The organism is Neolewinella aquimaris, from assembly GCF_014197245.1.
Taxonomy (GTDB): domain Bacteria; phylum Bacteroidota; class Bacteroidia; order Chitinophagales; family Saprospiraceae; genus Neolewinella; species Neolewinella aquimaris.
Genome location: NZ_JACIFF010000002.1, coordinates 200,106 through 257,134 on the forward strand (window position 1 = coordinate 200,106; position 57,029 = coordinate 257,134).

A 57,029-nucleotide genomic window follows, 5' to 3' on the forward strand; every position below is an offset into this window, starting at 1 on the left:
GGGCGACCCTGAAACGCGGGCAACACAGGGTCGGCTTGGAAAGCCTCAGCCTTAGTGCGCACTAACTCGAAGGAGAACCTCCAAGGTTGAGCCCTTTTAGGGCGACCCTGAAACGCGGGCAACACAGGGTCGGCTTGGAAAGCCTCAGCCTTAGTGCGCACTAACTCGAAGGAGAACCTCCAAGGTTGAGCCCTTCCAGGGCGACCCTGGAACACAGGCAGCACGGGGTCGGCTTGGAAAGCCTCAACCTTGGTGCGTACTAACTCGTAGGACAACCTCCAAGGTCGAGCCCTCTCAGGGCGACCCTGAAACACGGGCATCACACGGTCGGCTTGGAAAGCCTCAACCTTGGTGCGTACTAACTCGAAGGAGAACCTCCAAGGTCGAGCCCTTGTAGGGCGACCCTGAAACACGGGCAACACAGGGTCGGCTTGGAAAGCCTCATCCTTAGTGTGTACTAACTCGTAGGAGAACCTCCAAGGTCAAGCCCTTTCAGGGCGACCCTGGAACACGGGCAACAAAGAGTCGGCTTAAAGAGCCTTAACCTTCCAGGTTACCATCAGTCAATCCGCGAAAATCCGTGCCCAAGCGCAGCGAATCCGCGTCCCGACGAAGTCGATCCGTGGTAAAACTACCACCATTCACCTTCCAACCACCCACTACATCCGCGGAAATCCGTGCCCAAGCGCAGCGAATCCGTGTCCCGACGAAGTCGATCCGTGGTAAAAACTACCACCAATCCCCCTTCAGCTACCCATAAGATCCGCGAAAATCCGTGCTCAAGCGCAGCGAATCCGTGTCCCGACGAAGTCGATCCGTGTTGAAGAAACCCCACTGCCGCACCCTTCTAATCTAACACACACGCCTCCCCCAGTGCTATTCCCCACCCCACTCCCCACCTAAAGCTGAAGACCCACCAAACACCCCCTCCTCTAGCGAAAATTCGCAGAATTTACTTTTTCCTTCCTACCTTGTAGCCTTCGTAAATTCTATTGCGGTTGAACTCTGCAACTAGTTATTTTGACCTTTACACTTTCTCAACTCAATCTCTGTGAAACTATCCCAACTACTTTCCGTAGCTCTCCTGCTCGGATCGCTCGGCGTTGCTGCTCAAACCGTAAGCGGTACGGTGACCGATGCCGGTGAACCCATCATCGGCGCAACGATCTCCGCAGGGGCTACGGGCACGGTGACGGACATCGACGGTACCTACTCACTGGACCTGCGCGCCGCCGGCACCTACACCCTAACGGCAAGCTACATCGGCTACACGTCCCAAACCCGGGAGTTTACCTTGACCACCGGACAAACCGTTACCTGGAACGTAGTCCTGGAAGGCGGAGCCACTAACCTGGAGGAACTCGTAGTAGTGGGATCCCGCACCGCCCCCCGCTCCTCCACCACCTCTCCCCTGCCGGTAGACGTGTTTAAATCGGAAGACCTCACCAGCACCGGCCAGGCAACCTTCGACAAGGCCCTGCAGTACCGGGTCCCCTCATTCAATACCGTGCAGACCCCGGTCAACGACGCAACTTCCCTGCTCGATCCCTACGAGATCCGCAATATGGGACCCAGCCGCACGCTGATCCTGATCAACGGCAAGCGCAAGAACATGAGCTCCCTGCTCTACACCCAAACCTCACCGGGACGCGGTGAAACGGGCTCCGACATTTCGGCCATCCCCACCGATGCGATCAAGCGGGTGGAGATCCTGCGCGACGGCGCCTCGGCCCAGTACGGCTCCGATGCAATTGCGGGTGTAATGAACATCGTACTGAAGGATAATGCCGAGGACGGTACCGTTACCCTCCGCACCGGCATCACCACCGAAGGCGACGGCGAGCAACTAGGCATCGCCCTCAACAACGGCACCGCAATCGGCGAAAGCGGATTCATCAACTATACCATCGACCTATCCAAAATCAGCCAGGCCAACCGCCCCGGAACCGTAGACGCGGCGGGAGAAGCGGGTGACTTTGGCGCCAGCATCGAAGACGTACAGTCGTTCCTCAACCGCTACCCGGACGCAGGCAACATCAACGGCTCCCCGGAAACGACGGCCTCGAAATTCGTGGTCAACTTCGGCAGCGACGTCTCCGATAACACGAAATTCTACGGCAATGCCGCCTACGTTTACAAGAAGGTCAACAGCTTCGCCAACTACCGGACCCCCTACTGGCGCACGCTGGCCGACTTCCCCTACCTGGCGGATTTTTTCCCCAACGGCCCCAACGGGGAATACATCGGCTACGTACCCACCTTCGAGGGCAACCTCAACGACTACAACGGCACGATCGGCTTCCTCACCGAAAAGGACGGCTGGATCGCCGACGTAAGTTTCACCACAGGCGGCAACGAGCAAACTTACACCGTCTCCAACTCCCACAACCGCAACATGACGCTGAACCCCGACAGCACCTTCAAGTACCGGGAGAACAGCCCCATTACCTTCGACCCGGGTGGAACGCGCTTCACCCATAACGTGGGAAACATCGACGTCACCCGCCGGCTTTCCGATAAGGTCGGTATCGCCTTCGGTTCCGAATTCCGCAACGAAAACTTCACGGTAATCGAGGGTGAACTGGCTTCCTACGAAGACGGCGGCGCCGACTCCTTCGCCGGCAACGACCCCCGCAACTCGGGCAACTTCAACCGCTTCAATTTCGGTGGCTACGCCGATGCGGCCTTCGACTTTACCGACGACTTCCTGGTCAACGCCACGGTTCGTCTGGAAAACTACAGCGACTTCGGTAATGCCTTCGTCTACAAAGTGAGCTCGCGCTACAAGTTCGCCGAGGACAAGGTGACCCTCCGCGGATCCTTCTCTACCGGCTTCAAGGCCCCTACCCTGCACCAGATCTACACTCAGAAGGCACAGTACAGTTTCGTACCCGGACAGGGCATCCAGGTCGGTGGTCTGGTCAGTAACGTGAGCCGCGAGGCGCGCCTGCTCGGACTTCCCGCACTGGAGCCGGAAAAATCGACCAACTTCACCGTCGGCGTAGGGTTGCGCCCCAATTCTGACCTGAGTATCACCCTTGACTACTACAACATCAAGGTGGAGGATCGGATCATCCTCTCCACGGAGATCGGATCGACCGAGGCCGGCAATACCCAGCTCGACGAGCTGCTGGCCGACAACAACCTCTCCGACCTGAGCTTTTTTGTGAACGGACTGGATACCCGCACCTCCGGCATCGACTTCGTCGCCAACTACCGCGGACTCCGCTTCAACGACCGCAGCCTGGTGGTCAACCTGTCGGGCAACTACACCCTCCAGAACGAGCGCATCGGCGCGGTCAAGAACCCCGAGATCGTAGCCGGAGCCGGACAGTCGGTCGCTAACCCCACCCAGGAAGCCCTCTTCTTTACCTCGCGCCCGAAGTACAAGGCCATCCTCGGTCTCGATTACGACTGGGAGAAGTTCGGCGTAAGCGTCAACAACACCCTCTTCGGTCCGACCGAGTTCCGCCAGCAGGGACTGGCGACCGGCCTCTATACCGAGTTCGAAACCAAGGTGGTGACCGACCTGAGCCTGTTCTACCGGGCTACCGAGAAGTTTACCCTCCAGTTCAATGCCAACAACATCTTCAACGTACTGCCCGAGTGGAACTTCAAATCGGAGAGCGCCGCCGGAGATGCCCTGCTGAACGATGCTGCCGCCCTGCGAAATCAGTCCAACCTGATCACCTTCAACCAGCGCTACTCCCAAATGACCTACGACGGTTACCACTTCAGCCAGCTGGGTACCATCCTCACGGCCTCGGCGAGCCTGCGCTTCTGATAATCTGGGCGACCCGTTCCGCACTCCGGACAGCGCCCTCCATATATCCCGCGAATTCAGCGGCCGTCTCCGTCCCCGCCATAAGCAGCCGCCCGTTCCAGTACGGAAGTCGGTAGGCCGGATGCCCCTGATTTTGGTGGGGAACCAAGCGATCCGCGAGGGGGGAAGAAGTATTCTTCTCCCCTCGCCACGTTCGGTCCACGTAGGAGGCAAAATTCCTCACGGAAGCGCCATAGGCTTTTTCCAACTGCGTCAACACGGCTTCCTGACGCGCGGGCCCGGACAGCGCATGCAATTCCGGATCCACGAACCCCTTAAGGGCATAGTAAGCATCCGCCGCGTCACCGTGGTCGTACATCTCTACTACCGGCCCCATGTTGCTGAAAAACGTGCCACTGGTCCCCTCCTCGCGCCAGAACGGCCGTGCGTAGGTTAAGGCAAACTTAATCGACTGCCCCATCCAGGTATCGGTACGCACCGTAAGCCGGCAAACATCTTCCGGCAGGGGCGGGTCGAATTCCAGGGTGCGCACCAGCAGTTCCGGCGGCAGGGTCAGGACGACCGTTCCGGCTAGGTAACTTTGGGTATCGGTCGCTATCACTACCCCATCCGGCGTATTCGTTAGTTTACGTACGGGTTGATTTAATCTTATTCGATCGGGACCGACTGCTTCCGCGAGCGCCTCGATCAGCGCACCGCTTCCACCGCGGATCCGGAAGCTCGGCTCCGGATTTGGCGGCAGGCGAACCAACTGGGCCGGCCGTCGATGGTCCGCCTCGTAAACCGCATACTCCCCCTGCCGCTGGGGGAAAACCTCCAGGCCAATTTCTTTAAGCAAGTCCCAAAGCGCCGTGTGCTTTCGACCCAGCCAGGTGGCACCCATTTCGAGCGGGGCGGTGCCGGGTCCGTACAGTGTCTCTATCCTTCCGCCGATTCGATCCCTTGCTTCGAGTACCAGCACGGACTGTCCGCTGTTCCTAAGGCGGTAAGCCAGCGTCAGACCGGACAGGCCGGCACCAATAATGGCAACATCAATTCGGGAAGGGGGCATCGTGAGGGGTTGGGCGGCGGGGCGCGGGAGCGAAGGTAACCTACCACGGCGCGGGCGCACCCACGAACGGCAACTCCACCCACGGCCGGGGATGCCGCAGCATATAGTTCCACAGCTGCTCCGTTTCGCAGACGGTCAGGTGTAGCTGGCTACCGTAGCCCATCATCAGGTCCCGGCCGGAGCCGCCGTAGCAATTGGTGCCCGCGGCGCTGCCGTTGTTGTTGGTGGTGCACGCTCCGAAACATTCGTCTTCGGGTTCAAGGTCGATGCCGGCGCAGGGATTGTTGCAATTGAAGGTGTGGTCCAGGCCCTGGGTGTGTCCGAGTTCGTGGTTGATGATGCGGGCGATGGTCCAGGTGTCGTGGCTCCCCTTCAGAAAACCCGGCAGCCGGTTGTACACGTGTATGCGATTGCTGCCGACCCCCGGCACGGAAGCGTCGGGAGCCTTCCCCGGCCCGGGATAACGGGTGAAGATGATGTTCATGGCGTCGTCGAGCGTTCGCACCCGCTCACCGTGACGGTAAAAAAAGGCGCTACGCAGGGGTTCTTCCGCCCCGTTTACCAGGGCAAAGCGAATGCGGGCATCCCGCGAGGGAGCAAAGTCGAGCAGGGCCGTGCGGAAGCGAAAGTTCATCTCATTAAGCAGGTAGCGCATCAGCACATCGGCCCGCAATTTCTCATTATTGCCGTGGGCGGCCAGGACCGGATCATCGGGATCACCGGTAAAGTTGCGGCCATCCTCCAGTCCGACGAAGTGAAAAGCAAGCCGGAAGGTGGCGGGCGACAGTGCCTGCAACTCGTGAATATCGTACGTCCGCTGCCCGGCCACCGGCCACAACCAAAACATCAGCAAACCGATTATAAGAGCCTTCATACTTCCCAAAGCTACGGCCGACGGACCAACCCCCCTTCTACCATGCCGCCAGGAAAAGATCTCGCCTCGGCCATCCTCTTCATCGTTCCGGTCGTCACCTTCCTGGCGCTGTGCTATTTTCTGTTTCGCTTTCTCGTGAAGCAGGGCCGGAAGTAAGCATCAATTCCTGAAACAGGTCGACAAACTGCCCGACCTCCCGGCCGTCCATTAGCCCGTGGTGGCCGTGAATGGACACCGGCATCCTCAGCCGACCGTCGCGCTCGGTCATCTTACCCACGCTGATCTTCGGACAACTGTCGGGCCTACCGTGGTGACGGGCGTGACTCAGTCCCGTGAAGTCCAGCCAGGGAACTGCGCTAAAGTGAATTACGTCTGCACCCGCGACCCCGACATCCAATCCACGCGTCTCCCGTACGCGGCCGATTTCGGCCCGGGCTCCCGTAACGAACTGCTGCACATCGGGGTGAAAAAGGATGTAGGAGAACCCGAAGCTCCCGTCTTCCCGACCGATGGTCGCTGAAGCATGGATCACGTCGTGCACGACCACCTGATCGCCCTCCACCCGGTACCGGAAGGCCTCTACTCCGTTCACCGCGGCCAGGCACTTATGCAGGTAGTGCAGGAAGAAGGATTCCCCGCTACGCTCGCAGTACCGGTAGGCTTCGGTGCAGTCGATCCGCACCGTCACTCCGAAGAAGGGCTCGGAAAATTGGCGGAAAAAGTGGAAGTGTTCCCGCCGCGGCCAGTGGTCCAGATCGAGTCGTTTCATGACAAATGATTCAGCAGTTCGGTAAGTTTTTCGGCACGCAGGAACTTCGGATTAGCGAGCTCGTAAGTAGCTTCCTCGTGGATCCAGGTCGTGTGGAAGGGCACGTGCACGGCGTAGCCACCCAGCTCCAGTACGGGAATTACGTCCGATTTGACGGAGTTGCCAACCATCATAAATTGCTCGGGGGAGCAGTCGAGGTGGGCAATGAGCTTCCGGTAGTTGACCTCCCGCTTGTCGCTCATCACCTCGATGTGGTGGAAGTAGCGGGCCAGGCCCGACTTCTCCAGCTTCCGCTCCTGGTCCAGCAGGTCGCCCTTTGTGGCCAGCACGAGGCGGTGGCTCCGGGCCAGTTGCCGCAGCGTATCTTCCACGCCGTCGAGTACTTCCACGGGCTTTTCAAGCATGTCGCGTCCGATGGCCAGGGTGCGTTCCACCAGTTTGAAGTGGGCCCTGCCGTCCGTCACCCGTCCTAGCGTTTCGATCATGCTCAGCGTAAAGGCCTTGATGCCGTAGCCGTACAGGGGGAGGTTGCGCATTTCCACGGCAAAGAGTTCCCGGGTGGTGCTGTGTACCGGCAGGTATTCCTCGAGCAGTCCGCAGAACGCGTCCTCCGCTTCCCGAAAGAAAGGTTCGTTCACCCAGAGGGTATCGTCGGCGTCGAAAGCAATGACCTTGATTGAATCCATGGCCGCCAAAGTAAGCATACGGGCGGGGTCGCAGGTGCAGTGAGGTACCAGGATCGGTGCCGATAAATTCGTCGTGATGACGCCCCGGTTACCGGAGGGGGTTAGGGGAATCAGTGTACTAGCCGTAGCTGAGTACCTTGGCGTTCTTTTACTTACCCGCATGCGCAAACTGGCCCTTTCCCTCATTTTTCTTGCCGGAGCGCTACTGCTGCTACGCTGCGGCGCGGAACCCACTCCCCGGGCGCTCTTGGCCGAGCACTGCAGCTCTTGCCATTTAGCGCCTGCTCCCGCATCCCTGCCCAAAGAAGTTTGGGAGCACAACATTCTTCCGGAAATGGGCGCGCGGATGGGGATCAAGTCCATGACCTACGACCCGGCCACCAAGTTGGGGGAAACGGAGTATCAACTGGCCAGAGACCACGGGATTTATCCGGAGACGCCTACCATCAGCCAGGCAGACTGGGAACGTCTTAGTGCCTACATCCTCGATCAGGCACCGGATAGCCTCCGCGCACCGTCGCTTCCGGACCTGGACGATCTACCCGGCTTTACCCCACATTCCATTTCTGCGGAAGGTAAATTGGGTTCCCTGGTGACCTACCTCGGGCGGGAAGAAAACGGTCTGGTGATCGGCGACGGCTACGGGAACTCCAGCGCGTGGATGCACGATGAAATTTCCATCATTTCCACTTCCCGGGCGCCGGTTGTTCACCGACAACCAACTGCGGCGGGGACGATGCTGCTGACCATCGGCAACATTTACCCCACCGAGGCAAGCAACGGCAAGCTATCCTTATTACATGCCGATGGTCAAACAGTGATCGCCGATAGCCTGCACCGGCCGGTCTACTTTCTGGCCGTTGACCTGGACGATGATGGGGACGAAGAAATCATCGTGTGCGAGTACGGTAATTTCACCGGGGCCCTTACGCTGCTGGAGCGGATGCCCTCCGGTGCCTACCGACGCAGCCGCCTGTCCGGTGTAGCGGGAAGCACCAGAGTGGTAGCGGAAGACCTGAATGCCGACGGGCGCCGGGACCTGGTCTTCCTCCACGCCCAGGGCGACGAGGGCATCGACGTCCTGTACCAGCAGGAGAACGGGCAATTCGAGCGGGAGTCGCTGCTGCGCTTTTCCCCGGTGTGGGGAACGAGCTGGTTCGAACTGCTTGATTTCGACGGCGACGGTGACCTCGACATCCTGACTGCCCACGGCGACAATGCGGACTACAGCAACATCCTGAAGCCCTACCACGGCTTGCGGATTTACACCAACGACGGACGCAATCGGTTCAGCGAAGCTTACTTTCTCCCCCTGCCCGGTGCGACCCGACTGGTAGCGCGCGATTTCGACCACGACGGCGATACCGACGTGGCCGTAGCCAGCAACTTCGCCGACTTCCGCGGGCACCCCGGAGCATCTTTTGTGTACCTCGAAAATGAGGGTAACCCTGACTCCCCTACGTTTACCCACCGTACGACCCCGTTGGCGCTGAACGGAAGATGGCTTATCCTGGAAGCGAATGACTACGACCGGGATGGCGACGATGACATCGTTCTGGGGTCCTTTACCCTCAATCCGTCGTCGGTGCCCGATACGGTGGAGCGTCGTTGGCGGGACAGCGATACGGATGTGCTCCTGCTTGAGAACCGGCTGCAGTAGGGGTATTTCGGGCAGCGAAGGAAGTTTAGGGTCGGATCCGATAGCAAGCTATCTTTCCCTAAATTACGTTCGATGGCCCGCTACCTTATTCTCCTGCTCTTTCTATCGTCCTGTGCCGCTACCGAGCCGCCCGGAACCAATGCGCCGGCAGCAACCGGTGGCCCGAAATATTCGCTCGGACAGTGGTCCTTCCACGCGGCACTCTTCGCCGGCGAGATGGACAACTACGACTTCGTCCGGACGGCCGGGGAAATGGGGTTCGCGGGTGTTGAACTGGTCAATCAGTTCTTTCTCGACCAGTCCGGCAACACGGCCTTTCTCGACAGCCTCGCCGCCACCGCGGATGCTGCGGGGGTAGAGCTTACGATGCTGCTGGTCGATCGTGCCGGTAACCTCGGTGCTTCCGATCCGGCGGAACGCGACTCGGCCATCGCGCAGCACCTCGCCTGGGTGAGGGCCGCCGACCACCTCGATATTCCCGCAGTCCGGGTCAACGCCCACGGCGACGGAACTCCGGATGCCATCATGGAAGCTAGTGTGGACGGCATCGGACGACTGGCCGAAGCAGCCGGTGCTTACGGCATTCGCATCCTCGTCGAAAATCACGGGGGCATCAGCAACGATGGCGAATGGCTCGCCGCACTGCTGGGTCGCCTTGGGGAGTACACCGTCGGTGCCGTGGCCGACTTCGACAACTGGTGCATCGAGCGGGACAACGGGCAACTATGGGGCGGGACCTGCACGCGGCGTTACGACCGGTACCAGGGCCTGCTCGAGCTCATGCCGTACGCCGGTGGCGTCAGCGTCAAGGCCTTTAACTTCGACGAGCGCGGCCGGGAAACGAGCATGGACTACGATGTGCTCTTCGACATCATTCGTGGCGCAGGTTACGAGGGCTTCCTGGGAATTGAATACGAGGGGGAAAGTCTTCCGCCGCGGCTGGGAATCGAACGGACGCTGGCCCTCGCGGAAAATTCCTGGCCCCGGCAACCGGTCGTCGACCAGAACGTCGTAAGCCGTATCGACACCACCCTCCGCGGCTTCGTGAATCGGGGGGACGTAGCGGGCATTTCCGCGCTAGTCTACGAAAAGGGGGAGGAGGTGTACTTCGGCGCGTTCGGCGATGCCGACCGGGAAGCGGGGACCTCCATGCAGCGAAACACCATCGTGCAGATCTACTCCATGACCAAGCCCATCACCGGCGTCGCGCTTATGCAACTGTACGAACGGGGCAAATTCAAACTCGACGACCCGTTAGGCGATCACCTACCCGAGTTTGCCGGCGCGGTCGTCTACCGCGGCACCAACAACGGGTCGATGCAGACAGTAAAACCGCACCGCCCGGTCACCATCCGCGACATCACCCGCCATACCGCCGGCTTCTACAACGGTGGAGATACGCCCGGGCTTCAGCAGGCGTATGAGTCGGCCAACGTGCGCGACTACGAGAATACCCTGACCGAAATGGGAGAAAAGCTCGGCAGCCTGCCCCTGTTGTTCCAGCCCGGTACCCGGTGGCACTACGGCCTCTCGGTCGACGTACAGGCCCTGCTGGTGGAGCGGCTTTCCGGCCAGCCGTTCGATGAGTATGTCCGCGAGCACGTCCTCGATCCCCTCGGCATGGACGACACCCGCTACTTCGTCCCCATTGGCGACCGCAGTAGGATGTCGGCGGCCTACAACCGCTCGGACGAGGGCGTCCTGACCCAGCGGCCCAACGACGACGCACACGAATTCAACGTCAACCGGTGGCCCCTGACGCCGGGCGGTTTCGGACTTACGTCTACCCTGGACGATTACATGACCTTCGCCCGGATGCTGGTCAGCGATGGGAGCCTGAACGGGGCGACCATCCTACAGCCGCGCACCGTCGACCTGATGCGCACCAACCACCTGAGCAACGAGATCACGGAGCGCCTCTGGCTTCCCAGCAAGGGGCAGGTCGGTTTCGGAATCGACTTCGCGGTTCGGTTGCGGCCGGCTGAAACACCGGAAGAAAACCCGGGTACCGTGGGTGAATTTTTCTGGGACGGCGCGGCCAGCACCCTCTTCTGGGTCGATCCGGCCAATGAACTGACGGCGGTGCTCTTCGTGCAGCTGTTCCCCTACGACCAGATCGGGCTCCACCACGATTTTCGGCGGGCGGTGTACGGTCCTTTCGGGAAATGATCCAGGGCTTCGTCACGGTAGTTTCCCGGTAAATCAGTAAGTTTCTGTTACGAAATTCACCTGCTGCCCCCGATCATGCACTAACGCCTCACCAGTCTGCGCACCGCTATGAGAACCGCTAAACAGACCCTCACCGAACTACTCGAACCGTTTGACATTTCCATCAACGGCAGCAAACCCTACGATCCCCAGGTGCACCGCGACCGTTTTTACGACCGGGTAATGGCCGAGGGTGTTCTCGGGGTCGGGGAAAGTTACATGGATGGAGACTGGGACTGTGAGGCGCTCGACGAGCTGATCACGCGCCTGCTGCGGGTGGATTTTGGCAAACAATTGCGTCCCGTGAAAATGATCATTCCCGTACTACGGGCCAAACTCGTCAATCAACAGCGTAGGGCAAAATCACTCCGGGTAGGCAAGCAGCACTACGACATCGGCAACGACCTATACAGTCGGATGCTCGACCGCCGGATGACCTACACCTGCGCCTACTGGAAAGACGCCCGGACACTGGACGAAGCCCAGGAGGCCAAACTGGACCTCATCTGTCGCAAGATCGGACTGAAAGCAGGCATGCGCGTTCTCGACATCGGATGCGGCTGGGGCAGTTTCGCGGGGTACGCCGCGGAAAAATACGGGGCCTCCGTGGTCGGAATCACCATTTCCCGCGAACAGCTCGACTTCGCCCGCCAGCGCTACGGCCACCTCGACACGGAATTCAGGTTCCAGGATTACCGGGATGTGGACGAATCCTTCGATCGGATTGTTTCCGTAGGGATGTTCGAGCACGTCGGTCCCAAGAATTACCGCACCTACATGCGGGTGGCTGAGCGTTGTTTGCGCAACGAGGGGCTCTTTCTCCTGCACACGATTGGAAGCAACGTCAGTCGTGCTACCACCGATCCCTGGACGGAGAAATACATCTTCCCGGGGGGCGTACTGCCGAGCGCCGTCCAAATTGCGCAGGCGGCGGAGGGGATATTAACCATTAAGGATTGGCACAATTTCGGGCACTACTACGATCGGACCCTGATGGCCTGGTACGAGAACTTCCACCGGCGCAGGCACGAGCTTGCGGCCTACGACGAGCGGTTTTACCGAATGTGGCGGTACTGGCTCCTTACCGCCGCGGCCGGTTTCCGCAGCCACCGCAATCACCTGTGGCAGATCGTATTTGCAAAACTATCCGGTCCGGTGGAGTACGATTCTGTCCGGTGATTGCCCTCTTACTTGGCGTAGGAAACTTCCTTTACCGCACGGACGATCTTTTCGGCGTTGGGTAGGAACTCCTCCACGAAGCTGGCGGCGTAGCCGAGGTTCACGTCGGCCGAGTTTACCCGGATCACGGGGGCGTCGAGGTAGTCGAAGGCCGATTTCTGAATTTCGTAGGCGATCTCCGCGGAGACCCCGGCGAAGGGCCAGCTCTCGTCGATCACGACGCAGCGGTTGGTCTTCTTTACCGATTCGATGATGGTCTTGCGGTCGAGCGGACGGATGGTGCGCAGGTCGATGACCTCGGCGGAAATTCCTTCCTTTTCCAGCAACTCGGCGGCTTCCATGGTGGGGAGCATCATTTTGTTGTAGCTCACCAGGGTGACGTCCGTTCCCTCACGGCGTACGGCAGCCTTACCGATCTCCACGAGGTACTCGCCTTCCGGCACTTCACCTTCGTAGCCGTAGAGGAGTTCCGATTCCATGAAGCAGACGGGGTCCGGATCGCGGATGGCGCTCTTAAGCAGTCCCTTGGCGTCGGCGGGGTCGGTGCAGGAGATGACCTTGAGTCCGGGCGTATTGGCCATCCAGCTTTCGAAGCTCTGGCTGTGCTGTTGGGCCAGCTGACCGGCCGATCCGGAGGGCCCGCGGAACACGATGGGGCAGCTGTACTGTCCGGCCGACTGGCTCAGGGTCTTGGCGGCGTTGTTGATGATCTGGTCGAAGGCCAGGACGGCGAAGTTCCAGGTCATGAATTCTACGATGGGCTTGAGGCCGTTCATGGCGGCCCCTACCCCGATTCCGGCAAATCCCAATTCCGCGATGGGGGTGTCGACCACGCGCATAGGTCCGAATTCATCCAACATGCCCTTGCTCACCTTATAGGCACCATTGTACTGGGCGACTTCCTCTCCCAATAGGAAAACGGTGTCGTCGCGCCGCATTTCTTCGATCATCGCTTCGCGAAGGGCGTCACGTAGGGCAATTTTTCTGGGCATCTCGGGTTTATATTTGACCGGCAAAAGTACAAGCCGTTCCTCTCAGTTGCAAACTATGAAAGTTATTAAGCGCAGTATTCCGGTTCTCGCCACTGCAATCCTCCTTTTCCTGAGCTCCTGCAACCGCGGCTTCGGTTGTCCCACCAACCTTTCGCTCGGGGAGCTTGTTTCTCCGCTACTGTCTCTGCTGCCGTAGCGATCCGACCGATTTATGGGTAGGTTTGTACCGGTTATTGCCGGGACCCTGAAATAGCCCCACCATGAATTGGATTACTATAGAGAGCCTGCACGATATTGAGGCCATTATCGAACGCAGCCGTCAATTGCCCTGCCTCATCTTTAAACACAGCACCTCCTGCCCCATCAGTAGCCTGGCCAAGAACCGCCTGGAGAAACAGTGGGATATGGACCACGGAACGCTGGACGCCTACTACCTCGACCTACTGCGGCACCGCAACGTGAGCAACTACGTTGCAGCTGAATTCGGTATCGACCACGAGTCTCCCCAAATCCTGCTGATCAAAGACGGTAAGTGCATCCACCACGCCAGTCACCTGGATATACGGGTCGACGAGTTGCGGCAAACAGCCTGACGTGGACGGGGCCTCTCCGTTTGTGACCGACGATGGCAGCCACAGCCTACGCTGTTCCCGCTTCGGCGTAAGTTACCACAGCACCCACGGAGCCATTCAGGAAAGCCGACACATCTTTATCGAGGCCGGTCTCCTTCCCCTGTTGGAAGAAGATTTACCCCCCACGCTCCGTATCATTGAGATGGGCTTCGGTAGTGGCCTCAACGCGCTGCTCGTCCGGCAAATCGCGCAGGAGTTCCCGTCTACGTGCTTCCACTACGCGACCTTCGAGCTGTATCCGATTGAGGTGAAGCAGGCGGTTGCCCTCAATTACCCCGATCTGCTCCGGTTGCCACCAGCCTTGTTTCAACAACTTCACCGTACGCCGTGGGATTCGCCGCGACGGCTCGACCCGAATTTCGACCTGTGGAAGCGCCGACAGGATTTTTTGGCCCTTTCCAAGCAAGACCCGCTGTACGCTGAGCCTGCGGACCTTATTTTCTATGATGCCTTCGCCCCCGAGAATCAGCCGGAGCTCTGGACCGTGGCGGCCATGCGGCAGTGTCACGCACTGCTGCGGCCGGGCGGCAGGCTGCTTACCTACTGCGCCAAGGGACAGTTCAAACGAAACCTGCGGAAGGCGGGGTTTGCGGTGGAAGCACTACCTGGCCCGATCGGCAAACGGGAGATCACGCGTGCCATCGCTTGAATTGCTCCGGGGAATCACTTTATTGATCTTTCCCAGACGGCCGTATAGTTCCAACGACTTCTGGTTGTAGGCCAGGGCGGCTTCCTCCGCCGTCGGGAACATACCTATGTGCACACTGCGCCGATTTACGGAGATGACGGCCCGGTAGCGGTTGTTTTCCTTGTACACGCCGGTGTATCCAACCTTGCTGGAAGAACGGCGCTTCCGGCTGGCGACGGAGCGACTGCGGTATTCGAGGTTCTCCAACCGGCAGTCGAGCTTGTTGCCGTTGATGCAGCCTACCAGTTTACGTTCTCCCATTCTGGTGTGGGCGAGGTACCGCTCGGCGATCAATTTGTGGAGGTAAATGGTCTCAGTCCGGTAACCTTCCTTATCATCGCACCGGAATGATTTCTGGAAAACGACGCAGCCCGAAGAGTGGAGCCGTAGATTACTGAAAAAGTCGAGGTCGCAAAGGTGCTGGTCCTGGCTTAGGTCCTGGAAGACGTGGGCATCGACGACGGCCTGCTCCTCCGCATTCTTTAGTTTGATGTAGTGGTTCATAGGTTGTAGGTGTTTACTTACCTAAGTCGGGTGACCAGGTAAAAAATAAATGGTGTTCTAATTCCTCACAAGTCAATCCAAATATACACAACTGCCCGCATAATTTGGGGTACTTTCTGTCATTTGAGACATTTTGAATAGTTATTCGCTCGCCCCCCACCGAAAACGATAGAATGTGAAGAATATCGACATGCTCGCCCGAACGGCGCAACTGGCACAACTGGCCGATTCATCGGTCTGCGACAATCCCCGGGTGGGGGCCGTGCTCGTACACCAGGGCAGGATTATCGGGGAGGGGTATCACCACCGGGCCGGGGAGGCCCACGCCGAAGTAAATTGCCTGGCTTCGGTAAGTAAGGAAGACCGGGAACTGATCCCGAAGTCCACCCTCTTCGTAAGCCTGGAACCCTGTTGCATCAAGGGCCGTACGCCGGCCTGTACCGGACTTATCCTAAAGGAACAGATTCGCAAAGTGGTTTTTCCCCAACGGGACACGACCGACGAAGTATCGGGAAGAAGCGCGGCCATCCTGCGGGAGGCCAAGGTGAGGGTAAAGGAATACCCTGACTTTCTGCCCACCGAAGCGACGAACATCAACCGGCTCATCTACACTACGGAGCAACGCCCCTTTGTGTTACTCAAATTTGCCCGCTCGGCGGATGGATACCTCCGCCCCAAGGACCGCAGCCGGAAGTACTGGATCACGAACGACATCAGCCGGCGCCTTGTGCACCGTTGGCGTACCGATACGAATGCCGTGATCGTAGGCGCCCGCACCGTCATCGACGACGACCCCAAACTCAACGCGCGGTTCTTCCCGGGCCCCGACCCCCGGCCCGTCGTAATCGACCTGCACGACCGACTGACCGGCAAGGAAAAAATATTTTCTGCGGGAGGAGAGCGACCGTTGGTGTTTACGGGGCGGAAGGCCGCTAAGTTGCGGGCGGAAACCGTGGAAATGAAAGAAAAGGACCTGAACAAAAAGGCCATCAAAAAAATCCTGCGGAAGCTCCACGATCTCAAGTTCGGACACGTCACCGTAGAGGGGGGTGCTACCACCCTGGCCGCTTTTTTAGAGTACGGTTACTGGGACGAGGCGAGGCGCTTCACCGGTCCGGTCCGTTTCGGAAACGGCCTGCTCGCCCCCGAGTTTCCGGCATCGGCCAGGTTGACGGGGAGCGAACACATCGGCACCGATGTCCTGGAATACTTTAAACGGTAGTCCTTCTCCGACTCAGTTCCAGTACGGACTGACCGATGATGGCGCAGGCCTCGAGCAGCTCGGCTTCGGAAATGACCAGCGGCGGAGCAAAGCGAATGATATTCCCGTGGGTGGGCTTGGCGAGCAGGCCGCGGTCGGCCAGCGACAGACACAGGTTCCAGGCGGTATCCCCCTTTGCGGAATCGTTGATCACCAGGGCATTCAGCAAGCCCTTACCGCGCACGAGCCGCAGGGTTTCCGGGTGCGCATCTACGAGCTCTTGCATCTTTTCCCGGAAGAGTTTTCCGAGCCGACGCGCATTCTGCGTCAGCCGTTCGTCGATCACGACCTCCAGTGCCTCCCGCGCCACCGCACAGGCCACCGGGTTACCGCCAAAGGTGCTGCCGTGCTGACCGGGCTTAATGACGTGCATTACGGCATCATCCGCCAGCACCGCGGACACCGGATAGGTGCCGCCACTCAGTGCTTTTCCCAGAATAAGCACGTCCGGCCGGGTGTAGGTTTCCTGCCGTTCGCAGTGTCCGGAACAGCTGCAGTCGCCGCACACGCGCAGTAGGGCACCGGTGCGTCCGATGCCCGTTTGAATCTCATCCGCAACAAAAAGGACATTGTTCTCCCGGCACGCCCGCGCGACCTCGGGAATGTAGCTGTCTTCCGGAACGAAGACTCCGGCCTCCCCCTGAATCGGCTCAACCAGTACCCCGGCGATGGTAGCGGGATCGTGGGAGAGTGCCTCCCTTAGGGCAGTAATGTCACCGTAGGGTATACTCACAAAACCCGGGGTGTAAGGCCCGAAGTTTCCCTTCGCGTTGGGGTCGGAACTGAAGCTGATGATGGTGGTGGTCCGGCCGTGAAAATTTTGTCCGCACACGATGATGCGGGCCTGATCCGTAGGGATCCCCTTTACCTCGTAGCCCCACTTGCGGCAGAGCTTGATGGCGGTTTCGACCGCTTCGGCACCGGTGTTCATCGGCAGCACCTTATCGAAACTGAAGTATTCGGTGAGGTACTTTTCGTAGGGTCCGAGCTGGTCATTGTGGAAGGCGCGACTGGTCAGGGTGAGGGTGGAAGCCTGGCGGTGCATGGCACCCACGATGCGCGGGTGGCAGTGTCCCTGGTTGACCGCGGAGTAGGCGCTCAGGAAGTCGAAGTACTGCTTCCCGGCCACATCGTAAACGTAGACCCCCCTCCCCTCGCTGAGCACGACGGGCAGCGGGTGGTAGTTGTGGGCTCCGTGGCGGTCTTCGAGGGCGATGTAGTCGGATGGTTTCATGGGCTGACGGTTTGCCCGCAAAGGTAGATCGTTCACACCTCATCCCATTGCTTTAGCCAAATTACCATCCACCCGCGCCCCCGCCGCCCGAACCGCCGCCTACCGAACCGCCGCCGCCACTGGAGGAGGACTGGACGGGAGTGGAGGAACTGCGGACGACGGTGGAGAAGCGACGGCTAAAGTCTCCGGCCACAAATGCCTGATTCCCTACCAGGTACGTCGGCCGGTACTGGCGATCGCTGAGCAGGTCACCGAAGTACTCCGTCCACTTGGTGTGAATGCCGAGGGCAATGGCGTAGGGCAGGAGGTCTTCGTAGTGTTCCGGCGTCATGGTGGGTGCACCGGGCAACCGACGCCGCTTGCTTTCGCTCATGGATAAGTATTCGCGGAAGGCGTCAATTCGCGTACGCAAGGCTACCTGTTCCGGACTTGGCTGCCGAATAAGCACCACGTACGCTACGAATCCAATGAGGCCGGCGATCGCGAACACGACGAGGGCGGGGAGGGCAAAGCCCGTCGCATCGGTACCGAGAAACGGGACGGCGGCAACCAGGCTCAGGGCGAAGATCCCGACAAGCGGGAGGATCCTGGTGGCATTATTTCCCTGCCGGTGATAATCCCGCAACCGCTGCCGCAGCGCTTTATCGTGAGCCGTCAATACCTTCTTGAATTGGCTGTCGTACGACTCCTTCAGGGTCACTTCGTCGGAGCGGGAAAAGAGTCTCTGCAGGAGGGCGGACTGCTCGGCGGGTAAGGGATCGGTTGCCGGTGCGGCGGGATTCGCGCGTAAGCGGTAATAGGTTTCCGTCGTCAGAAAGCCTCGTTCCTCTACCGGCTCGATGAACAGGTGACCCCGCCTGGCCAGGTCCAGCAGTGAGGCGGTAAAGCAGGCCGGACCAATGGTACCGAAAGCAGTGGACAGGTAGCCGATCGCGGCCGGCGAATGCTCTTCCGGCGGGGCATAGACGGCACCCACGCGGGGGGCGGGTGGGTCGACGCCGTGTCGTTTCCAGCTGCTATAGAAATAGTAGCCGTAAGCCAGGGCTCCGAGCAAAAGAAAGAGCACGGACCCCTCCCGTTCGAGCCAGCTGCGCGGGGGTTCGACGACCGACTGGGTGGGAAGCGGTGCGGTAAAGTAGCCCGACTGAAATCCTACCGCGATGCTCATGGACTTACCGTTTCCGTAGCGGCCATCGGCGGTGAAGCGGAGCTGATTGCCGGAGTCGTCGATGCGGCAGTTTCGTTGCGTTGAGCCGGTAGCACCGGTGTAGCAGGCCGACTGAAGCACGGTTGCCGCTGGCGGTATCGTCACCCCGGCGGAAAGTCGTTCGATGGGCAGGGAAACGTCCGGGCCGGTGAGTTCGAAGTCCAGTTCGTCGAGGCTGTCGACGCGGCCAATCGCGTTTTCGATCCGGTAGGTGATGCGGTAGGTATAGGTTCCCGGATCGAGCAGTACCTCCTTACGTCCCGCGTAGATGGTGAGTTCGCGGTTCTTAGACTGGGTGTGGAAGGCTTCCTCTCGGCCGTCGCGTTCGACGGATTGTACGGTCACCGGCTGGTCGTCGCGTTCGGGCAGGCTACGGGTGATGCCCCGCTTTATGACGTCTCCTTCCGCGGCAACCTTGATCGTTTCGACTACTTTGATGGAGCGATCCGGTTGCGGAGTGACGTCGGAATGCCACTCCAGGAAGCGTTCCTGGGCCGGGGCGGAGGCCACAAGCAGGACCCAGAGGGTGAGGAAAAGAAAGACGCGCATAGTCGATATTTGACGGAAAAGAAAGCCCTCCAACCCTAATCGCCAAATGCGTTAGACGAAATTCCCAACGCACCGGACGGACGGGCGGCTTACCCTATCTTGCCGACCATGTACTGGCTCGTCGTGATTATCCCGGTCTTACTTGCAGTCGCCTACCACGGCTGGCTGCCGGAGATGATCGTGCGGCCGCTCCGGAGGTCAGTCAACCTCGATCCCCAGGACCTGGGGTTTGCCTTCGAGTCCGTCGTGCTGACCACCCCGGACCGTCTGGAGCTCGCCGCATACTACGTCCCCGCCACCATCCCCGCCCGGGGCAACCTCGTGATCCTCCACGGCAAGGACAGCGCCAAGGAATTGTACCTGGAGTACCTGCCCCAGTTGGCCCCCTACGGCTACAACCTGCTGCTTTACGATGCCCGGGCCCACGGAAAAAGCCGGGGGGAGTTCACCACCTTCGGGTACCACGAGTGGCGCGACGTGGTGACGGCCGTCGATCACCTTAGGTACCTGGCCGGCGACCTGCCCACGGGGGTGTTCGGGCACAGCATGGGCGGTGCCGTTGCCCTGCAGGCCATGGCCCGGAGTGAGGCGATCGACTTTGGCGTCAGCGAAAGCACCTTCACTCATTTGGGCGACATCATCCACGTATACGCCCGGCGTAAAGCGGGCATTCCGCTGCCCCGGTGGCTGACCGACCGCGTGCTCGACCGGGCCGAAAAAACCGCCATTTTCCGGCACCGGGAGGTGGAACCCGTACGGGCGGCGCGGGACGTTCACCAGCCCGCCCTCATCATCCACGGCGAAATGGACCGACAGATCGACGTGGACAACGGCCGGCAGTTGTACGCCGCCCTGGGCAGTGAACGGAAGGAGCTCTACATCGTACCGGGGGCCGGACACGACAACCTCACCGAAGTGGGAGCCGACGGCTACTGGTGGCGGTTGCGTGCCTTCCTGCAATCCGTTACTTCTTGAAGCGGTCAACGGCCGGCCCCGGCGAGTGGGTGCGCTTTGCGCGGACGTTGCTGCTGGGAGCAGGAGCGGCATTTTTGCTGAGCGGTATCGTTTTTTTCTTTGCCTTTAACTGGGCTTCCTGGCACCGTTTCGTAAAACTGGGAACGGCGGCCGGTCTACTTACCGTCACGGGCCTGTCCGGTCTTTTCTTACCCCTGCGGGGACACCTACGACCGGTGATACTTATCGCGGCGGTGGCCCTCATCGGGGTCTTACTTGCCGTACTCGGGCAAGCGTACCAGACCGGGGCCGACAGCTTCGACCTTTTTTTGACCTGGTCGCTATTCGCCCTACCCTGGGTAGCCCTGGTCCACTTCGCTCCCCTGTGGCTCCTCTACGCCGTTGTTCTTAATCTTACGCTGGTAACCTATACTCGACAGGTGAGCGAGGAACTGGGGTTTGTGGCGATCGGGCTACTTCTTTTCGTGCTCAACACCCTGCTCTGGTTGGTCGTGTGGTTGTGGGGCCGGCGGCGACCGGCCTTCGGTTGGCTACTGAAACTACTGGCCCTCTGGGCGGCTACGAACGTGTCGGTAGCCATCAGTTCCGGCAGCTTCGACGAGGATCCGGTGTGGCTGGGGCTTACCGTGGGGCTGGGACTGACGGTGTATGCCGGCTGGGCAGTGCTGTCCGTGCGGCAGCGCACCGTGTATTACCTGGCCGTAACCGGGGGCAGCGTACTGCTGACCGTCACCTTCTTACTGCTCCGGCTGGCCGACAACTCACTCGCCTACCTGCTGGCCGGTACGCTGGTGCTCACCGGAGTGACCGTCCTGGCCAACCGGCTGAACCGACTTAGCGAGGGATGGAGAACTACCCCGCAGGAAGGGGTGCCGGACTCAGACACAAATAGCGACGACGCCAACACCGGAGTAGCCGTGAAGGTGCTTTCCGGCATCGGGGGCTTCTTTGCGAGCCTGTTGTTCTTACTATTCCTGTGGATCGCCGACCTAATCAACCGGCCGGTGGTCGCTTCCGCGCTGGGGGCCGTACTCGTGGTGGCCACCATCCTGCTCGGCCGCAATCCTCGCCAAGCCTTTCTGGCTACGATCACCGTGTGTGGCTACCTCGTCGGGGTGGGGCTCACCATGGTGGGTTTGCCGCCGGAGGTTACCGATCAGCAGCTGGTGATCCCGGTGGTGGTGATCGCGGTGGCTACCTTAGTTTTTACCCGCAATTATTTTCTGGTATTCCTCGCCGTAGTGTCCCTTCCGGCCTGCCTGCTGTACCTCTACCTGGTCAATCCCACGTTCATCTACGTCGATCTGGCAGTCGTATTCACTGCCCTTGCCTTAGTAAGTTTCAACTTGCTAGAACCGCGGGTGTCCACTCACCCCAGCTTCCCGGCCGTGCGTACCGGGCTTGCCTGCGGACTGCTTATGGTGCTGCTGTTTTACCGCTGGGGGAACTGGATGGCCGATCTCCCGCAGACTTATTACGCTGAGGCGCCGGCGGCGATTAGTCTTTACCTGCTGTCGGTCATCGTGTTGTGGAGGAGCATTCCACGGGCCTGGGCCATCGGTGCCGGTCTGGTGATTTTGCCCCTCACTCTGCTGCCCCTGCTGCTGGGAAGTTTACTGCTGTTGTTGGCAAGCTTTCGGAATCGCCATTTCGTGGGGATCGGACTTGGGGCCTCCGGGCTGCTGTACTTCACGGCGCAGTATTACTACGACCTACGGTGGACTTTGCTGGATAAGTCGTTCGTACTTATGGGTTCCGGCCTTGCGTTACTGGCACTCTACACCCTACTGCAACGTAAATTCACCCGTAGTGAATCGAACTAGGCAACTCGTGCTGCTGGCGTGCCTGCTGGCTACCCTGGCCTTCGTAGCGTACTCCGTGTTGACCAGGGAGCGTACCCTGCGGGACGGCGAGTTGGTGCTGCTGCGGTTGGTGCCGGTGGATCCCAGGTCATTGCTGCAGGGAGACTACATGCGGCTGCGGTATGCCATCGAGCAGGATGCCGACCCCACTCCCCGGAGGGGCTATCTCGTTCTAAGCGTCGACGAAAACAGGGTGGGACATTACGTGCGGCTGCAGGCGGAACGAGATCCGCTGAAATCCGGCGAGCACCTGCTTAGGTTCGGGCGGCGGGGCGCGGGAGCAGGGGAAGTCGGAAGGCTGTCCGTCGGGGCCGAAAGCTACTTTTTCCAGGAAGGAGAAGGCGACAAGTACGCCCGGGCAAAGTACTGTGGACTGCGGCTCGACGGCAAGGGCGGTTCCGTACTGGTAGGCCTGTGGGACGAAGACCTGGAGCGAATCAGGTAACCGTAGCCCGCGCCCGCATGGCGGCGGAAACCTCCGCCCCCAGGTAACGATCGATGATGGCGTGGAGCCAGTAAATGACCGGGGTGAGACCGATCGCCATCGTAAACTTGAAGACATACTGCACGGTCGCAACGGCCAGGATGCGCGACCACGGCCAGGGGGAGGTCACGCCGCCGAACAGTTCGGGTCCCAGCTTAAAGGCGACGTAGAGCACCACGAAACTGTCTACCAGCTGGCTGATCAGGGTGGAGCCGGTCGCCCGCAGCCAGAGCTTGTCCTCCCCCGTGCGCCGCCGAATGCGGTGAAAGACAATAACGTCGGTAAGCTGGGCGATCAAAAAGGCCAGGAGCGAGCCTACGATGATGAACAGGCCCTGCCCGAAGGTTACCCGGAAGGCAGCTTGATTGTCGGGTACCCCCTGCACCTGCGCCCCCGCCACCCACCAGTCGGCCGGACTGAGCTGAATAGCGAAGAAGATCATGAGGAAGGCGTAGCCGATGAGCCCGACCGTGAGGTAACTGAGCAGCTTGACGCCGCGCTGGCCGTAGTATTCGTTCAACAGGTCCGTCATCACGAAGACGACCGGCCAGAGCAGTACCCCGGCACTGAACTGCAGAGCCCCGATCTCCCCGAACAGGTTGAAGTTCCAGGGATCCAGTCCGAGCGTGTCCTCCAGGGCGAAGATCTTCACGCCGATGAGCTCGGCCACCAGGGCATTGGCTACGAAGAAGCCGGCCAGGTACACGAAGAGGCGGCTCGGCCGGTGGCTGATGACTTCGGTAGACGGCGTGGGCGGTGGCGAATCGATCAAGACAAGGGAAAATGAGTGACGAAAGTAGCAAACGCAATATGGGTACTTTACCGTCTGTATTCCTACAGAACCTCCCCAATGCCCTACGCTTTACTCTTTTTTTGCCTGCTCTGCCTCAGTCCCATAAGCGCCCAAACCCCGGAAGATCAACCACCCAGCGTAGCACTAAGTGACCTGACGTACGTACGGACCGCCCTACCCTACCAGGGCAAACAGCGCCTCAAAGCGGTGATGCTGCTGTACAACACCTACGAATGGAACCTTGATCGCCACTTCCAGCTTGGGGTCGGGGTGGGCGGTCCGTTGGGTATACTCCTCAATCAGCGCTTCCGGACATCGTTGAACGATTGGCTGCACATCGGGCTGAGCAACGAGCTTATCCTCGCGCCCCAGTACGGCTCCGAAGGCGACCGCTTCCCCCGGGTCGGCGACGTCACGACCCTGCTTACGGTGGGCAGCGACCAACAATTCTTTAGCCTGGGGGCCGGCCTGTTTTATGCATCGGGGAGCGACAACTCCTCGGTGACCAACTACCGAATCGGTGCCGGCACCCTCGTCGGAGAGCGGACGCACATTTACGGTGAGCTCCTGGCCTACCTCAATCGGTGGGGGGAGCTCGGCGTAGCGCCCTCCCTCAACGTGGCCATTGCCAACCGCCGGCACCGGTGGAGCTGGGGCGTCATGACCGTGGTCATCGACGGAGAATCCTACTTCGGTCGGCCGATCCCGTACATCAGCTACTCCCTTTATTACTGATACTTTTGCGTATGCGCGCAATCATCGGAACGGACCCGGAAGAAGCAGCCCGGCGGTTGGCAATGGGCCAACTCGTAGCCCTGCCCACCGAGACCGTCTACGGTCTGGGAGGAAACGCCCTGAATCCCCGGGCCGTCAGTGGCGTCTTTACGGCCAAGAACCGGCCCAGTTTCGACCCCCTGATCCTGCATCAGTCGTCGTCCGAGCGGATCCTCGCATACGCGCAACAGATTCCGCACGAAGCCCGTCGGTTGGCGGAAGCCCTCTGGCCCGGGCCCCTGACCCTGGTGCTGCCCCGGGTGTCTTCCGTGCCGGACCTCGTTACTGCCGGTCTCGATACCGTCGCCCTACGCGTGCCGTCCCACCCCCTGATCCGGGAGGTACTCGAGCGGGTCGATTTTCCGGTAGCGGCCCCGAGCGCCAATCCCTTTGGCTTCGTCAGTCCGGTCACGGCGGCCCACGTCGCGGACCAGCTCGGAGATCGCATCGATTACATTCTGGACGGTGGCACGTGTCGGGTGGGCCTCGAAAGCACCATCGTCGGATTCGCCGGAGGGGCACCGACCGTACTGCGCAAGGGCGGTACTGCCGTGGAGGACATCGAATCCGTACTCGGCAGATCGGTAGAGGTACGCACCCTCAGCAGCAGCAGGCCTACGGCTCCGGGGATGCTGGTGAGTCATTATTCTCCCGGCATCGCCCTTACCCTAGTGGAGGTCGCGGCGGAAGCGGGGACGGCCGAACGGGCGGTGGTTCGCTTTGGTGATGCCAACGGCGCGGGTGGGCAGCACGAGTATAATTTATCGGTCGCCGGAGACCTGGAGGAGGCGGCCCGCAACCTCTTCACCGTACTGCGGCGGCTGGCGGCCGGCGGGTACCGCTCGGCTACGGTGGAACTGGTACCCGAGCGCGGACTGGGGCGGGCGATCAACGACCGGCTACGGCGCGCGAGCAATTAGGGAGTGGGGTTAACTTTCCCGCATCTGTTGCGTTTCGGGAATTGCAATTAACCCTGTCCATGCGCCTCGTCTCCGTTTTGCTCTTTTCTCTGATCTTGTTCTCCTGTGGCCAGGATGGTACCCCGGCCGTTGCCGAAGGGGCTACGCTCACGGGCCGCTGGGACCTGGTGGAAGCGCGGCGGGACAACGTAAAGACCAATCTGCTGGAGGGGCTGTACTTCGTCTTCGACGCCGACGGCACCTTCGAAACCAACTTGCTTACCAACGAAGCCCAGTCGGGCACTTACGTGCGACAGGACGGTGAGATCACGACGGAAGGCGTAGAAGTGCCGATGACCTACGAGATCGAATCGCTCGAGGAGGGCGAGTTGTACCTGCGCTCGCGGTACGAAGGATTCTTGTTCGACTTCCGGATGCAGCGGGGCGGTACGGAGGCCGGGGAAACTCCGACGGACTAACGCAGAAAAAAGTGTTGCAGGTCGCCGACCGTTTCAATCTGGGCCGCTTCCTCCTCGGTGAGGTAGTACTCCAGTTTGCTCTCCAGTCCGGCGACCAGCAGCTTGATGTCGGTGGTATCGAGGAACAGGTCTTCGCGCAGGCGGGTGAAGCCGTGGAGCCGGTGTCCGGGCAGACGCAGTTCGGAACTGAGGTTGTGCATCAGGGAAGCGCTACGTGCAACGTTGGCCTCGGTAGAAAAGCTTGTCATATTGTTCATTTGGCAGCCAGCCGAACGGCATGGGTTAAAAAGCGAATATTCGCTGGAAAGAACGATGTGGTGGGGATAAGCGTTGCCTCAGTGGTAAAATATATTCCGGATAAAACCATGGAGTGTCTTTCGGCATTCCCTTCCGGCGACACCTTTGGGTGTAGTGTCATCAATTATAATTTTATGAGTGATTTTTCTGGGCTTGAGCGTCAGGCCCCCCGCCGCTGGAACACCGAGCCCTTCGGCGAGAACAGTTGGACCATGTTTAAGGTGATCAGTGAATTTGTCGAAGGCTTCGAGGTGATGAACCGCATCGGACCCTGCGTAAGCATATTCGGTTCGGCCCGCACCAAGCCGGATCACAAGTATTACAAAACGGCTACCGAGATCGGCAGGCTCCTCGTTCGCCAGGGTTATGGCATCATCACCGGTGGCGGTCCCGGCATTATGGAAGCCGGCAACAAGGGCGCCCACGACAGCAAGGGGGCCAGCATCGGGCTCAACATCGACCTGCCCTTCGAGCAGAGCAGCAACGCATACGTTGACCACGATAAGGACATCGACTTCCGGTATTTTTTCGTGCGCAAGGTGATGTTCGTCAAGTACGCCCAGGCCTTCGTGTGCTGTCCGGGGGGCTTCGGCACCATGGATGAGCTCTTCGAGGTGCTCACGCTGATCCAGACCAAAAAGATCACCCCGGTGCCCGTCATTCTGGTGGGCAGGAGTTACTGGGCGGGGCTCCGTGAATGGATCTTCGATACCATGTCTACCCGCGAGAAGACCATCAGCGAAGGAGACATCGACCTGCTTCCCGTAGTCGACACGCCGGAGGAAGTACTCGCTATCATCCAGGAGTTTTACGACGAAAAGGGCGGTCGCCTGGAGCCTAATTATAAGCTCTAGTGTTTCCCGCTATACCGGGCTGGCTACGCCGGGTATCTTCCAGCATCACCAGTTGTCGTGCCGCTCGAAGCCTGCGGCGCTGTCCGAGTAACTCCCGGGCAATCACCCCGCGATCGACGGAATTTCGAATACTGGCCCGGGCGTCTTCCAGCAGCGCGTGGATCTCGACCATGATGATGCGGCGGTAGTAGGTCGATTCACCCGACAGCAACATCAGGTGGAAAAGCATCTGAAACAAGCGGCGCACCACGAGGGGATCCTGCTTGCCGTAACAACGCATTTCCTGCATCAGCGCCGTGAGTACCTCGGCGTAGTCGTGACGGGCGAACCAGACGTCGTGCCCCTGCTTCGCGCGAAAGTAGTTGTGCAGCGGCGCGGCCATCAGCCGGCTGAGGATTTCCGTCTGCCGGTCGATCACCATCAGCGCGGTACCCGGATCGTTGATGCCGGGGGATAGTGCCTTCAGTGCAATTTCCGTAAGCTGCTTCAGGTTGGGCAAATACCAGTCGTCGAACTGATCGTGTATCGGAGCAACGGTTGCCATGACGCGGTCGATCTGCTCTTCGGTGAGCATCCGTTCCGATTGTACCATGGGCAAATCCTTGGGGACGAAATCCCCCTTCCTTACGCCAATGTAAATGCGGGTATCGAACTCTCGCGCAAATTCCGACAGGGACTTATGGTCCACGGTGCCGACGTAACCGCTGATCGGCGAGGGAATGCCGTACCACTGCTTGACTTCCTGGGGTATGCTTCCTTCCGAAAATCCCTCTCCCTCCAGCTCGGATTCTTTCTCGATCCCGCGCAGTGAGTCCCGTGCGGAGGCATCGATGATGCTATCCACCTGAATTTTTTTCGTGATGGCCGTAACGAAATACACGAACAGACACAGGCAAGTGATACCAAGAACCGTACAAACGAGGATGGAAAAATTGGGAATCTTGAAGTCGTCGTTGCTGCGTATTGAAAGCAGTACCGTGATGGTCAGGACGATGGTGGCCAGGTTGAGCCCCATGACGAATTGCAGGGATCGGTCTCCCGTCAGTTTCGGCAGCAAGCGCGGGCTGTAACTTGACGCGACCTGATTCAGCAGGATCATGATCTGGGAAAAGGTAAACACCGTAAGGGTGATCAATCCTCCGATGAACATCCCCAGAATGGTGCGCGCGGTATCCTGACTCGTAATGGCGAGCGCCGGAAATATGTCCGTGGTCGTTTTGCTTATCTCGGTGGAGTTTTCCAGGAAATAAAACAGAAACCCCAGGAGGACCGCCGCCACGATCATCGGTACGGGCAAGAACGCAACGCTTCTGACGGCCTGCTTACTGAAGGTGCGAATGAGTCGCATAATCCTATCCATGTCAATTATTTACGCAGCCTCCGCAAAATACGGGCCACTGCGGGGCATACCAGGGTGTTGCGCAAAGTCAACGGGAGAATCTGCAGCATGTTCTTACGGTCGGTGTGCGGATACTCCCGGCAGGCCCGGGGCCGGGCGGCGTAAACGGAGCAGTAGTTGTCGGGGCCCAGGAACGGGCAGGGGGCCACGTTGAGCACATAATCGCCCTCGTTGTCGAGGTGCAGGTGCCGTTCCACCAATTCGGCGGGTCGGATGCCCAGGTGGCGGGAGAGCCGGTCGATGTCGATGTCGCGAAAGATCGGACTCGTCGTCTTGCAGCAGTTGGCGCAGTCGAGACAGTCGATTTCCGAGAAGACCCGGTCGTGTAGATCGTGTACCTGCCGGTCGAGGTTGGCCGGTGGGCGATTGCGCAGCCTGGATACGAACTTGCGGTTCGACTTATACTCCGCGGCGGCCTGCTCCAGCTCCTCGTTTACGTTCAGCATAGTCAGACGGCTATCGGAGCTTTGATGCTGGGCCAGGGATCGTAATCGAGCAGTTCGATGTCCTCGAAGCGGATGTCAAACAGGGCGGGGGCGCTGGGAGCAATGTGGATCCGGGGCAGCAGGCGGGGGCTGCGACTCAGTTGCTCACGGGCCTGGTCGAGGTGATTGGTGTAGAGGTGGGCGTCCCCGAGGGTATGCACGAAATCCCCCACCTGCAGGCCGCATTCCCGGGCAACCAGGTGGGTGAGCAGGGCGTAGGACGCAATATTGAAGGGTACGCCGAGGAAGACGTCGGCCGAGCGTTGGTACAGCTGGCAACTGAGCCGGCCCTCCGCTACGTAAAACTGAAAGAGCGTATGGCAGGGGGGAAGTCCGGCCTTCACCATTTCCGGGATGTCCGCAGGGTTCCAGGCCGTGACCAGCAGGCGACGGCTATCGGGGCTCGTCTTTATCCCCTCGATCACCTCCGACAATTGATCGATGCCGTTGAAGTCGCGCCACTGTTTGCCGTAGACGGGCCCCAGTTCACCCCACTGGGCGGCGAAATCCTCATCCTCCGCAATCCGCTTCGTAAACTCCCGCATGGCCTCCTTCCAGGCCGGCCCGTGCTTGGGTAGCGCACCGGCCTGCCCCGTCTCTTCCAGGTAGTGCTGGAAGGGCCACTCGTTCCAGATTCGGACCCCATTCTGTACGAGGTACCGGATGTTGGTGTCCCCCCGGATGAACCAGAGCAGTTCGTGCACGACGCTTTTCCAGTGGATCCTTTTCGTGGTCAGCAGCGGAAATCCTTCCCGGAGCGAATACCGCGCCTGGTGCCCGAACACCGAAAGGGTCCCCGTACCCGTGCGGTCGCCTTTGGGGGTACCGGTGGCCAGGATGTGACGGAGAAGGTCGTGGTAGACGAGCATGGGGGCAGATTGTGGCGGGGGCGGACCCTAATTCTGGCGGCAAGGTAAAACTATAATGACGGATCGGCCTTTTACCTCCGGCATCGGCAGCATACGCGCCGCGGCCGCTTCACCACGCAAGTTGCACCCCGCAACCGGGCGGATGACAAACGTAAAATAATGGATGTTAAAGACTTTGCCGGTAAGGCTGCCATTGTAACCGGTGCCGCCAAGGGCATCGGTTACGGTATCGCCAAATACCTGATCGAGCACGGCGCGACGGTCGTGCTGAACGACATCGATGTCACAGCGGTGGAGGAAGCCGTTGCCGAGCTCAATGCACTCGATCGGGGCCGTGCCCTGGCCTACGCCGGGGATGCCGGTTGCGTCGATTTCATTTACCGGATGGTGGACTACGCCGCCGGGCTAGACGGTTGCCGGTTCGAACTGGTCGTAGCCAATGCGGGCCTTACGGAGTTTGGCGACTTCTTCACCTTTACGGAAAAGAGTTTTCAGAAGATTGTAGACCTAAACCTGAGGGGGACGTTCTTTCTCGCCCAGGCGGCGGGCAACAAACTGCGGGAGCAGGAAAGCGGCGGACGGATCATTCTGATCGGCTCCAACGTGGGCAGCCGGGCGTACCACAACCTCGCCGCGTACGGCATGTCGAAGGCCGCCATCGCCATGCTGGCGCAGCAGCTCACCCTTGACCTCGGCCCCCTCGGAATAACGGTGAATTGTGTAGCTCCGGGGGCTACCCTGACGGCCCGTACTTCCGTCGAGGAACCCGATTACGCGGGCATCTGGGCCGAACTCAACCCCAATGGTCGGGTAGGACTTCCGGAGGACGTCGCGGCGGCCGTCGGCTTTCTCCTCAGCCCCGCCGCCAGCCACATTACCGGGCAACAATTGTACGTGGATGGGGGATGGACCGGCTACGCGCCGTCGCCGTTTTCCGCCGAACGCCTACGCAGTCGGGATAAAAAAGCGGTGGGGTAACTCCACATTTTACCCGTTGTGACGTTAAATAGACTGATATAACTACAAACTGAATTCACCAAACCAACCATCTTATGCAACGCATCACCTGCTATTGCCTCGTTTTCTGCGGCCTGTTATTTGCCGCCAGCTGTAACACCCCGCCCACTGGAAACACCGCTGATACCAGCCAAACTCCGGCAGCTGGCGAAACCATGCCCGCCGCGGACCAGTCCGCCGCAACGAACGGTCGCAACTACACTTTGACCACGCTGGACACCACCATCAAAAGCCCACGCAAGGAACTGAAGGGCAAGGTTGACGGGGTAGACGTAACCATCAACTACGGTAGTCCTGCCGTTAACGGCCGTACCATTTATGGCGACCTGGTCCCCTACGGCCAGGTATGGCGTACCGGGGCGAACGAAGCCACCCGCATCACCTTCGCCCAACCGGTCAAAGTAGGTGCCGAAGGCAAGGACCTGGCCGCCGGGACGTATTCCCTATTCACCCTTCCCGCAGATATGCACGACTGGACGATCATCTTCAATAAGACCGCCGATCAGTGGGGCGCGTACGATTACGCCGAAGCCGACGATGTAGTGCGGGTCAAGGGCACCGCCAAGATGAGCAGTACTCAGGCCGAGCGGATGGATTTCGCCCTGGAAGGAAACAACATTCAACTGATGTGGGCGGATATGACGATCAGTTTCCCGATCTCCGCCGCCGCTAAGTAAGTCAGCGCTTTTTACCGGCCGCCGCCCTTACGGCTACGACCAATCAGATCGAGCCCCTCGTCAGGTTTAGCCGCCTCACGGGGGGCTTCTTCGTACTTGTGGTTAAACAGTTGTTCTTCCTCCCGCCAAATTCCCTCCGGGGATACCGTCAAAAGGTGGTAACTGCCGTCCGGCATATTGACCGGTCCCTCGCCGTAGTTGCCGGGAACCATGATGAGGTTTTCGTACACGATGCCCCCCAGTTCTTTATCGTAGCGCAGGGCAACCGTTGCTTCGGCACCGTACTCCAGAATGATCCGGGCCCGGTCGCTGAGGAGCAATTCTGAATCGGTGTAGGTTTCGAAGACCGGAAGTCCGAAAATCGGTTTGCCCGCCTTGTCGAAGCGGAGTACGTCCAGGATTTTGCGCCGGCGGTAAGCCTCGTAGCTGTCGTAGCCGAGAAGAAAATAGTAGGGCCTGCCTTCGTACGTGCCCCCGTCGATGATCCGATATACCGCGTACCCTAACCAATTGTCGGCACCGACAATGGCGTTTTCGGGGTTCTCCAGCCAATCGGCCCCACGATCGAGCAGAGGCACTAGGCTCAGTGATTCGGTATTCATCTGAATGGCCCCGTAGTGTCGATATTCGTCGCGGCTGACGTTGAGTTCCCAGGAAAATATCCGAAACGTACTATCGGCGGGATACTGAACGCTCAACCCCTGGAGGCCCGAAAAATCGTACCGAAAGGAGTTTGGCCGGTCCAGGGCCGTTACGAGTTCCCGAATCAGGTCGCGGCAGGCGGTGAAGCGGGCGACCTCCGAACTGTCGGTGTACACCGTAGTGATTAAGTCGGACATGCGCCCCGCCACCTCACTCATTTCCTCCCGGTCCTTTTCCGACAGCGAAGTTGATTGTGCGGTAAGTCCGGTTGCAATGAACAACGGGAGTAAGAAAAACAATGTACGTGTGTTCATAAGTGGAAGGGCTAACCCACTTAATACGCCACGAGCCCTGCAATAGTATTGGCATGCCTTATACATTTACATTATGATAACAGTCGACTTCAGCGGCCGCACCGCGCTCGTCACGGGCAGCAGCCGCGGCGTGGGAAAGGCCACCGCGCTTTTACTCGCCCGCGCCGGTGCCAGGGTTTGCGTCCACTACCGACAGGGCGCCGAAGACGCTAAGGACGTACTGGCGGCACTACCGGGAGCGGGACACTGCCTGCTACAGGCCGATGTGAGCGACCCCGCAGCCGCCCGCAGACTGGTTGATAGCGCGGTCACGAAACTGGGTCACCTGGATATACTCGTCAACAACGCGGGCATCTTCCGGCCCCACCCGGTAGACGGCACTTTAACCTTCGAGGAGTGGCTGGCTACGTTTCAGGTAACCCTCAACACCAATTTGGTCGGGCCGGCCGCCGCCGCCTACCAGGCCATTCAGCACATGCGCGGGCGGGGCCGCGGGACGATCATCAACATCGGCAGCCGGGGAGCGTACCGGGGTGAGGCGGGCCAGATCGGTTACGGCGCCGCCAAAGCCGGGCTGCACAGCCTGAGCCAGTCCCTGGCCCAGGAAGTGGGCAAAGACAACATAACCGTACACGCCATCGCTCCGGGCTTCATCGAGACGGCCATGGTCCGGCCCCACCTGCAGGGTACCGCCGGAGACGCCGTACGGGCACAGAGTCCCCTAAATCGCGTTGCCACGGTGGAGGAGGTGGCCCGCGCCGTCCTGTATTTGGCCAGCCCGGAGGCAGCTTTCACCACCGGGAGCGTACTCGACCTCAACGGAGCCAGTTACCTGCACTGATGGAAGAGCAATCGATATACGCAGTCACCGAGGGGTACATCTACCACTTTGCGGAGTGGGTCAAGCTCGTGGTGGAACTCTGCGGCGTGCTCGTCATTGCCTGGGGCGTGCTAATTTCGCTCTGGTTGTACGCCGGCCGAATTTTTACCCACCGCGACCAGGATTTTGTCGCCCTCCGCCTGGCCCTGGCCCGCTACCTGATCGTTGCCCTCGAGTTTCAACTGGCCGCCGACATCATCAGTACGGCCATTGCCCCGGGCTGGGACCAGATCGGCAAACTCGCCGCCATCGCTACCATCCGGACCGTCCTGAATTACTTTCTGGAAAAAGAGATCGACAGCGAAGTGGAAACCATCAGGAGTGGAGACCGCGATGCCTTCGAGGACCGAATGGATCAGGCTGCCGGGGATAAAGATTAGGCTACCCTAAACGTATTTTGGAGTTTCAGGTAGCCCGCATCGATGGGCTCCTGAACGGAAACCTGCCACTTGCCCTGCCCTATCCGCCAGGCACGGAAGCGCTCCGAGGAGCGTGAGGTGAAGTAAGTGAACTGCTCGATGTCCGAACCGGATTCCCCTTCCGCAGCCTGTTTGCCCATATGCCGGTCACCGGGATAAAACCGCTGGCCACCGTTGCGTAGGCTACCCGGCCTCACATCATCATCAGTAAATCCGAGGTGGGCGCGTTCTCCCGCGTCAAGCGGGCGCTCCTCGAAGTACGTCCAGTGGTATCCGGCCTGCTCGCAGTAGAAATGCCGCTTCGTCCCCGGTGCACTCGCCACAATCAGTCGGGCGGACGGATGGCGAAGATCGTTCCAGTCAATGGGTACGTTTTCCTCGATGCGGTAGGGAGCACCGTAGATGCAGACCACCTCCCCGGCCCGGACACGGTGAAATTCAAATGCCTTCCTGCGGTCCGTATGCAGCAGCCGTAGTTCGGAAGGTACCCCGGCATTCGCCTGAGAAGGTCGGTGTCGGTCGGGCAGTAGTGCTTCAAGCACCTCCAGGTCGGGCAGCTCTAGCTCCGCCATCCGGCCGTCGTCCGGTAGACGGATAAACTCCTCCAGTTTGTGTTCCAGTTCGGTGAGGGCACCTTTTTCCGCCATAGGATTCAGTAAACCCATCCTCGTACCGTCGTTCAGTTCGACGGTGAGCTGCCAAAATTCTCCCACCCCCGTATCGCCGTTGCTGACGCCGACCGGCCTAACGAAGATCTGGCGAAGGGAAGCCGTCGGTACAGTGACGTTGCGCAACCACGTTGGCAGGGGGCCGTGGGATATGCTGAGCTCGTGCTCCCGAGCCTCGATCACGGTGCGGTTGATAAAGAGCGCGACCACGTAGTAGGTGAGGAAGACCGCAACCAACACGTGAAACACATAAAGCCAGTTGACCCCGAACAGCATAAACATCAGGATCATTGCGTCCCACACGAGAGAAAAGGCGAGCAGGGCGTACGCCGCGGAGGATCGCCATGCACTTGTGATTCGCAGGCAATTGCCGTATCGCTCGGTGTGGAGGGGGCTGTTTTTCATGTCCCGTCGGTAAGGTGTGAATCCGTCCCGACGAACATGGCCGGTCGGAAGATTATTCTATATTAAAATACAGGATTATGGCCGATAAATCACCAGAAGAAATTTACGACGCGTTCCGCGAGGTAGTCAACATGGCCCCCAAGGAATTAACGGAATGGCTCGAGACCGAAGAATCAAAATCCGTAGGTGACGACTCCTCCGGCGAAAGCACCGGTCACAAGAGTGGAAAAAAGATCGTGGAGATCAAGCATAAAAAGAAAGCAGATCTGACGGAGGCGGATTACGCTCACATGAACAAGGTCGTAGGCTACGTGCACCGCCACCTCGCCCAACGTCCGAAGGGAGACGTCACCGAGACCAACTGGACCTACAGCCTGAAGAACTGGGGCCACGACCCCACCAAGTAATTATTCCCCCCCCCCCGAAGACCACCTCCCCGAACCACTAGGCAAGGGTTATCTTGTTGCCCGCCCCCCCAGCCAATGAACCGGTTTTGCCTGCTGTTTATCCTGATTTGCCTTGCTCCTGCGTTGCCCGCCCAAAACCGGTACGACGGGCAGATAACGGCCATCGAGCAAATGATCCGCCAGGGAAAGTACCGACTGGCCCGTGCCCAGAGCGAAGCGCTCACTCAGGAAGGTCGGCAGCAACAGCTCACCAACATCGAAGCCTACGGAAATTACCTGCACGGGCGTGCCCTGCTGGAAGACCCCGCCGCGGAAAGCAAAGATCGGGTAGCCGGCGTGCGCTTTCTACGGTTGGCCTCGACCGGATTTACGGACAGTGGGATGGTAGCGACCGTGGATTCCATCGCCCAGCAACTGAAGGACATTCGCGGCGGCAACGACACCATCACAATTCGGGAATTGCCGGAGGTCAGGGACATCCGGTTGCGCAACCGACTGAGCGAACGGATTACCGAAGCGGAGCTGGACCAGTCCGCCCTCAGCGCCATCGTAGTGCTGCAAAACAAGGAGATCGAAGCGCTCAATGACAGTCAATTGAGGCAGCTGGTGCTGCTGCAGAAGAAGGACATGGAGCTCGACTCCTTCCAGTTTCAAACCCTCAACGACAGCATGCTCCTGATGCGGCAGCAGATGCTGCTCGACGAACAGAAATCCCTCACGCGGGAGGAGGTTCAACGGCGCAATTTTCTGCTCGTACTGGCAGCCGGCGTTCTGGTGGCCCTGGGACTGCTCTACCTCCGGTACCGCTCGGTGCAACGGTACCAGACGTTGCTGAGTGAAAAGAACGGCCGCATTCAGGAAGCGCAGCAGCGATCGGATGAGCTGTTGCTGAATATCCTGCCCTACACCGTTGCCCGGGAACTCAAGGCCACCGGGAAGGCGACGGCCCGGCGGTACGAAAGCGCTACCGTGATGTTTTCCGATTTCGTGGGATTCAGCAAGATCGCTAGTAGCCGGGAGCCGGAAGAACTGGTGCGCTTACTGGACCAGACCTTCCGCACCTTCGACGAAATTATCGAGCGGCACGGACTGGAAAAGATCAAGACGATCGGCGATGCGTACATGTGTGTGGGGGGCGTTCCCGTAGAAAATGAAGACCACGCTAAGAATACCGTGCAGGCAGCCCTGGAGATTCAACGCTACCTGGATAAGGAGAGCATCTTTTCGGCGCGCATCGGCATTCACAGTGGCGCGGTGGTGGCGGGCGTGGTGGGCCAGAAAAAATTTGCCTACGACATCTGGGGGGACACGGTTAACCAGGCCGCCCGATTGGAGAAAGCCGGCTCCCCCGGTGAAGTGACGATCAGCCGGACGACCTGCGACCTACTGAGCGCGGAATTCAGCTGCCGTCACGTTGGCGTATTCGAAGCGAAAAACATCGGAAATATGGACCGCTACGAGGTCTTAGAGAGCCGGCTCACGAAGAACCCATCGTAACCGTCGCGCTGCGGCAAAAACGACTGACGGTGCTCCAGGGTCCAGTCCTTCCCGGCCTCCGAAGCTAAAAATTCTTCTACTTGCCGCTCGTTTTCGCGGGGCAGGATACTACAGGTGGCGTAGACCATTTTCCCGCCGGGCTTGACCATGCGGCCATACCCACTCAGGATCTGTTGTTGTTCGGCCACTACGCGGTCGATGACGTCGGGCGAAAGTTTCCACTTGGCGTCGGGATTGCGGCGCAGCACGCCGAGGCCGGAACAGGGCACGTCTAGCAGCACCCGGTCCGCTTTTTCCGTCAGTCGCTTAATGATTTTAGAACTTGTGATGGGGCGGGTTTCCAGGTTGGCCACCCCGTTGCGGCGGGCCCGTCGCTTGAGCTCGTCGAGCTTCCAGCCGTGGATGTCCAGGCTAAGCAGTCGCCCCTTGTTTTGCATCAGGGCGGCGAGGTGGAGGCTCTTGCCCCCGGCACCGGCACAGGCGTCGATGACCGTATGACCTGGCTCCACTTCCAGGGCCGGAGCGGCCTGCTGGCTGCTGAAATCCTGCACCTCGAAGAGCCCGTTCTTGAAGGCCTTGGTGGCGAAGAGGTTCTTCCGCTCCGTCACCAGCAGGGCATCCCCGGAGATGGATTCCACTACGATGCCCTCCGCGGCGAGGGAAGTGGTGACGGTGGCCGGGTCGGACTTCAGCCGATTCACGCGTAGCACGACCGGGGCCTGCTCGTTCAGGGCACCGATGGTGGCCGTCCAGTCGGCACCCAGTTGCTCCTCCCCTACTTCATCGAGCCAGTCGGGGATGCTCTCCCGCAGCGCGCGGTTATTGCGGGCCGTTGCAAGTTGTGCATTAATTTCGGCAGCGTCGAGTCCGGCGAACTCCCGCCACGGCGGCAGTTCATCGTAGCCATTCAGCAAAAGGTGAATGCCGATGAGGCGCCACCAGTCTTCCTTACTGCGGGGTTCGTCGCCCGCCAGGTGACTGTAGAGTCGGTAATAGCGAACTACTCCGTAGGTGTGCTCGGCAATGAAGGCCCGGTCCTTGCTGCCGCGGCGCTTATCAGCCTTCAGGATACGGGCGATCTCCCGGTCGGCGTAGGCTCCGTTCATAAAGATGTTGAGCAAGGCTTCGGCGATGGCGTCGATCTGGGCGGCGTAAAATTTCATAGGGGCATTGGTCAGCGGTCGGGAGCGTGGGTGCCCCGACGGAATAATTACAAAGGTCTACCCCGGAGAATGCCTGCGGGCGGGCGTAGTTTACTCCACCGCCGATCCGGAGATGGTGTGGCCGAACATAATGGCGTTCATGAACAGGCGGTTGCCCCCGTACCAGAATCCCCGGAAATTGGGATTGCTGGCGAAAGAGATGGTCCGTCCGCCGTTCTTACTGCTGACGATCACGCCCGCGGAACCGGCTGCCGCCTTAGCGAATTGCCGTGGACTGTAGCCACTCAGAAGGGGTTCGTCGCTGTAGCGTAGCGGAGTGGCGTATACATTCTTTGCCGGTTCGTAGAGCAGGGTCCCGGTGCGGAACAGGGGTATCTCTTCCCGTTGCATGCCGAAGAGGAGGGGATGGGTGAGGTCGGCTTTGGCCTGGTAAATAGAACCACCGAGCACCCGGCCGCTATAGTCGCGGTAGGCTTTTTCGTAGGGCCGTTGGGTGATCGACGAATCCGGATTAGCCACTTTGCGGGTCTTGATGGTGGCCAGTCCGTTTTCCGCGGCCCAGGTGCCGGCGCGTTCCGTGGTGATCAGGACACGGTCGCGTCCCATCCAGTTTTGCAACGCCTCAGTCCCCTGGGTGCCGATATCCCGGTAGTTGCCGTCGACCATGATGATGGTGTTGTAGCGGCTAAGATCGGTGCTGCCTACTTCATCCATCGGCAGTTTGGTGATCGGAATGTCGAAGCGCTGATCGAGCAGGTGCCACACCTCTCCGGCGTCCAGGCTGCTGGTGCCTCCCTCCACGATCAGGGCGATCTCCGGCTTACGCAGCGTCTGGTAGGCGGAGCGGGAGCCGAACATGAGTCCGCCCGCATCCACCGTACCGCTTCCGGCCGGGATAAAGTCGAGGTGGGTCTCGTTCTCTACTTCGGTGATGATGGCGTGTAGTTCCTCCGCCGACATGCTTTGACCGACCACCGGCACCATGATGGTCCCCCGTCCGAAGGAATTGGCCGCCGAACCGATGGAGAAGGGTTGGTCGCTCACCTTCACCCGCACGCCGCGGTCGAGCAGGCGGTAAATAGCTTTGGAAGAGTAGTAATCGTTGGCGGGCAGCAGGTAAGCGTAGTCCGCCGCGGCGTGGTCGACGGCGGGCATGTCCGCTTCCATATTGTAGGCCGTCCAGTTGCGGTCGCCCGGAGTTCCCCCGCTCACCTTCCGGAAGGGCAGGTTGAAGGCCATGGGCAGCGAGAAGGTGGACACGTCGTAAAACAAGCTGTCCTCGAACTCCAGGATGGGTTCGAAGGCCGCCTCGCTGAAGGGCGTTTTGGGTACGTAGTAGGCTTCTGTTTCTCCACTTCCCCCGTGCTGCACCGGCAGGTCGTGGCGCGCCAGAATATTGGCCAGTTCGCGGGCGCGACCGGGGTCGTTGTCGGCCTCGATCACGTAACCGTCCTGGGTCACTCCGCCGATGGTAAAGTCGCGCTGGTAGGTCAGCAGGTCATTGCGCAGTTCGGCAAAGGCGCTCAGGGTACTCAGCGCCGTGGTCACTTGGTTACGGACGGTAAACGGGAAGTTCAGTTCACCGTTTTCCGTCTCCTGCAGGTGCCCGCGCGAACTCGCCTGCTCGAAGAGGATACCGACGGCGCCGTGAATGTCGGGGTAGGTCGATCCCTTTCCGTAGTAGAAGTCATCGTAACCCTCCCCGCTGTAGTACAGCGAGCCGATCTGATCGAGGGCCGCCGCGTGGAAGGTGCCGATTTTGGCGGTCAGTTCCTGGTTGATCTTCGGCGTGGATGGGTGCACGCGGGTGGGTGCGCCGGGCATGAAAAAGAAGGTAGCGTCCTTGCCCATTTCGTGGTGGTCGGTCAGCACGTTCGGCATCCAGCGGTGGAAGGCGGCGATGCGTGCCCGACTTTCGGGGTGCTGCACGGGCAGCCAGTCGCGGTTGAGGTCAAACCAGTAGTGGTTGCTGCGGCCGCGGGGATAGGCCTCGTTGTACTCCCGATCGGCGGGGTCGGCGGTCAGGGCCTTGTTCTTGTGGCTGTTGACCCAGCTGGCGAAGCGATTGAGGCCGTCCGGATTATAGGATGGGTCGAAGACGACGATGTTGTTATCCAGCACCTTCCCTACCTCGCTCATGGGGGCGGCGGCAAGGTAGTAAGCGACCAGGGGGGCGGCGTTTGCTCCGCTGGGTTCGTTGCCGTGGATGCTAAATCCCTGGTAAAGCACGGCGGGTACGCGATCGATGTCGTTTTCGCTTAGTCCGCCATCCGCGGCGTTCCAGTTCACGTGCAGCTCCCGCAGTTCGTCCAGTCGTCCCTGATTTTCGGGACTCGTAAAGATCAGGTTGAGCAGGGGCCGTTGCTCGTATGATTTGCCGATCTCGACCAGGGTGATCCGGTCGCTACTGGCTGCGAGCAACCGCATGTATGCCTGCTGCAAATCATGAGAAATGTGCCAGTCGCCGATCTGCCACCCCAGAAACTCTTCGGGCGTCGGGATGTCGGGATCGTAGGCCAGGTCGGGCAAGTAATACGTGAGGGGCCGTTCGTCTTCGCTGTTGGTGGTTTGGGCGGGGGCGCGGGTGCAAAGCAACAGGCAAAGGAGCAGGAGAAATTGAGTAATTCGGGGCAAGTTGGCGGGGATATTGGTATTCGCGGAAATATACAGCGTTTTGGTGGGGTGTGTCGGTTCCCGGTGGTTCCCGGGGCGTATCGGTTCCCGGCGTCTCGCCGGGGCGTGTCGGTTCCCGGCATCTCGCCGGGGCGTGTCGGTTCCCGGCATCTCGCTGGGGTGCGTGCCACGAGATTCACCCAACACTGAAGTCAATCCTAAACCGGGATGACCGCGGCGAGATGCCGCCATAGCCGCGGCGGGACGCCACGAACCGGGATGACCGCGGCAGGATGTCACGAACCGCCATAACCGCGGCGGGACGCCACGAACCATTAAAGCCGCGGCGGGATGCCGCGAACCACACCGCCACAAACCATTCACTACCTTACCGATCTGATAAGACTATTCCCCGACCATGTACGACCTGACCACCCTGGAAGCCTTCTACCGTAGAGAAGTGGAGCATCCCGCCAAGCCCTTTCTGCACCAGCCCTTCGGTAAGCGGTGGGAGACCTACAGTTGGGGGGAGGTCGGAAAAATGGCCCGCAAGATCGCCGCTTACCTCCTGGAGCAAGACCTGAAGCCGGGCAGCCACATCGGCCTGGTGTCCAAGAACTGCCGGGAGTGGATCATTGCCGATCTGGCGATCATGATGGCCGGTCACGTGAGCGTGCCCTTCTTCGCTACTCTCACCGGACCGCAGATCGCCCAGGTGATCGAGTTGGGGGACATCGACCTGCTCTTCGTCGGCAAAACCGAGGTTTGGGAAACCATGAAGTTGGGTGTGCCCGATAACCTCCCCGTCATTCGGTTTCCTCACTACCCCGATAATTCTCTGGTGGAAAGAGGCAAGGCGTGGGAAGAAATTCTGAACGAGTATTCTCCCATGCCCGGTCAGCCCGTCCCGGATCGGAATGGCCTGTGGACCATCATCTTTACCTCCGGCACGACCGGTCCGCCGAAGGGCGTAATGCTGAGTATAAAAAACCAGATCGCCCTGATGGCGGAGCTCTACGACCGCAACCCGCTGGCAAACGACTACGACGGCAACAACCGCTATTTCTCCTTCCTTCCCCTTAACCACGTCGCCGAGCGCGGGACCATCGAGACCATGTGCTTCACCCACGGAGGAGAAATCTTCTTCACCGAAAGCATCGAGCGCTTCGCGGCAAACCTTCAGGACGCACGCCCTACTTTCTTTTTCGCCGTACCCCGCATCTGGACGAAACTGCGGCAGGGAGTCCTCAAAAAGTTACCCCAGGAAAAGCTGGACAGCCTACTGAAAATTCCCATTGTCTCCTATTTTATCAAACGGAAGATCCGCAGGGGCTTGGGTCTACACCAGTCGCGGCGCAACGTGACCGGTGCCGCACCGATCGCCCAGGACGTCAAGGATTGGTTCGCAAGTATCGGCATCCCCATCGCCGAGGCCTACGCCATGACCGAAAACGGCGCCGTGGGCCATATGATCTACCCCGAGCAGGATCGTCCGGGTTCCGTGGGGCAGACCCTCCCCGGCACCCAATGTAAACTCGACCCGGAAAGCGGCGAAGTCCTCACCCGCGCCCCCTACACCATGGTCGGCTACTACAAGGAGCCGGAAAAGACCGCCGAAACCATCGACGCCGACGGCTGGCTCCACACCGGCGATCAGGGCCGCATCGACGAAGATGGGTTTCTCTACCTCATCGGCCGGGTCAAGGATACCTTCAAGACCGCCAAGGCAAAATTCATCATCCCGAGCGAGATCGAGGACAAGTTTGCCGGCAATCCCGACATCGATCAGCTTTGCCTTCTCGGCCTCGGAATGCCCCAACCACTGCTGCTCGTTGCACTCTCCGAAAGTGCGGAGGTGAAGGGCAGGGCGGCAGTGCGCGGTAGCCTTACCGCTCAACTGCAGGAAGTAAACGGGCAGTTAGCCAGCTACAAGAAAGTAGCCACCATCGTCGTGGTAGAACACCCCTTCAGTATCGAAAACGATATGCTCACCCCCACCCTGAAGGTCAAGCGCCCCCAGGTACACGCTACCTACAAGGACCGCATGCCGGCCTGGATCGAGAGCGGGGAAAAGGTGATCTTTGAGTAATTACCCGTTGGACGGGGTGACCCCGTCCAACGGTTGAATTGCCGGACGGGGTCACCCCGTCCGACGGCTTAAGCGGTCCAACGGCTAAAGCGGTCCGACGGCTTACCCCAACTTCATCCCGTTGATCGTATTCCGCCCCAACTGGTACATATGCACCTCATCCGGCCCGTCGGCCAGCCGAATGCTGCGGGCGTAGACATAAAATTCGGCCAGCGGAAGATCACTCGACACCCCCAGCCCACCGTGCACCTGAATGGCCCGATCGATTACCGTACACGCCATCGTCGGACACACGATCTTAATCATGGCAATGAGATCTTTCGCCTCCTTGATGCCGTGGCGGTCGATCCGGTCGGCAGCCGACAGGGTCAGCAGCCGCGCCTGCTCGATCTCGCAACGGGAACGCGCCACCTCCTGCCGAATGCTGCTGAACTTCGACAGCTCCCGCTCGAAAGCCCGGCGCTCCCCCGCCCGCTTGCCCATCAGCTCCAGCGAGCGCTGGGCGGTACCGATCAGACGCATGCAGTGGTGAATGCGACCCGGCCCCAGTCGGCCCTGAGCAATTTCGAATCCCCGGCCTTCCCCCAGAATCAGGTTGCCCACCGGCACGCGGACGTCGGTCAGACTGATCTCGGCGTGACCGTGCGGACTGTCCAGGGTCCCGAACGCCCGCAGCGGCCGTTCTACCTTCACCCCCGGCGTATCCGCGGGAACGAGGATCATGCTCTGCTGTAAATGGCGCGGGGCCTCGGGATCCGTCTTACCCATCACGATGTACATTTTACACTCGGGGTGCATGGCACCGGTGCTCCACCACTTACGGCCGTTGACGACATACTCGTCGCCGTCCCGCTCAATGCTCGTTTCGATGTTAGTAGCATCGGAACTGGCCACGGCCGGCTCGGTCATGAGGAAGGCGGAGCGGATCTGTCCGTCCAGTAGCGGCAGCAGCCAGTCGCGTTTCTGCCCGGTCGTGCCGTACCGGGCCAGCACTTCCATGTTACCGGTATCGGGCGCATTGCAGTTGAAGACCTCACTGGCCCAGAGTACACGCCCCATAAGCTCGGCCAGGGGCGCGTACTCGAGGTTGGTGAGGCCGGGACTGAGCTCGCCGTAGTCCTCGGGCAGGAACAGGTTCCAGAGTCCGGCGGAACGGGCCTTAGCCTTCAGGTCTTCCATTTGCGGGAAGATCTGCCAGGGATGATCCTGGGTAAACTGTCGGTACTCGGCCTCTAGGGGATAGAGGTGTTCCTCCATAAAAGCCGTGAGGTGCCGGATGTTGTCGCGGGTGGTCTCGCTGTAATCAAAGTGCATGACAGCAAGATAGCCGCTTTACTCAAAGCCGATTTCCTCCAGCGCGGCGTGGCTGACCTTAATGGCTTCCAGCGGCGTTTCGTTGAAGGTCATATCCTGTTCCACCAGGTAGAACTCCATCCCCGAAAGCTCCTTCTCCTTCAGGATGCGGGCGAAGTCGATGCTGCCGGTTCCGACGGGAGCAAAGCGACCTTCCTTATCCATATCCTTCACGTGCCAGGCCTTGAACCGGCCGGGGGCTTTTTTGAAGTACGCAATGGGGTCCGCGCCGGCCTTAGTTACCCAGTAGAGGTCCATCTGGAAATTGAGGTCGTCCGGATTGGAATTTTCAATGAAGTAGTCGATAGGCACGATTCCTTCCTCGTTTTCCACGAACTCAAAGTCGTGGTTGTGGTACAGGCACTTAATGCCGGCGGCGGTACACTTGGCGGCGATCTCGTTGATGATGTTCATCACTTCGGCTACGGTACCGCTCATGCCGAGGGTGCGCGTGGCGGGGTCGAACTTAAAGTGACCCATGGGCGGCACGGGGATGACGAAGTACTGGAATCCGGCCTCCTTTGCGGCCGCAATCATCTCGTCGGCATTGTCCAGCGTCACGTCTCCGTGGTGCGAGCTCATTGGCGTGAGTCCGACCTCCGTGAGGTAAGCCTTGAAGTCACCGGGGGTCATGCCGTAAAATTTTCCATTCTGGTAGCCGGCCGCTTCGACGTATTTGTAGCCAAGATCGGCCACCTGCTTGAGAACGCCGCGCGGGTCACCGGCCATCGTATCGCGCAGGGTGTAGAGGGCCAGTCCACCGAAGTGTTCGCTGGCGGTGGGGACCGTGGTGACCTGGGTTCCATCCGGAGCATCGAGGTTGCTGCCGCGGCCGCACGCTGAGACCACGAGGAGGAAGAAGAAAGCGGGGAATAAAACTTTTACAGTATTCATAGGTCGATTATCGAGGCTCCGCCCGGGGTTTGTTTGGGCGGGGACGCAGGTGCAAGGTTGGTTGAAGGGTGCAAGCTACGCACTAACGGCTGCTGCGCGTATTAAAGTCAAGAAGCCGACTGTCCGGGTGGTAGCGAACTTCGCTTTCCAGGTCCAGCATCATGGTCGCTCCCGTGTCTTCGGTGTAGGCTTCCCATTCGGGCAGACCCTCGTGCCCCGGGTCACCGGTCCGCGCGAAGTTGATCCACGACTGACTTACGGTGGCGGCAAGGGCCTTTGCGGCTTCTCCGCCACCCGTCATGTTTGCGCAGCGGTCGATGTTGTTGAAGACAAAGGGCAGTTCCATACAGTGCATCGCTTTGTACTTGCCGTCCATCACCGGCGATTGCCAGGTAAAGAGGTACATGTATACCGGCGCACCGTTTGTAAGATTTGCTTTACCGTTCGCCTGGCGCACGGCACCCGGACGAAACATCAGGTCGACGTCGATCAGGTCGGAAGGCATTTTGGTATTCGGGTAGGCGGTGCGAACCGCCTCAACGTATTCTCCGGCCCGCTCGCCGTGGATGTTTTCAATGTAGGTCATGATCTCGGCTTCCGAGGCGTGCGATAGGCCCGCGCGCCCGGATGCCATGAATTCGTTCTTCACCGTACCGATGAGCAGGGGAACGTCCTTTGCCAGGGCGAGTGCTTCCGCACTGGAAGGTTGGTAGGGAAGCTGGGTACCGTCGACGCTCGGCCCCCAGCCGAGGCCGAATATGCCGAACGATTGTCCGTCGGCCTTCAGTTGGTCTTCTACGACCTTGAGCGCTTTGCCGGATGCCGCCGCCAGTTCAGCGAAGGGCACCTCCCGGATGCGGTCTACCTCTGCCGGAGAGATTTCCAGCTGGCGCAGGGTTTCGGCTCCGATGCGCTGACTTACTTCCTTCGTAGTCATACTCTCCCGAAAGGATCCGCTCTGGTTGACGGCTTTGTGAAATAACCCCTTGGCGGCCGGCATGGCCATCAGGGTGTTCACCTTGGCTCCCCCACCCGACTGACCGAAGATGGTCACGTTGCCGGGGTCCCCTCCGAAGTTTTCGATGTTCTCCTGCACCCACTCGAGGGCCAGTTTGAGATCGACGATGGAGTTGTTTGCGGAAGTGGCGTACGCGTCTCCGTAGGCGGAGAGATCGAGAAATCCGAGTACGTTCAGGCGGTGGTTGATCGATACGACGACGACGTCGCCGGAGCGCGCCAGATTTTCCCCGTGGTAAGATGGCAGTTCCTGGGAGGAACCCGCGGTAAACCCACCACCGTGGATCCAGAACATGACCGGTCGCTTACGGCCGTCCTTCAGTCCCGGGCTCCAGACGTTCAGCACCAAGCAGTCCTCACTGGTGTATCCCCAGTCGTGATCAAAGACGAATTCGCTCTCATCGTCGACCGCAGTCACTGGATTTAGCAGCGGCGCTACCGGACCGTACGATAGGGAGCTGCGCACGCCTTCCCACGGTTCCGGCTTGGTGGCCGTGGCGAAGCGTTCGGCGGTGCCGTAGGGAATTCCCTTAAAGGTGAAAATGCCCCCACTGACGAAGCCGCGGACCTGCCCGCTTTCTGTGACCGTAACGGCTACGTTTTCCCCCGTAAGCAACTGTGCCTGAATTTGGGACAATGCCCACAACATGAGCATTCCCAGAAGTTTGATTCGCATCATTTCAATTGTGTCTGTTGGAGTTAAAGAGAAGCAGCATCGACGTAAATCAGCAGAACAAGCGTTCAATTCCTTTACTGAAGAAGATCGCTCCACTATTGTCGCACTATGCTACAATAGTAACTAATGATGGTGGCACTTCCAAATACTTTCCTTAGAATAGCAGAACTATTTTTTTTGCACCACCGCTTACCGCATGCCGCACCCACTCGATTCCGCTTACCTGCCCCACCTTGCCTACGATAGCGTCGTTTTCGGTTTCTCGGGTGAGAAGCTCAAGATTCTGATCCTGGAATACCACAACACGGGTTGGTTCGCCCTTCCCGGGGGATTTGTCGGTGTGGCGGAGGATCTCGACGCAGCGGTCAAACGGGGGTTGAAGGAGCGAACGGGACTGGACAACATTCACCTGGAACAGTTTCACACCTTCGGGAGCGTGCAGCGGCACCGCCCGGAAGTGATGCGCACGATTCTGAAGGAAAGCGACTTTGCCGTGGAGAAAGCACCCTGGCTACTGGAACGCTTCGTTTCGGTAGGCTACTATAGCCTGATCGATTACCACCGCGTAACCCCCCGGCCCGATGCCCTATCCGACTCGCTGAAGTGGTACCACGTAGAGGAACTGCCGCCCCTACTCTTCGACCACCGGGAAATGGTAGAAAAAGCACTGAATGCACTGCGCCGCAACCTCGACACGATGCTCGTAGGCACGAACATGCTACCCGAAAGGTTCACCATCAAGCAGTTGCAACAGGTCACCGAAGCTATCCTTGGAGACAAACTTCACCGTACCAGTTTCCAGCGGCGCATGCTGGCGACAGGTCTGCTGCGACGGCACGACAAACTGTACACCGGGGGGTCACACAAAGCGCCTTATCTCTACAGCTTTGTGAACAAATCTGCAGGAGAGTAGGCAAAAAATCATCGTATATTGATTCCTGCCAAATGCGAATCCTTCTACTACTCATTCCCGTAGTCGTTGCTTCCTGTACCGAAGCCGATCCGCGCGTCAGCTTCAACGCCGACGTTCGCCCCATCCTTAACGCAAAGTGTGTCGGTTGCCACGGCGGGGTGAAGCAGGCGGGCGACCTCGGACTCATCTTTCGGGAGAACGCCCTTGGTGCGGTCGTGCCGGGACAACCGCGTCGCAGTGAACTGATCCGACGGGTCCGCCACGAAGATCCGGAAGTTCGGATGCCCTACGAAGCCCCTCCCCTCAGTGAAGCTGAGATACAAACCCTGGAACGCTGGATCGAGCAGGGAGCCGAGTGGGAAGACCACTGGGCCTACGAACCGCCCGTCCCCACTCCTCCCAGCAGTCCGGTACCCGACGGAGGGAATGAGATCGACGCTTACGTGGCGGATGCCTTGCTTGCTTCCGGAATTTCCCCGGCACCTGCGGCCCCGCCCGCGACCTTGTTGCGCCGGGTTTCGCTGGACCTTACGGGCCTGCCCCCCACGCCGGAAGAAATGGAAACGTTCCTGGCCGATCCGAGCGAAGCCGCCTATTCCCGCGCCGTGGACCGACTCCTTGCTTCCCCCCGCTACGGCGAGCACCGGGCGGCCGGCTGGCTCGACCTGGCCCGCTACGCTGACTCCCGCGGCTACGAACGCGACCGCCCCCGGACGATTTGGCCCTACCGCGACTGGGTGATCCGCGCCTTCAACGACGACATGCCCTTTGACCAGTTTACCGTGGAACAGCTGGCCGGAGATCTGCTGCCGAATCCCACCCCCGACCAGCTGATCGCCACCGCCTTCCACCGCAACACTCCGAGCAACGGGGAGGGCGGAACGAACAACGAGGAGTACCGGACGGTCAGCGTCATGGACCGCGTCAATACCACCTGGGAAGTTTGGCAGGGCACCACGATGGCCTGCGTGCAGTGCCACAGCCACCCCTACGACCCCATCCTCCACGAGGATTACTACAACTCCTTCGCTTTTTTCAACAATACGGCCGACCACGACCACGTGTGGGAACTACCCGCCGTACGCATCCCCTCGGCAGCACTTCGGGGGAAGATCGATAGTTTGCAAAACTGGGTGACCAGCTACGGCACCGACGCGGAGGCCGACTACTGGCTGCGCTTCCTGCAAACCCGCGAACCCATCGTGCGCCCCTACTATTTTGAAGATGTCGTAGGTGGTGTGTTTACCGACCGGGCCGACGAGGATTTTATGGTGATGCGTAGCGGAAATTCTTTCTTGCTTCCCACGACTTCACTGGATAGTGTCGAAGCGCTGCACTTGCTCTCCGGCGACCGACGGGACTATGTGCTGGAGGTACGACTGGATGACTCGACGGGCGCGACCGTTGCGACCTACGATAGTCAACGGAAGCAAGGCAGTGGCCCCAAGATCATATCGTTGGACTCGGTACGGGGACGGCACCGCCTTTTCGTCACCGTAACGGGGGAGGAAAAGGACGTTCCCCTCACCAACATTTACGGCTTCTACTTCCAGGCCCGCCTTCCCGGAGCGGGACGTGATAATTACGCGGCAGTAAAGCAATACATCGCCGACCTTGCCGGGTCCCGTGATTCGGTGCAGGTACCTGTGCTGAGTGATCACCCTCCCGAAATGCAACGCACCACCCACCTGTTTGAGCGGGGCAACTGGTTGGTGCCGGGCAGAGTGCTCGACGGTGGCGTACCCGCAATCATGCCCCCGCTACCCGCCGGTCAGGAAAAGAACCGCCTGACCTTTGCCCGCTGGCTTACCGCTCCGGAAAACCCCCTGACTGCCCGCGTGGCCGTCAACCGCATCTGGGGCGAGCTTTTCGGCACGGGGCTGGTAGCCACCCCCGAAGACTTTGGCAGCCAGGGCGCGATGCCCACCCACCCGGAATTGCTGGACTGGCTTGCCGTGCACTTCGCTACCGACCTAAAGTGGAGCACCAAACAACTGATCCGACTGATCGTACACTCAAAGACGTACCGTCAGTCCTCCGCCGCCCGCCCGGAACTAGGGGACGATCCCTACAACCAACTGTTGGCCAGGGGACCCCGCAGTCGCCTCACCGCCGAACAGCTCCGCGATCAGATGCTGGCCGTGTCGGGACTGCTGAGCGATAAGATGTACGGTCCGGGCGTCATGCCGCCGCAGCCGGACGGCCTCTGGGACCACATCCCCTACAGCGACATCAAGTGGGAGACCAGCGCGGGGGAAGACCGCTACCGCCGGGCCGTGTACACCTACCTGCGCCGCTCGGTCATCCACCCCGGTCTGACCACCTTCGACGGCTCTAGCCGGGAAATCTGTCTGTCGCGTCGGACGGAAACCAACACGCCCCTGCAGGCACTGGCAACGCTAAACGATCCGGCCTTCACCGAGGCCATGCATCACCTAGTGGGGGAGGTTCTGAATGAAACCGACGATCCAGCTTTGGCGGTCGACCGGCTGCACCGCCGCGTACTCTACCGCCCCATCCGGGAAGGAGATCGGGAAGACCTGCTGCAACTATACCGGGAAGCCCTGCGGGAATACGACGGACGGCAGAAGGATGCCCTCTTCGTCGTTGCGAACGTCCTCTTCAACCTCGACGAATTCCTCACCAAGTCCTGACCCATGCTGAAGCCGGAACAAGAAGCTTCCCTCCGTCTCGCCGAATTTAACAGCCGGCGTTTTTTTCTGCGGCAGTGTACGCTGGGACTGGGCGGTATCGCACTGGGTGGTTTACTGGGGTGCGGAGGGGAGCTGGCTACCTCACCCCAAACTCCGACGACCGCCACCTTGGGTCCGCTGGATCTGGCGCCCCACGCCCGGCGGGTGATCTACCTGCACATGGCCGGTGCCCCGAGCCAGCTGGAAACCTTCGACTACAAGCCCGACCTAATCAAGCTACACGGTAAGGATTGTCCGCCGTCCCTCCTCGATGGCAAACGCTTTGCCTTCATCCAGGGAACACCGAAAATGCTCGGTCCCCAGGCGAATTTCGCGCAGCACGGGGAGAGCCGCGCCTGGGTGAGCGATCTGCTTCCCCACTTCAGCACGGTGGTCGACGAAGTAGCCTTCCTCCGTGCCGTGCACACCGAAGAGTTCAACCACGCCCCGGCACAGTTGCTGATGCATACGGGTAGTCCGCGTTTGGGCCGTCCGGCGATGGGATCGTGGGTCACCTACGGACTGGGTTCGGACAACGAAAACCTCCCCGGCTTCATCGTGCTCACCTCCGGAGGCCGTGAACCCAGCGCCGGTAAAAAGCTGTGGAGCAGTGGTTTCCTGCCCTCGATCGAGCAGGGAGTTCAATGCCGAACGGAGGGCGATCCCATCCTTTACCTGAGCGATCCTAATCACATGTCGCGCGACCTCCGGGGAAAAAGCATCGAGGCCATTAACCGAATTAACCGACAGCAACATAAGGAGCTCGGCGATCCCGAGACCCTCACCCGCATCGCCCAGTACGAGATGGCCTTCAAAATGCAGGTTTCCGTCCCGGAAGTCATGGACATCAGCAAGGAGCCCGCCCACATCCACGAGATGTACGGAACCGAACCGGGCCGCGCATCCTTCGCCAACAACTGCCTCATGGCCCGTCGCCTCGCCGAAGCCGACGTGCGGTTCATCCAGCTCTACGACTGGGGGTGGGACATGCACGGTACCAGCCGCGACACCAGCCTGGGCGAAGGCCTGGCCGATAAGTGCCGCGCGATCGACCGGCCCATGACCGCGCTGCTCCGCGACCTTAAACAGCGCGGCCTGCTCGAAGACACCCTCGTGGTGTGGGGCGGGGAATTCGGCCGGACGCCCATGCAGGAAAACCGGGGCGGCACTACCAATCCCTTCCTCGGCCGCGACCACCACGGGGAAGCCTTCACAATGTGGATGGCCGGTGGCGGCATTCGGGGCGGCGCCAGCTACGGGCAAACCGACGCGATCGGCTATGCGGGAGTGAACGAACGTGCCCACATTCACGACGTGCAGGCCACCATCCTCAATCGCCTGGGGCTCGACCACGAAAAGCTCACCTACCCCTTTCAGGGACGCAATTTCCGGCTGACGGACGTGGCGGGAGAGGCCATTACCCCCCTATTCGGTTAATGAGGGTAGCGTAAGTCAGGACCCAAGCTTTTTCCGGCCCAATTTTGCGAAAGCGCGCGCCGCCCGTCCGAATTTTTCCATGCGCTCATCGCGGGTGCTTCCCTTCACGTATCGCTGGTAGAGCTGTTGCGCGATCACGGCGGTCTTAAAGCAGGCGAAGGCTTCGTACCAGGGCATACGGTCGAGGGACAGGCCGGTGAATTCCGCGTACTTATCCTTTAGGTAGTGCTTACCGGGCCAGTTGCCGTCCAGCAGTTTGATGGGCATGTCGGCGGCATCCATATCCGGATCGGGCCAGAAGCTGAGGGTGCCCGCCAGGTCGACCAGCGGATCGCCCAGGGTAGCCATATCCCAGTCGAACACCGAGCTTACCCGGTCGGGCTCGCCGGGCTGAAACTGGCAGTTGTCGAACTTCAGGTCACCGTGTACGATTGAAACGCGCTGCGGGGCGGGGACGTCCACGGGAAGGCTCGTCTTCAGGAACTCCATATCCTCGTTTTCCTCCGTTTTGGAAAGTTCCCATCGCTTTGACCAGCCCTTTAGTTGTCTAACGACAAACCCCTCAGGCTTACCGAGTTCTTCCAAATTAGCTTTATCCACATCAACCCGGTGTAAATCGCCCATCACCCGTACGAGTGCGTCCGTTAGCCGCTGCTCCACCCGCTGAATTTCCCTGAACGTATCCGGCAAAGCGTAGCGAACCACCGTGCCGTGGCGTCGCTCCATCACAACGAAATCGGCCCCAATAACTTCGTGATTCGTACAGAGCAGGAGGGCGCGGGGCGCAGGAGCAAAGTGATCGGGCAAGCGCGATAGGATACGGTATTCCCGCTGCATGTCGTGGGCGCCCGGCGCGATCTTACCGAAGGGTGGCCTGCGCAAGACGAGGTCCGTATCCCCGAAGGCGAGCTGGTAAGTCAGGTTGGCGTGGCCGCCGTGGAATTGGGTGACGGTTAGCGGTCCGGTCAGCTCCGGAAGGTGGTGACGTAGATAGGGTTCGAGACGCTCGAGCGGCAGTTCTTCGCCGGGGCGAATGGGGGCGGGCATGGGTTAGTGACTTTACCGGCCAAGCTAGTGAAAAGTCGTCACCACTGCGGTGAATAGCCTTAGGTACAGCGGACCCTACAATTCCCCCGCAATCTCTTCCATAACTGAGGTGGCCATTCGCGCAAGTTCGCTCTCGTACTGGGAGAGGTAGAACCAGGTAAATTTCTTGGTGGATTTCCACACGTTGCGCACCGGCACATCGGCGTTAAGGGCCAGGGCGGACCCGGTAGCTACCGACTCATCGCCATCGACCAGGCGGTAGGAGACGTGAAGATCGCCGCCCGCCGGAATGATGGCCTCCAGGCTACTGGTACTATAGGCGACGAGTAGGATGACCGTACTGCCCCGGTTGGTATACTGAAAACCCGATGGGTGCGCATCGATGGTGATTTCCAGTTTTCGATTGTCGCCGATCCGCTGCTGGAGGTTCAGACTGTCCGCGGCACGCTGCATTGCGTTGCGGAGCACTTTTCCGGAGTAGTCCGGGCTCACGTCGCAGTCCAGGGTACCGTTCCAGCCCCAGTAGAGTATGGCGGGGATGAATGAATTCTTCACGGTCCTGACCTTCGTTGCCGGATCACCCGACGGCACCCGGACGCTGAGCCATTCCTGCTGGGAAGTATACGCTACTTCCGTTGCTTTTTGGTTGACCAGGGAGGCGTACTTGTCTGCACTGACGCCACCTGAGAGCAAGAGGGCGAGCAGCAGACCGGAGGTAAATTTCATCATAAAAGCTGTTCGACCTTGGTGGTGATTGATGTAAATTTAACGGGGTTCGATCGAATAATTGCCCGCCGGGATAAATAATTAACGGGGACGCCAAAATCCCGAACGACGGTCAGAACTGCCTCTCCCGCCAGCGGTTGATCATGTAAATAATAATGCAATGACGCGGCCCAAAACGCTTTATGCCTTTAACGAATATTCCGTTGCCGCTCGGTGGCGGGTAGTCGACGATATCGTCATGGGCGGCCGCTCCGAGGGCCACTTCGCCATCACGAAAGAGAAGCACGGTCGCTACTTTGGCAAGGTATCGCTGGACAACGGCGGCGGGTTTTCCTCCGTACGTCATGCCTTCGTTCCGAGTGTGGATACCAGCACCAATTCTCGCGTACTCCTTCGGTTGAAGGGCGACGGTAGCCCCTACCAGTTCCGCGTGCGGCCGACGGCCGAACAGAAGTACAGTTACACCTACGCGTTTCCGACTACGGGCGACTGGGAGGTGATCGACATTCCCTTCTCCGCCATGTATCCGGTGTACCGGGGCAACCGGCTGGAGCAACCCAACTTCGACGGCCGGCAGATCGCGGAGATCGCTTTTCTGATCAACAACGGCAAAGCGCAGTCTTTCCAACTCCTGCTCGACCGCATCGAACTGGTGTAATCATTCCCCGACCCTATCCCGATGACGCTCTACTTGGAGATTACCGCTTCCCTACCCCTCACGGATCCGGTAGTCAAGTTTCTGTTGATCCTGCTGATCATCCTGATCGTCCCGCTGCTGCTGAACAAGGTCAGGATTCCGCACCTGCTGGGACTCATTATTGCGGGGGCCGTCATAGGGCCGAACGGATTTAATCTGATGGAGCGGGACAGCGGCATCATACTGTCCGGTACGGCGGGCCTGCTTTATATCATGTTCCTGGCGGGCTTGGAGATCGACCTGGCGGACTTTAAGAAAAACAGCCGCAAGAGTGTCGTCTTCGGCATGTACACCTTTCTAATCCCGATGGGGGTGGGGATTCTGGCGGGCATTTATGTACTCAAGTTTTCCGTGCCTACGTCCGTGCTGCTGGCCAGTATGTTTGCTTCCCACACCCTGATCGCTTATCCGATGGTCAGTCGCCTGGGGGTTGCAAAGAACCGGGCCGTAAACATCGCGGTCGGTGGTACGGTGATCACCGACGTGCTGGCGCTGCTAGTGCTGGCCGTTATCGTTGGCATGAATGCCGGAGAAGTTACCCCGGTTTTCTGGGTCAGGATGGGCGCATCGATCGTCGCCTTCGGTGGCTTTGTGTTATTCGGGTTCCCCCTCATCGGCCGCTGGTTTTTGAAGCGTTTCGACGACAATGTCTCGCAGTACATCTTCGTGCTGGCCATGGTATTCTTCGGGGCTGCTTTGGCGGAGCTGGCGGGCATCGAGCCGATCATCGGTGCGTTCCTTGCCGGCTTGGGGCTTAACCGGCTCATTCCGCTAACCTCCCCGCTGATGAATCGGATCGAATTTGTCGGCAACGCGATCTTCATTCCCTTCTTTTTGATCGGCGTAGGCATGCTCATTGACTACCGGGCCTTTACCTCCGATCCGGCGACCATTCGGGTGGCCATGGTGATGACGGCCGTGGCAACCGCTTCCAAGTTTGCGGCCGCCTGGCTTACCCAGCAAACCTTCCGATTTACGGTAGACGAGCGGCGGCTCATCTTCGGACTGAGCAACGCCCAGGCGGCAGCCACCCTGGCCGCGGTGCTGGTCGGTTACAATACCATCATCGGACAAGCGGACGGGGGAGAGCCCATCCGCCTGCTCAACGAGAACGTCCTCAACGGCACCATTCTGATGATCCTGATCACCTGCACAACCGCCTCGCTCGTTGCCCAGAAGGGAGCCCGCAACCTGGCCCGTACGGAAGAACAGTCGGTGCCAACCCATGATTCTATCCCCCGTGAGCGTATCCTGATTCCCGTCAGCAACCAAGACACGACGGATGAGCTCATCAATCTGGGCGTGACCATCAAACAGGATAAAACGGGGGGGCAATTGTATGCCCTCAGCGTTGTCGATCACGATGTGGAAGATCCATCCGCGGAGGCACGCGCCAAGAAAATTCTCCACCGGGCGGCGGTAACAGCTTCGGCCACCGACAATAAGCTGTTGGAGTTGCTGCGCTATGACCTGAGCATCGTAAACGGCATCACCAGCGTCGTCAAGGAGCACCGCATGACCGACCTGATCATGGGCCTCCACGTCACCAAGGGCATCTCCGACACCTTTCTCGGACACCTGACGGAAGGCATTCTAACGCGCTGCAACATCACTACCCTCCTCTACAAGCCGGCCCAGCCCTTTGCTACCATCAAACGCCACTTGATCATACTCCCCGCCCGGGCCGAGCAGGAACCCGGCTTCCAGTCCTGGCTGGCCAAGGTGTGGAACATCGGTCGAAACTCCGGTGCCCGCATGGTTTTTTACGGACCGTCCGCAAGCCTGGCCCCCGTAAGGGAACTCAACCTTACCATGCCAATCGACGCCGCATTCACTGAGTTTGACGACTGGAACGACTTCCTCATTCTGTCCCGCGACTTCACCCCCAATGACAACCTGATCCTGATCATGAGTCGCACCGGTCAGCCGTCCTTTCAGCGGAGCATGCAGCGGATTCCTCATTACCTGAATAAGTACTTTCAGTCGTACAGCTTCATCATCATCTACCCCATGCAGGAGGGCGTCGAGGATTCTCCGGCGGTTGCCTTCCGCGACCCGAGCCTTACCGCCCCGCTCAAGAGCTTCAATAAATTAGGAAAGTCCATCGCCGGTGTGCTGAAAAGGTGAGGGTGGGCTGCGTAAAGTGCGGCAGAATGGTTTACTTCATGGCAAAATCCAGCTTATCGTGCGCTTCTCTTTATCAGGTAAAACGGCCATCGTCACGGGTGGGGGAAGCGGGATCGGCCACGCCATTGTCGAGGCGCTCACGGAGCAAGGAGCCACCGTGCATATCCTCGATCTCGCTGGGGAAGGACCGTACACCCACCACTGCGACGTTACCCAACAGGATCAGGTCAAGCAGGTGGTCGACAGCATTGCCCGGGGCGGGCGCATCGACATCCTGATCAATAACGCCGGTATCGGTTTCGTCGGAAACCTGGAGCAGACCACCGAGGAGGACCTGGACCGGCTGTACGCCGTAAACATCAAGGGGGTATACAACTGCGCCCTGGCCTGCGTGCCGCACATGAAAGCGCACGGTGGGGTAATTCTTAACATGGCCTCCATCGGCAGCAGCGTTGCCCTGGCCGATCGCTTTGCCTATTCCATGAGTAAGGGCGCCGTACTTACCATGACCTACTCCATCGCCAAGGACTACCTGGCGTATGGCATTCGGTGCAACAGCATCTCGCCGGCAAGGGTACACACTTCCTTCGTAGACAACTTTATCGCCAAAAACTACCCCGGCCGCGAGGAGGAGATGTTCGCCAAGCTCGCGGCATCCCAACCCATCGGCCGCATGGCCCAACCCCGGGAGGTAGCGGATCTGGCCGTTTACCTGTGTTCCGACGAGGCGGCCTTTGCTACGGGAACGGATTTCCCAATCGATGGTGGGTTCATCAAGTTGAACGGGTGAGGTAATTATTGTGGAACACGGCATCGGCTGAGCGGTTAGCATGGTATGCGCTCTCTAATGCTCGTCCTGTTCACCACGTCAATCAGTTGTACCATGCCCACGTCCACTAATCCCGTTTCCGTATACGACTTCCGCAAGGGAGTACCCGCTACCGCCTGGCAGGTGGAAGACGATACCGTGATGGGCGGCAGGTCGGCCGGCAAACTGGAGATGACCGAGTCCGGACACGCCCGCTTTTACGGTCACGTTTCGCTGGAAAACGACGGTGGGTTTTCCTCCATTCGCCACGAACTGAAGCCGCCGGTGGACGTATCGGGGCTACAACGTTTCGTAGTGCGACTGAAGGGAGACGGCTCGTCCTATACCCTACGGGTCAAGTCGGATCCGAGCAACGACTACTACCACCAAGCTACGTTTCCC

The 57,029-nt window shown here is 59.7% G+C and carries 51 protein-coding genes (1 of these 51 only partly in view); 29 read left to right on the forward strand and 22 right to left on the reverse strand.

All coding sequences use genetic code 11. The annotated features are described in order from the left end of the window. Positions 1-1,051 precede the first annotated feature (1,051 nt). On the forward strand, positions 1,052-3,784 hold the full coding sequence (locus GGR28_RS05410; RefSeq protein ID WP_183494724.1) for a TonB-dependent receptor: 2,733 nt from the start codon (positions 1,052-1,054) through the stop codon (positions 3,782-3,784). Here the strand turns inward: GGR28_RS05410 and GGR28_RS05415 are convergent. From GGR28_RS05415 to GGR28_RS05430, 4 genes are all read right to left on the reverse strand, one after another. Then, entirely contained in the window at positions 3,756-4,835 is a 1,080-nt protein-coding gene (locus GGR28_RS05415; protein WP_183494725.1) for a flavin monoamine oxidase family protein, read from the reverse strand. The genes GGR28_RS05410 and GGR28_RS05415 overlap by 29 nt on opposite strands. Before the next feature lie 40 nt (positions 4,836-4,875). Continuing rightward, positions 4,876-5,709 (reverse strand): zinc metalloprotease, encoded by an 834-nt coding sequence (locus GGR28_RS05420; RefSeq protein ID WP_183494726.1) that lies wholly within the window; start codon positions 5,707-5,709, stop codon positions 4,876-4,878. A 94-nt stretch (positions 5,710-5,803) separates the two neighbouring features. Next, positions 5,804-6,478 carry a chloramphenicol acetyltransferase gene (locus GGR28_RS05425; protein ID WP_183494727.1) on the reverse strand — a complete coding sequence of 225 codons (675 nt, stop codon included), beginning with the start codon at positions 6,476-6,478 and terminating at the stop codon, positions 5,804-5,806. Then, on the reverse strand, positions 6,475-7,164 hold the full coding sequence (locus tag GGR28_RS05430) for an HAD family hydrolase (RefSeq protein WP_183494728.1): 690 nt from the start codon (positions 7,162-7,164) through the stop codon (positions 6,475-6,477). Before GGR28_RS05430 ends, GGR28_RS05425 begins: the two co-directional genes overlap by 4 nt. Positions 7,165-7,240: 76 nt before the next feature. On the opposite strand from GGR28_RS05430, the gene GGR28_RS05435 reads away from it, so the two are divergent. The 3 genes from GGR28_RS05435 to cfa all read left to right on the forward strand — a co-directional run bounded on the left by GGR28_RS05435 (position 7,241) and on the right by cfa (position 12,211). Beyond that, positions 7,241-8,824 carry an FG-GAP repeat domain-containing protein gene (locus tag GGR28_RS05435; protein WP_183494729.1) on the forward strand — a complete coding sequence of 528 codons (1,584 nt, stop codon included), beginning with the start codon at positions 7,241-7,243 and terminating at the stop codon, positions 8,822-8,824. A 72-nt stretch (positions 8,825-8,896) separates the two neighbouring features. Continuing rightward, a complete protein-coding gene (locus GGR28_RS19005) occupies positions 8,897-10,993 on the forward strand; it encodes a serine hydrolase (RefSeq protein WP_183494730.1) in 2,097 nt (698 codons plus the stop codon). Between the two features lie 108 nt (positions 10,994-11,101). Continuing rightward, positions 11,102-12,211 carry a cyclopropane fatty acyl phospholipid synthase gene (gene cfa / locus GGR28_RS05445; protein WP_183494731.1) on the forward strand — a complete coding sequence of 370 codons (1,110 nt, stop codon included), beginning with the start codon at positions 11,102-11,104 and terminating at the stop codon, positions 12,209-12,211. A gap of 8 nt (positions 12,212-12,219) precedes the next feature. On the opposite strand, the gene GGR28_RS05450 is transcribed toward cfa, so the two are convergent. Beyond that, complete coding sequence (locus GGR28_RS05450) at positions 12,220-13,203, reverse strand: pyruvate dehydrogenase complex E1 component subunit beta (RefSeq protein WP_183494732.1); 984 nt, start codon at positions 13,201-13,203, stop codon at positions 12,220-12,222. 55 nt (positions 13,204-13,258) lie between these two features. Between GGR28_RS05450 and GGR28_RS05455 the strand changes: the two genes are divergently transcribed. From GGR28_RS05455 to mnmD, 3 genes are all read left to right on the forward strand, one after another. Then, positions 13,259-13,399 (forward strand): hypothetical protein, encoded by a 141-nt coding sequence (locus tag GGR28_RS05455; RefSeq protein WP_183494733.1) that lies wholly within the window; start codon positions 13,259-13,261, stop codon positions 13,397-13,399. A gap of 64 nt (positions 13,400-13,463) precedes the next feature. Continuing rightward, positions 13,464-13,796, forward strand: a complete 333-nt coding sequence (gene ytxJ / locus GGR28_RS05460) for a bacillithiol system redox-active protein YtxJ (protein ID WP_183494734.1) — start codon at positions 13,464-13,466, stop codon at positions 13,794-13,796. Between the two features lies 1 nt (position 13,797). Beyond that, positions 13,798-14,484, forward strand: a complete 687-nt coding sequence (gene mnmD / locus GGR28_RS05465; RefSeq protein WP_183494735.1) for a tRNA (5-methylaminomethyl-2-thiouridine)(34)-methyltransferase MnmD — start codon at positions 13,798-13,800, stop codon at positions 14,482-14,484. Here mnmD and GGR28_RS05470 read toward each other — a convergent pair. After that, a complete protein-coding gene (locus tag GGR28_RS05470) occupies positions 14,437-15,027 on the reverse strand; it encodes an AP2/ERF family transcription factor (protein ID WP_183494736.1) in 591 nt (196 codons plus the stop codon). The genes mnmD and GGR28_RS05470 overlap by 48 nt on opposite strands. A 175-nt stretch (positions 15,028-15,202) precedes the next feature. Between GGR28_RS05470 and ribD the strand changes: the two genes are divergently transcribed. Further along, positions 15,203-16,249 (forward strand): bifunctional diaminohydroxyphosphoribosylaminopyrimidine deaminase/5-amino-6-(5-phosphoribosylamino)uracil reductase RibD, encoded by a 1,047-nt coding sequence (gene ribD, locus GGR28_RS05475; RefSeq protein WP_183494737.1) that lies wholly within the window; start codon positions 15,203-15,205, stop codon positions 16,247-16,249. Here the strand turns inward: ribD and rocD are convergent. Continuing rightward, entirely contained in the window at positions 16,239-17,522 is a 1,284-nt protein-coding gene (gene rocD / locus GGR28_RS05480) for an ornithine--oxo-acid transaminase (RefSeq protein WP_183494738.1), read from the reverse strand. The two genes, ribD and rocD, sit on opposite strands and share 11 nt — an antisense overlap. A 61-nt stretch (positions 17,523-17,583) precedes the next feature. Next, positions 17,584-19,278 (reverse strand): DUF2207 domain-containing protein, encoded by a 1,695-nt coding sequence (locus GGR28_RS05485; RefSeq protein ID WP_183494739.1) that lies wholly within the window; start codon positions 19,276-19,278, stop codon positions 17,584-17,586. A gap of 108 nt (positions 19,279-19,386) precedes the next feature. Between GGR28_RS05485 and GGR28_RS05490 the strand changes: the two genes are divergently transcribed. The 3 genes from GGR28_RS05490 to GGR28_RS05500 are packed head-to-tail and all read left to right on the forward strand — an operon-like array spanning position 19,387 to position 22,560. Further along, positions 19,387-20,253, forward strand: a complete 867-nt coding sequence (locus GGR28_RS05490; RefSeq protein WP_183494740.1) for an alpha/beta hydrolase — start codon at positions 19,387-19,389, stop codon at positions 20,251-20,253. Continuing rightward, positions 20,250-22,076 carry a DUF2157 domain-containing protein gene (locus GGR28_RS05495; protein ID WP_183494741.1) on the forward strand — a complete coding sequence of 609 codons (1,827 nt, stop codon included), beginning with the start codon at positions 20,250-20,252 and terminating at the stop codon, positions 22,074-22,076. Before GGR28_RS05490 ends, GGR28_RS05495 begins: the two co-directional genes overlap by 4 nt. Continuing rightward, positions 22,063-22,560, forward strand: a complete 498-nt coding sequence (locus GGR28_RS05500; protein ID WP_183494742.1) for a GDYXXLXY domain-containing protein — start codon at positions 22,063-22,065, stop codon at positions 22,558-22,560. The genes GGR28_RS05495 and GGR28_RS05500 overlap by 14 nt, the downstream gene beginning before the upstream one ends. Here the strand turns inward: GGR28_RS05500 and GGR28_RS05505 are convergent. Then, on the reverse strand, positions 22,553-23,371 hold the full coding sequence (locus GGR28_RS05505; protein ID WP_221233808.1) for a queuosine precursor transporter: 819 nt from the start codon (positions 23,369-23,371) through the stop codon (positions 22,553-22,555). The genes GGR28_RS05500 and GGR28_RS05505 overlap by 8 nt on opposite strands. A 78-nt stretch (positions 23,372-23,449) precedes the next feature. On the opposite strand from GGR28_RS05505, the gene GGR28_RS05510 reads away from it, so the two are divergent. From GGR28_RS05510 to GGR28_RS05520, 3 genes are read left to right on the forward strand one after another with little or no spacing between them, the layout of a single operon-like run. Further along, positions 23,450-24,127 carry a hypothetical protein gene (locus GGR28_RS05510; RefSeq protein WP_183494743.1) on the forward strand — a complete coding sequence of 226 codons (678 nt, stop codon included), beginning with the start codon at positions 23,450-23,452 and terminating at the stop codon, positions 24,125-24,127. Positions 24,128-24,138: 11 nt separating this feature from the next. Beyond that, positions 24,139-25,086, forward strand: a complete 948-nt coding sequence (locus GGR28_RS05515; RefSeq protein WP_183494744.1) for an L-threonylcarbamoyladenylate synthase — start codon at positions 24,139-24,141, stop codon at positions 25,084-25,086. Positions 25,087-25,145: 59 nt separating this feature from the next. After that, positions 25,146-25,544, forward strand: coding sequence for a hypothetical protein (locus tag GGR28_RS05520; protein ID WP_183494745.1), 399 nt, complete (start codon positions 25,146-25,148; stop codon positions 25,542-25,544). Here the strand turns inward: GGR28_RS05520 and GGR28_RS05525 are convergent. Next, positions 25,541-25,792 carry an acyl carrier protein gene (locus tag GGR28_RS05525; protein WP_183494746.1) on the reverse strand — a complete coding sequence of 84 codons (252 nt, stop codon included), beginning with the start codon at positions 25,790-25,792 and terminating at the stop codon, positions 25,541-25,543. The two genes, GGR28_RS05520 and GGR28_RS05525, sit on opposite strands and share 4 nt — an antisense overlap. Before the next feature lie 183 nt (positions 25,793-25,975). On the opposite strand from GGR28_RS05525, the gene GGR28_RS05530 reads away from it, so the two are divergent. Next, a complete protein-coding gene (locus GGR28_RS05530; RefSeq protein ID WP_183494747.1) occupies positions 25,976-26,695 on the forward strand; it encodes an LOG family protein in 720 nt (239 codons plus the stop codon). On the opposite strand, the gene GGR28_RS05535 is transcribed toward GGR28_RS05530, so the two are convergent. Genes GGR28_RS05535 through thyA form a run of 3 tightly spaced genes read right to left on the reverse strand, consistent with a single transcriptional unit; the run spans position 26,679 to position 29,448 of the window. Then, entirely contained in the window at positions 26,679-28,055 is a 1,377-nt protein-coding gene (locus tag GGR28_RS05535; protein WP_183494748.1) for a DUF2254 domain-containing protein, read from the reverse strand. The genes GGR28_RS05530 and GGR28_RS05535 overlap by 17 nt on opposite strands. A gap of 5 nt (positions 28,056-28,060) precedes the next feature. Continuing rightward, positions 28,061-28,540, reverse strand: coding sequence for a YkgJ family cysteine cluster protein (locus tag GGR28_RS05540; RefSeq protein WP_183494749.1), 480 nt, complete (start codon positions 28,538-28,540; stop codon positions 28,061-28,063). A gap of 2 nt (positions 28,541-28,542) precedes the next feature. Next, positions 28,543-29,448, reverse strand: coding sequence for a thymidylate synthase (gene thyA, locus GGR28_RS05545; protein WP_183494750.1), 906 nt, complete (start codon positions 29,446-29,448; stop codon positions 28,543-28,545). 159 nt (positions 29,449-29,607) lie between these two features. On the opposite strand from thyA, the gene GGR28_RS05550 reads away from it, so the two are divergent. Together GGR28_RS05550 and GGR28_RS05555 are read left to right on the forward strand one after the other, a co-directional pair. After that, a complete protein-coding gene (locus tag GGR28_RS05550) occupies positions 29,608-30,426 on the forward strand; it encodes an SDR family NAD(P)-dependent oxidoreductase (protein WP_183494751.1) in 819 nt (272 codons plus the stop codon). A 74-nt stretch (positions 30,427-30,500) separates the two neighbouring features. Then, the gene (locus GGR28_RS05555; RefSeq protein WP_246416355.1) at positions 30,501-31,142 is read left to right on the forward strand and encodes a DUF2911 domain-containing protein; all 642 of its coding nucleotides are present in this window, start codon (positions 30,501-30,503) and stop codon (positions 31,140-31,142) included. 11 nt (positions 31,143-31,153) lie between these two features. Here the strand turns inward: GGR28_RS05555 and GGR28_RS05560 are convergent, their stop codons facing one another. Beyond that, positions 31,154-32,098 (reverse strand): hypothetical protein, encoded by a 945-nt coding sequence (locus GGR28_RS05560; RefSeq protein WP_183494752.1) that lies wholly within the window; start codon positions 32,096-32,098, stop codon positions 31,154-31,156. Positions 32,099-32,171: 73 nt separating this feature from the next. Here GGR28_RS05560 and GGR28_RS05565 point away from each other — a divergent pair, with 73 nt between their 5' ends. Together GGR28_RS05565 and GGR28_RS05570 are read left to right on the forward strand one after the other, a co-directional pair. Further along, positions 32,172-32,939, forward strand: a complete 768-nt coding sequence (locus tag GGR28_RS05565; protein WP_183494753.1) for an SDR family NAD(P)-dependent oxidoreductase — start codon at positions 32,172-32,174, stop codon at positions 32,937-32,939. Further along, complete coding sequence (locus tag GGR28_RS05570; RefSeq protein ID WP_183494754.1) at positions 32,939-33,358, forward strand: DUF1622 domain-containing protein; 420 nt, start codon at positions 32,939-32,941, stop codon at positions 33,356-33,358. Before GGR28_RS05565 ends, GGR28_RS05570 begins: the two co-directional genes overlap by 1 nt. On the opposite strand, the gene GGR28_RS05575 is transcribed toward GGR28_RS05570, so the two are convergent. Further along, positions 33,355-34,470 (reverse strand): hypothetical protein, encoded by a 1,116-nt coding sequence (locus GGR28_RS05575; RefSeq protein ID WP_183494755.1) that lies wholly within the window; start codon positions 34,468-34,470, stop codon positions 33,355-33,357. The genes GGR28_RS05570 and GGR28_RS05575 overlap by 4 nt on opposite strands. Before the next feature lie 77 nt (positions 34,471-34,547). On the opposite strand from GGR28_RS05575, the gene GGR28_RS05580 reads away from it, so the two are divergent. Both GGR28_RS05580 and GGR28_RS05585 read left to right on the forward strand, forming a co-directional pair. Continuing rightward, positions 34,548-34,877 (forward strand): DUF3140 domain-containing protein, encoded by a 330-nt coding sequence (locus GGR28_RS05580; RefSeq protein ID WP_183494756.1) that lies wholly within the window; start codon positions 34,548-34,550, stop codon positions 34,875-34,877. Between the two features lie 75 nt (positions 34,878-34,952). Next, entirely contained in the window at positions 34,953-36,374 is a 1,422-nt protein-coding gene (locus GGR28_RS05585) for an adenylate/guanylate cyclase domain-containing protein (RefSeq protein ID WP_183494757.1), read from the forward strand. On the opposite strand, the gene GGR28_RS05590 is transcribed toward GGR28_RS05585, so the two are convergent. Next, complete coding sequence (locus tag GGR28_RS05590; protein WP_183494758.1) at positions 36,332-37,537, reverse strand: RsmB/NOP family class I SAM-dependent RNA methyltransferase; 1,206 nt, start codon at positions 37,535-37,537, stop codon at positions 36,332-36,334. The genes GGR28_RS05585 and GGR28_RS05590 overlap by 43 nt on opposite strands. Positions 37,538-37,627: 90 nt before the next feature. Next, the gene (locus tag GGR28_RS05595; RefSeq protein ID WP_246416357.1) at positions 37,628-40,171 is read right to left on the reverse strand and encodes a M14 metallopeptidase family protein; all 2,544 of its coding nucleotides are present in this window, start codon (positions 40,169-40,171) and stop codon (positions 37,628-37,630) included. A gap of 397 nt (positions 40,172-40,568) precedes the next feature. Between GGR28_RS05595 and GGR28_RS05600 the strand changes: the two genes are divergently transcribed. Next, on the forward strand, positions 40,569-42,239 hold the full coding sequence (locus tag GGR28_RS05600; protein ID WP_183494759.1) for an AMP-binding protein: 1,671 nt from the start codon (positions 40,569-40,571) through the stop codon (positions 42,237-42,239). Between the two features lie 102 nt (positions 42,240-42,341). On the opposite strand, the gene GGR28_RS05605 is transcribed toward GGR28_RS05600, so the two are convergent. The 3 genes from GGR28_RS05605 to GGR28_RS05615 all read right to left on the reverse strand — a co-directional run bounded on the left by GGR28_RS05605 (position 42,342) and on the right by GGR28_RS05615 (position 46,179). Beyond that, entirely contained in the window at positions 42,342-43,553 is a 1,212-nt protein-coding gene (locus GGR28_RS05605; RefSeq protein ID WP_183494760.1) for an acyl-CoA dehydrogenase family protein, read from the reverse strand. Positions 43,554-43,571: 18 nt separating this feature from the next. Further along, a complete protein-coding gene (locus tag GGR28_RS05610; RefSeq protein WP_183494761.1) occupies positions 43,572-44,486 on the reverse strand; it encodes a sugar phosphate isomerase/epimerase family protein in 915 nt (304 codons plus the stop codon). An 82-nt stretch (positions 44,487-44,568) separates the two neighbouring features. Then, positions 44,569-46,179, reverse strand: coding sequence for a carboxylesterase/lipase family protein (locus GGR28_RS05615; RefSeq protein WP_183494762.1), 1,611 nt, complete (start codon positions 46,177-46,179; stop codon positions 44,569-44,571). Between the two features lie 196 nt (positions 46,180-46,375). Here GGR28_RS05615 and GGR28_RS05620 point away from each other — a divergent pair, with 196 nt between their 5' ends. The 3 genes from GGR28_RS05620 to GGR28_RS05630 are packed head-to-tail and all read left to right on the forward strand — an operon-like array spanning position 46,376 to position 51,222. After that, positions 46,376-47,092, forward strand: coding sequence for an NUDIX hydrolase (locus GGR28_RS05620; protein ID WP_183494763.1), 717 nt, complete (start codon positions 46,376-46,378; stop codon positions 47,090-47,092). A gap of 32 nt (positions 47,093-47,124) precedes the next feature. Then, on the forward strand, positions 47,125-49,746 hold the full coding sequence (locus GGR28_RS05625) for a PSD1 and planctomycete cytochrome C domain-containing protein (protein ID WP_183494764.1): 2,622 nt from the start codon (positions 47,125-47,127) through the stop codon (positions 49,744-49,746). Positions 49,747-49,749: 3 nt separating this feature from the next. Next, the gene (locus tag GGR28_RS05630; protein ID WP_183494765.1) at positions 49,750-51,222 is read left to right on the forward strand and encodes a DUF1501 domain-containing protein; all 1,473 of its coding nucleotides are present in this window, start codon (positions 49,750-49,752) and stop codon (positions 51,220-51,222) included. Positions 51,223-51,237: 15 nt separating this feature from the next. Here GGR28_RS05630 and GGR28_RS05635 read toward each other — a convergent pair whose 3' ends face one another. Together GGR28_RS05635 and GGR28_RS05640 are read right to left on the reverse strand one after the other, a co-directional pair. Next, positions 51,238-52,269 (reverse strand): phosphotransferase family protein, encoded by a 1,032-nt coding sequence (locus tag GGR28_RS05635; RefSeq protein WP_183494766.1) that lies wholly within the window; start codon positions 52,267-52,269, stop codon positions 51,238-51,240. A 75-nt stretch (positions 52,270-52,344) separates the two neighbouring features. Then, a complete protein-coding gene (locus tag GGR28_RS05640) occupies positions 52,345-52,998 on the reverse strand; it encodes a hypothetical protein (RefSeq protein ID WP_183494767.1) in 654 nt (217 codons plus the stop codon). A gap of 157 nt (positions 52,999-53,155) precedes the next feature. Here GGR28_RS05640 and GGR28_RS05645 point away from each other — a divergent pair, with 157 nt between their 5' ends. From GGR28_RS05645 to GGR28_RS05660, 4 genes are all read left to right on the forward strand, one after another. Continuing rightward, entirely contained in the window at positions 53,156-53,653 is a 498-nt protein-coding gene (locus tag GGR28_RS05645) for a CIA30 family protein (protein ID WP_183494768.1), read from the forward strand. A 21-nt stretch (positions 53,654-53,674) separates the two neighbouring features. Then, positions 53,675-55,819 (forward strand): cation:proton antiporter, encoded by a 2,145-nt coding sequence (locus GGR28_RS05650; RefSeq protein WP_183494769.1) that lies wholly within the window; start codon positions 53,675-53,677, stop codon positions 55,817-55,819. 58 nt (positions 55,820-55,877) lie between these two features. Beyond that, a complete protein-coding gene (locus GGR28_RS05655; protein WP_183494770.1) occupies positions 55,878-56,609 on the forward strand; it encodes an SDR family NAD(P)-dependent oxidoreductase in 732 nt (243 codons plus the stop codon). A gap of 93 nt (positions 56,610-56,702) precedes the next feature. Then, a protein-coding gene (locus GGR28_RS05660) for a CIA30 family protein (RefSeq protein ID WP_183494771.1) crosses the window boundary here: on the forward strand, positions 56,703-57,029 show its 5' portion. 180 nt of this gene lie beyond the right edge of the window; only the first 327 of its 507 coding nucleotides appear in the window; the start codon lies at positions 56,703-56,705; its stop codon lies beyond the right edge, outside the window.

What these genes read in the sequence shown, in the direction of transcription:
- GGR28_RS05415 (WP_183494725.1), bottom strand. Translation starts at nt 4,835, where the DNA reads ATGCCCCCTTCCCGAATTGATGTTGCCATTATTGGTGCCGGCCTGTCC.
- GGR28_RS05420 (WP_183494726.1), bottom strand. Translation starts at nt 5,709, where the DNA reads ATGAAGGCTCTTATAATCGGTTTGCTGATGTTTTGGTTGTGGCCGGTG.
- GGR28_RS05425 (WP_183494727.1), bottom strand. Translation starts at nt 6,478, where the DNA reads ATGAAACGACTCGATCTGGACCACTGGCCGCGGCGGGAACACTTCCAC.
- GGR28_RS05430 (WP_183494728.1), bottom strand. Translation starts at nt 7,164, where the DNA reads ATGGATTCAATCAAGGTCATTGCTTTCGACGCCGACGATACCCTCTGG.
- GGR28_RS05435 (WP_183494729.1), top strand. Translation starts at nt 7,241, where the DNA reads ATGACGCCCCGGTTACCGGAGGGGGTTAGGGGAATCAGTGTACTAGCC.
- GGR28_RS19005 (WP_183494730.1), top strand. Translation starts at nt 8,897, where the DNA reads ATGGCCCGCTACCTTATTCTCCTGCTCTTTCTATCGTCCTGTGCCGCT.
- cfa (WP_183494731.1), top strand. Translation starts at nt 11,102, where the DNA reads ATGAGAACCGCTAAACAGACCCTCACCGAACTACTCGAACCGTTTGAC.
- GGR28_RS05450 (WP_183494732.1), bottom strand. Translation starts at nt 13,203, where the DNA reads ATGCCCAGAAAAATTGCCCTACGTGACGCCCTTCGCGAAGCGATGATC.
- GGR28_RS05455 (WP_183494733.1), top strand. Translation starts at nt 13,259, where the DNA reads ATGAAAGTTATTAAGCGCAGTATTCCGGTTCTCGCCACTGCAATCCTC.
- ytxJ (WP_183494734.1), top strand. Translation starts at nt 13,464, where the DNA reads ATGAATTGGATTACTATAGAGAGCCTGCACGATATTGAGGCCATTATC.
- GGR28_RS05470 (WP_183494736.1), bottom strand. Translation starts at nt 15,027, where the DNA reads ATGAACCACTACATCAAACTAAAGAATGCGGAGGAGCAGGCCGTCGTC.
- rocD (WP_183494738.1), bottom strand. Translation starts at nt 17,522, where the DNA reads ATGAAACCATCCGACTACATCGCCCTCGAAGACCGCCACGGAGCCCAC.
- GGR28_RS05485 (WP_183494739.1), bottom strand. Translation starts at nt 19,278, where the DNA reads ATGCGCGTCTTTCTTTTCCTCACCCTCTGGGTCCTGCTTGTGGCCTCC.
- GGR28_RS05490 (WP_183494740.1), top strand. Translation starts at nt 19,387, where the DNA reads ATGTACTGGCTCGTCGTGATTATCCCGGTCTTACTTGCAGTCGCCTAC.
- GGR28_RS05510 (WP_183494743.1), top strand. Translation starts at nt 23,450, where the DNA reads ATGCCCTACGCTTTACTCTTTTTTTGCCTGCTCTGCCTCAGTCCCATA.
- GGR28_RS05515 (WP_183494744.1), top strand. Translation starts at nt 24,139, where the DNA reads ATGCGCGCAATCATCGGAACGGACCCGGAAGAAGCAGCCCGGCGGTTG.
- GGR28_RS05520 (WP_183494745.1), top strand. Translation starts at nt 25,146, where the DNA reads ATGCGCCTCGTCTCCGTTTTGCTCTTTTCTCTGATCTTGTTCTCCTGT.
- GGR28_RS05525 (WP_183494746.1), bottom strand. Translation starts at nt 25,792, where the DNA reads ATGACAAGCTTTTCTACCGAGGCCAACGTTGCACGTAGCGCTTCCCTG.
- GGR28_RS05530 (WP_183494747.1), top strand. Translation starts at nt 25,976, where the DNA reads ATGAGTGATTTTTCTGGGCTTGAGCGTCAGGCCCCCCGCCGCTGGAAC.
- GGR28_RS05535 (WP_183494748.1), bottom strand. Translation starts at nt 28,055, where the DNA reads ATGGATAGGATTATGCGACTCATTCGCACCTTCAGTAAGCAGGCCGTC.
- GGR28_RS05540 (WP_183494749.1), bottom strand. Translation starts at nt 28,540, where the DNA reads ATGCTGAACGTAAACGAGGAGCTGGAGCAGGCCGCCGCGGAGTATAAG.
- thyA (WP_183494750.1), bottom strand. Translation starts at nt 29,448, where the DNA reads ATGCTCGTCTACCACGACCTTCTCCGTCACATCCTGGCCACCGGTACC.
- GGR28_RS05550 (WP_183494751.1), top strand. Translation starts at nt 29,608, where the DNA reads ATGGATGTTAAAGACTTTGCCGGTAAGGCTGCCATTGTAACCGGTGCC.
- GGR28_RS05555 (WP_246416355.1), top strand. Translation starts at nt 30,501, where the DNA reads ATGCAACGCATCACCTGCTATTGCCTCGTTTTCTGCGGCCTGTTATTT.
- GGR28_RS05560 (WP_183494752.1), bottom strand. Translation starts at nt 32,098, where the DNA reads ATGAACACACGTACATTGTTTTTCTTACTCCCGTTGTTCATTGCAACC.
- GGR28_RS05565 (WP_183494753.1), top strand. Translation starts at nt 32,172, where the DNA reads ATGATAACAGTCGACTTCAGCGGCCGCACCGCGCTCGTCACGGGCAGC.
- GGR28_RS05570 (WP_183494754.1), top strand. Translation starts at nt 32,939, where the DNA reads ATGGAAGAGCAATCGATATACGCAGTCACCGAGGGGTACATCTACCAC.
- GGR28_RS05575 (WP_183494755.1), bottom strand. Translation starts at nt 34,470, where the DNA reads ATGAAAAACAGCCCCCTCCACACCGAGCGATACGGCAATTGCCTGCGA.
- GGR28_RS05580 (WP_183494756.1), top strand. Translation starts at nt 34,548, where the DNA reads ATGGCCGATAAATCACCAGAAGAAATTTACGACGCGTTCCGCGAGGTA.
- GGR28_RS05585 (WP_183494757.1), top strand. Translation starts at nt 34,953, where the DNA reads ATGAACCGGTTTTGCCTGCTGTTTATCCTGATTTGCCTTGCTCCTGCG.
- GGR28_RS05590 (WP_183494758.1), bottom strand. Translation starts at nt 37,537, where the DNA reads ATGAAATTTTACGCCGCCCAGATCGACGCCATCGCCGAAGCCTTGCTC.
- GGR28_RS05600 (WP_183494759.1), top strand. Translation starts at nt 40,569, where the DNA reads ATGTACGACCTGACCACCCTGGAAGCCTTCTACCGTAGAGAAGTGGAG.
- GGR28_RS05605 (WP_183494760.1), bottom strand. Translation starts at nt 43,553, where the DNA reads ATGCACTTTGATTACAGCGAGACCACCCGCGACAACATCCGGCACCTC.
- GGR28_RS05610 (WP_183494761.1), bottom strand. Translation starts at nt 44,486, where the DNA reads ATGAATACTGTAAAAGTTTTATTCCCCGCTTTCTTCTTCCTCCTCGTG.
- GGR28_RS05615 (WP_183494762.1), bottom strand. Translation starts at nt 46,179, where the DNA reads ATGCGAATCAAACTTCTGGGAATGCTCATGTTGTGGGCATTGTCCCAA.
- GGR28_RS05620 (WP_183494763.1), top strand. Translation starts at nt 46,376, where the DNA reads ATGCCGCACCCACTCGATTCCGCTTACCTGCCCCACCTTGCCTACGAT.
- GGR28_RS05625 (WP_183494764.1), top strand. Translation starts at nt 47,125, where the DNA reads ATGCGAATCCTTCTACTACTCATTCCCGTAGTCGTTGCTTCCTGTACC.
- GGR28_RS05630 (WP_183494765.1), top strand. Translation starts at nt 49,750, where the DNA reads ATGCTGAAGCCGGAACAAGAAGCTTCCCTCCGTCTCGCCGAATTTAAC.
- GGR28_RS05635 (WP_183494766.1), bottom strand. Translation starts at nt 52,269, where the DNA reads ATGCCCGCCCCCATTCGCCCCGGCGAAGAACTGCCGCTCGAGCGTCTC.
- GGR28_RS05640 (WP_183494767.1), bottom strand. Translation starts at nt 52,998, where the DNA reads ATGATGAAATTTACCTCCGGTCTGCTGCTCGCCCTCTTGCTCTCAGGT.
- GGR28_RS05645 (WP_183494768.1), top strand. Translation starts at nt 53,156, where the DNA reads ATGACGCGGCCCAAAACGCTTTATGCCTTTAACGAATATTCCGTTGCC.
- GGR28_RS05650 (WP_183494769.1), top strand. Translation starts at nt 53,675, where the DNA reads ATGACGCTCTACTTGGAGATTACCGCTTCCCTACCCCTCACGGATCCG.